Annotated in this window: 46 protein-coding genes (2 of these 46 running past the window's edge); 18 read left to right on the top strand and 28 right to left on the bottom strand. The window is 63.9% G+C overall.

The genetic code is table 11. The features are described 5' to 3' along the window. Positions 1–111 carry the 3' portion of a hypothetical protein gene (locus LMTR21_RS37755; RefSeq protein WP_065750859.1) on the top strand. Its footprint begins 159 nt before the window's first position, so the window shows 111 of its 270 coding nt (coding positions 160–270); the start codon falls outside the window, past its left edge; it ends in the stop codon at positions 109–111. Positions 112–255: 144 nt separating this feature from the next. Here LMTR21_RS37755 and LMTR21_RS37750 read toward each other — a convergent pair whose 3' ends face one another. Next, complete coding sequence (locus tag LMTR21_RS37750) at positions 256–870, bottom strand: hypothetical protein (protein ID WP_246174976.1); 615 nt, start codon at positions 868–870, stop codon at positions 256–258. 27 nt (positions 871–897) lie between these two features. Next, entirely contained in the window at positions 898–1,362 is a 465-nt protein-coding gene (locus LMTR21_RS37745) for an Lrp/AsnC family transcriptional regulator (protein WP_065750858.1), read from the bottom strand. A 160-nt stretch (positions 1,363–1,522) separates the two neighbouring features. Here LMTR21_RS37745 and LMTR21_RS37740 point away from each other — a divergent pair, with 160 nt between their 5' ends. Further along, positions 1,523–2,536 (top strand): 1-aminocyclopropane-1-carboxylate deaminase, encoded by a 1,014-nt coding sequence (locus LMTR21_RS37740; RefSeq protein ID WP_057860379.1) that lies wholly within the window; start codon positions 1,523–1,525, stop codon positions 2,534–2,536. Between the two features lie 3 nt (positions 2,537–2,539). Here the strand turns inward: LMTR21_RS37740 and recQ are convergent, their stop codons facing one another. The 4 genes from recQ to LMTR21_RS37720 form a co-directional block, all read right to left on the bottom strand. Further along, on the bottom strand, positions 2,540–4,396 hold the full coding sequence (recQ, locus tag LMTR21_RS37735; protein ID WP_065750857.1) for a DNA helicase RecQ: 1,857 nt from the start codon (positions 4,394–4,396) through the stop codon (positions 2,540–2,542). Beyond that, positions 4,396–5,769, bottom strand: a complete 1,374-nt coding sequence (locus LMTR21_RS37730) for a vWA domain-containing protein (protein WP_065750856.1) — start codon at positions 5,767–5,769, stop codon at positions 4,396–4,398. Before LMTR21_RS37730 ends, recQ begins: the two co-directional genes overlap by 1 nt. 7 nt (positions 5,770–5,776) lie before the next feature. After that, the gene (locus LMTR21_RS37725; protein WP_065750855.1) at positions 5,777–6,724 is read right to left on the bottom strand and encodes an AAA family ATPase; all 948 of its coding nucleotides are present in this window, start codon (positions 6,722–6,724) and stop codon (positions 5,777–5,779) included. A gap of 109 nt (positions 6,725–6,833) precedes the next feature. Further along, positions 6,834–7,469 carry an HAD-IA family hydrolase gene (locus LMTR21_RS37720; RefSeq protein ID WP_065750854.1) on the bottom strand — a complete coding sequence of 212 codons (636 nt, stop codon included), beginning with the start codon at positions 7,467–7,469 and terminating at the stop codon, positions 6,834–6,836. A gap of 106 nt (positions 7,470–7,575) precedes the next feature. Here LMTR21_RS37720 and LMTR21_RS37715 point away from each other — a divergent pair, with 106 nt between their 5' ends. Continuing rightward, positions 7,576–8,337, top strand: coding sequence for a S1 family peptidase (locus LMTR21_RS37715; protein WP_065750853.1), 762 nt, complete (start codon positions 7,576–7,578; stop codon positions 8,335–8,337). Positions 8,338–8,453: 116 nt separating this feature from the next. On the opposite strand, the gene LMTR21_RS37710 is transcribed toward LMTR21_RS37715, so the two are convergent. The 3 genes from LMTR21_RS37710 to LMTR21_RS37695 form a co-directional block, all read right to left on the bottom strand. Then, a complete protein-coding gene (locus LMTR21_RS37710; RefSeq protein WP_065750852.1) occupies positions 8,454–10,676 on the bottom strand; it encodes an acetate--CoA ligase family protein in 2,223 nt (740 codons plus the stop codon). 157 nt (positions 10,677–10,833) lie between these two features. Further along, on the bottom strand, positions 10,834–11,412 hold the full coding sequence (locus tag LMTR21_RS37705; protein WP_065750886.1) for a class GN sortase: 579 nt from the start codon (positions 11,410–11,412) through the stop codon (positions 10,834–10,836). A 243-nt stretch (positions 11,413–11,655) separates the two neighbouring features. Continuing rightward, positions 11,656–13,869: a marine proteobacterial sortase target protein gene (locus tag LMTR21_RS37695; RefSeq protein ID WP_430642612.1), complete on the bottom strand. Its 2,214-nt coding sequence runs from the start codon at positions 13,867–13,869 to the stop codon at positions 11,656–11,658. 248 nt (positions 13,870–14,117) lie between these two features. On the opposite strand from LMTR21_RS37695, the gene LMTR21_RS37690 reads away from it, so the two are divergent. Further along, positions 14,118–14,882 carry a helix-turn-helix domain-containing protein gene (locus LMTR21_RS37690; protein WP_065750885.1) on the top strand — a complete coding sequence of 255 codons (765 nt, stop codon included), beginning with the start codon at positions 14,118–14,120 and terminating at the stop codon, positions 14,880–14,882. A gap of 126 nt (positions 14,883–15,008) precedes the next feature. On the opposite strand, the gene LMTR21_RS37685 is transcribed toward LMTR21_RS37690, so the two are convergent. The 3 genes from LMTR21_RS37685 to LMTR21_RS37675 form a co-directional block, all read right to left on the bottom strand. Beyond that, positions 15,009–16,553 (bottom strand): acyl-CoA synthetase, encoded by a 1,545-nt coding sequence (locus LMTR21_RS37685; RefSeq protein WP_065750850.1) that lies wholly within the window; start codon positions 16,551–16,553, stop codon positions 15,009–15,011. A 211-nt stretch (positions 16,554–16,764) separates the two neighbouring features. After that, positions 16,765–20,196, bottom strand: a complete 3,432-nt coding sequence (locus tag LMTR21_RS37680; protein ID WP_065750849.1) for an acyl-[ACP]--phospholipid O-acyltransferase — start codon at positions 20,194–20,196, stop codon at positions 16,765–16,767. Between the two features lie 250 nt (positions 20,197–20,446). After that, positions 20,447–20,689, bottom strand: a complete 243-nt coding sequence (locus LMTR21_RS37675; RefSeq protein ID WP_065750848.1) for a hypothetical protein — start codon at positions 20,687–20,689, stop codon at positions 20,447–20,449. A gap of 114 nt (positions 20,690–20,803) precedes the next feature. On the opposite strand from LMTR21_RS37675, the gene LMTR21_RS37670 reads away from it, so the two are divergent. After that, positions 20,804–21,382: a TetR/AcrR family transcriptional regulator gene (locus LMTR21_RS37670; RefSeq protein WP_084030406.1), complete on the top strand. Its 579-nt coding sequence runs from the start codon at positions 20,804–20,806 to the stop codon at positions 21,380–21,382. A gap of 13 nt (positions 21,383–21,395) precedes the next feature. Here the strand turns inward: LMTR21_RS37670 and LMTR21_RS37665 are convergent, their stop codons facing one another. Then, complete coding sequence (locus LMTR21_RS37665) at positions 21,396–22,610, bottom strand: ABC transporter substrate-binding protein (RefSeq protein ID WP_065750847.1); 1,215 nt, start codon at positions 22,608–22,610, stop codon at positions 21,396–21,398. A gap of 211 nt (positions 22,611–22,821) precedes the next feature. On the opposite strand from LMTR21_RS37665, the gene LMTR21_RS37660 reads away from it, so the two are divergent. From LMTR21_RS37660 to LMTR21_RS37630, 7 genes are all read left to right on the top strand, one after another. Further along, positions 22,822–23,976 (top strand): acyl-CoA dehydrogenase family protein, encoded by a 1,155-nt coding sequence (locus tag LMTR21_RS37660; RefSeq protein WP_065750846.1) that lies wholly within the window; start codon positions 22,822–22,824, stop codon positions 23,974–23,976. Between the two features lie 141 nt (positions 23,977–24,117). Then, on the top strand, positions 24,118–25,269 hold the full coding sequence (locus LMTR21_RS37655; RefSeq protein WP_065750845.1) for an acyl-CoA dehydrogenase family protein: 1,152 nt from the start codon (positions 24,118–24,120) through the stop codon (positions 25,267–25,269). A 36-nt stretch (positions 25,270–25,305) separates the two neighbouring features. Next, positions 25,306–25,962: a glutathione S-transferase family protein gene (locus LMTR21_RS37650; RefSeq protein ID WP_065750844.1), complete on the top strand. Its 657-nt coding sequence runs from the start codon at positions 25,306–25,308 to the stop codon at positions 25,960–25,962. Between the two features lie 186 nt (positions 25,963–26,148). After that, positions 26,149–26,943 (top strand): helix-turn-helix domain-containing protein, encoded by a 795-nt coding sequence (locus LMTR21_RS37645; protein ID WP_065750843.1) that lies wholly within the window; start codon positions 26,149–26,151, stop codon positions 26,941–26,943. Between the two features lie 87 nt (positions 26,944–27,030). After that, positions 27,031–27,897: a beta-keto acid cleavage family enzyme gene (locus LMTR21_RS37640; protein ID WP_065750842.1), complete on the top strand. Its 867-nt coding sequence runs from the start codon at positions 27,031–27,033 to the stop codon at positions 27,895–27,897. 98 nt (positions 27,898–27,995) lie between these two features. Then, positions 27,996–29,612: an acyl-CoA carboxylase subunit beta gene (locus LMTR21_RS37635; RefSeq protein ID WP_065750841.1), complete on the top strand. Its 1,617-nt coding sequence runs from the start codon at positions 27,996–27,998 to the stop codon at positions 29,610–29,612. A gap of 11 nt (positions 29,613–29,623) precedes the next feature. Next, positions 29,624–31,585, top strand: a complete 1,962-nt coding sequence (locus LMTR21_RS37630) for an acetyl-CoA carboxylase biotin carboxylase subunit (protein WP_065750840.1) — start codon at positions 29,624–29,626, stop codon at positions 31,583–31,585. A gap of 249 nt (positions 31,586–31,834) precedes the next feature. Here LMTR21_RS37630 and LMTR21_RS37625 read toward each other — a convergent pair whose 3' ends face one another. The 7 genes from LMTR21_RS37625 to LMTR21_RS37595 form a co-directional block, all read right to left on the bottom strand. After that, positions 31,835–32,827, bottom strand: coding sequence for an ABC transporter ATP-binding protein (locus tag LMTR21_RS37625; protein WP_065750839.1), 993 nt, complete (start codon positions 32,825–32,827; stop codon positions 31,835–31,837). Continuing rightward, positions 32,824–33,837 carry an ABC transporter ATP-binding protein gene (locus tag LMTR21_RS37620; protein ID WP_065750838.1) on the bottom strand — a complete coding sequence of 338 codons (1,014 nt, stop codon included), beginning with the start codon at positions 33,835–33,837 and terminating at the stop codon, positions 32,824–32,826. The genes LMTR21_RS37625 and LMTR21_RS37620 overlap by 4 nt, the downstream gene beginning before the upstream one ends. Then, on the bottom strand, positions 33,837–34,745 hold the full coding sequence (locus LMTR21_RS37615; RefSeq protein WP_057839401.1) for an ABC transporter permease: 909 nt from the start codon (positions 34,743–34,745) through the stop codon (positions 33,837–33,839). The genes LMTR21_RS37620 and LMTR21_RS37615 overlap by 1 nt, the downstream gene beginning before the upstream one ends. Further along, on the bottom strand, positions 34,735–35,682 hold the full coding sequence (locus LMTR21_RS37610) for an ABC transporter permease (protein WP_065750837.1): 948 nt from the start codon (positions 35,680–35,682) through the stop codon (positions 34,735–34,737). The genes LMTR21_RS37615 and LMTR21_RS37610 overlap by 11 nt, the downstream gene beginning before the upstream one ends. 43 nt (positions 35,683–35,725) lie before the next feature. After that, a complete protein-coding gene (locus tag LMTR21_RS37605; protein WP_065750883.1) occupies positions 35,726–37,321 on the bottom strand; it encodes an ABC transporter substrate-binding protein in 1,596 nt (531 codons plus the stop codon). A 280-nt stretch (positions 37,322–37,601) separates the two neighbouring features. Then, entirely contained in the window at positions 37,602–39,152 is a 1,551-nt protein-coding gene (locus LMTR21_RS37600) for an AMP-binding protein (protein WP_065750836.1), read from the bottom strand. A gap of 17 nt (positions 39,153–39,169) precedes the next feature. Then, positions 39,170–40,324 (bottom strand): iron-containing alcohol dehydrogenase, encoded by a 1,155-nt coding sequence (locus tag LMTR21_RS37595; RefSeq protein ID WP_065750835.1) that lies wholly within the window; start codon positions 40,322–40,324, stop codon positions 39,170–39,172. A 116-nt stretch (positions 40,325–40,440) separates the two neighbouring features. Between LMTR21_RS37595 and LMTR21_RS37590 the strand changes: the two genes are divergently transcribed. The 4 genes from LMTR21_RS37590 to LMTR21_RS37575 all read left to right on the top strand — a co-directional run bounded on the left by LMTR21_RS37590 (position 40,441) and on the right by LMTR21_RS37575 (position 46,659). Then, a complete protein-coding gene (locus tag LMTR21_RS37590) occupies positions 40,441–40,776 on the top strand; it encodes a hypothetical protein (RefSeq protein ID WP_141688093.1) in 336 nt (111 codons plus the stop codon). A 173-nt stretch (positions 40,777–40,949) separates the two neighbouring features. Then, positions 40,950–42,113: an efflux RND transporter periplasmic adaptor subunit gene (locus LMTR21_RS37585; protein ID WP_065750882.1), complete on the top strand. Its 1,164-nt coding sequence runs from the start codon at positions 40,950–40,952 to the stop codon at positions 42,111–42,113. Then, entirely contained in the window at positions 42,110–45,265 is a 3,156-nt protein-coding gene (locus LMTR21_RS37580; RefSeq protein WP_148636047.1) for an efflux RND transporter permease subunit, read from the top strand. The genes LMTR21_RS37585 and LMTR21_RS37580 overlap by 4 nt, the downstream gene beginning before the upstream one ends. Positions 45,266–45,465: 200 nt before the next feature. Next, positions 45,466–46,659 carry an ABC transporter substrate-binding protein gene (locus LMTR21_RS37575; protein WP_065750832.1) on the top strand — a complete coding sequence of 398 codons (1,194 nt, stop codon included), beginning with the start codon at positions 45,466–45,468 and terminating at the stop codon, positions 46,657–46,659. A 239-nt stretch (positions 46,660–46,898) separates the two neighbouring features. On the opposite strand, the gene LMTR21_RS37570 is transcribed toward LMTR21_RS37575, so the two are convergent. The 3 genes from LMTR21_RS37570 to LMTR21_RS37560 are packed head-to-tail and all read right to left on the bottom strand — an operon-like array spanning position 46,899 to position 51,119. After that, positions 46,899–47,984 carry a lipocalin-like domain-containing protein gene (locus LMTR21_RS37570; protein ID WP_065750831.1) on the bottom strand — a complete coding sequence of 362 codons (1,086 nt, stop codon included), beginning with the start codon at positions 47,982–47,984 and terminating at the stop codon, positions 46,899–46,901. Beyond that, positions 47,974–50,436, bottom strand: a complete 2,463-nt coding sequence (locus LMTR21_RS37565) for an ABC transporter permease (RefSeq protein WP_065750830.1) — start codon at positions 50,434–50,436, stop codon at positions 47,974–47,976. Before LMTR21_RS37565 ends, LMTR21_RS37570 begins: the two co-directional genes overlap by 11 nt. Then, entirely contained in the window at positions 50,433–51,119 is a 687-nt protein-coding gene (locus LMTR21_RS37560; RefSeq protein WP_187399429.1) for an ABC transporter ATP-binding protein, read from the bottom strand. Before LMTR21_RS37560 ends, LMTR21_RS37565 begins: the two co-directional genes overlap by 4 nt. Positions 51,120–51,391: 272 nt before the next feature. Between LMTR21_RS37560 and LMTR21_RS37555 the strand changes: the two genes are divergently transcribed. After that, positions 51,392–52,666, top strand: a complete 1,275-nt coding sequence (locus tag LMTR21_RS37555) for an MFS transporter (RefSeq protein WP_065750829.1) — start codon at positions 51,392–51,394, stop codon at positions 52,664–52,666. A gap of 204 nt (positions 52,667–52,870) precedes the next feature. Here the strand turns inward: LMTR21_RS37555 and LMTR21_RS37550 are convergent, their stop codons facing one another. The 3 genes from LMTR21_RS37550 to LMTR21_RS40475 form a co-directional block, all read right to left on the bottom strand. Continuing rightward, positions 52,871–54,613 (bottom strand): N-acyl-D-amino-acid deacylase family protein, encoded by a 1,743-nt coding sequence (locus LMTR21_RS37550; RefSeq protein ID WP_065750880.1) that lies wholly within the window; start codon positions 54,611–54,613, stop codon positions 52,871–52,873. 97 nt (positions 54,614–54,710) lie between these two features. Then, positions 54,711–55,925, bottom strand: a complete 1,215-nt coding sequence (locus LMTR21_RS37545) for an MFS transporter (RefSeq protein ID WP_065750828.1) — start codon at positions 55,923–55,925, stop codon at positions 54,711–54,713. Positions 55,926–56,337: 412 nt separating this feature from the next. After that, entirely contained in the window at positions 56,338–56,499 is a 162-nt protein-coding gene (locus LMTR21_RS40475; RefSeq protein ID WP_187399435.1) for a hypothetical protein, read from the bottom strand. Positions 56,500–56,661: 162 nt separating this feature from the next. On the opposite strand from LMTR21_RS40475, the gene LMTR21_RS37540 reads away from it, so the two are divergent. Beyond that, positions 56,662–56,904: a hypothetical protein gene (locus tag LMTR21_RS37540; RefSeq protein WP_065750827.1), complete on the top strand. Its 243-nt coding sequence runs from the start codon at positions 56,662–56,664 to the stop codon at positions 56,902–56,904. A 25-nt stretch (positions 56,905–56,929) separates the two neighbouring features. Here LMTR21_RS37540 and LMTR21_RS37535 read toward each other — a convergent pair whose 3' ends face one another. Further along, positions 56,930–57,202, bottom strand: coding sequence for a hypothetical protein (locus LMTR21_RS37535; protein WP_065750826.1), 273 nt, complete (start codon positions 57,200–57,202; stop codon positions 56,930–56,932). Between the two features lie 206 nt (positions 57,203–57,408). Next, positions 57,409–57,671: the final stretch of a DUF6925 family protein gene (locus tag LMTR21_RS37530; RefSeq protein WP_065750825.1), read on the bottom strand. The gene runs 742 nt beyond the window's last position; the window shows 263 of its 1,005 coding nt (coding positions 743–1,005); its start codon lies off the right edge, out of view; the stop codon is at positions 57,409–57,411.

Raw genomic sequence — 57,671 nt, 5'->3', positions numbered from 1 at the left:
ATCAACGTACCCGGCGCCGAGGAAGAAAAGCCGAGATGGGCCGTCGCGTTTGAAATCGCAGCCTCCATCCTGCCGACGAGGAGCGGGCGCGAGCGCGGCGGTTCACGGTAAAGCCCGTGTGAAGGCAATCGTTCGACTTCGACCGATCGCCTGCACCGCTTGAGAGGAATTTCGAACTAGCCTGATGCTGTCTGCGCAGTCGCGAGCCATGCGTGGATCGACGCTGGCCGCCGTCGGTTTACCGCCGGCGGCCTTTCATTTGACGTCGTCGAACGGCGACACCGCGGGGCTGCCGACGCGCATCCGCTTGATGCGGCGTACCGCCATCGGCGCGCCGTCGGATTGATATTGCAGCTCGTACTTCTTGCCGTTCTTGTCGACTGCGGTGCAGGAGATGGAAGAAAGCTCGAGCGTCACGAAGTTGCCGACCTGTTTGCAAAGGCCAGCGGTCGATTCGACTGCCGGCACCGGCAAGCCATCGGCCTTCGGTCTGTCCTTGGATTTCAGCAGCATCCGGTCGATCGGCAGTTCGTACAGATTGGTCTCGGGCCGTCGTCCGTTGTCGCCGGAGAACGTGATGATGTGGCTGTCGTCGTTGGGGTCGTCGAGCGCCACGGTAAAATTCGCCCTGCCTTCCTCGGTCTGGAAGAAGGCTACGGCACGGCAGCCAAAATCGCGGCCCGCGACCTTGAGCGTAGCGCACTTGCCGGACATCATCGCAAAGATGACGGTATCGGGCTGTTGCCGCTGCAGTTCGTCCGAGGCAAGGGCCGGCATCGCAATAAAAATGGTGGCAAGCGCGAAAGCCTGCCGGCAAAGCTTTCTGGTCATGCCCGGTTGATAGAACATGGCGCGCGGTGTGACCAGCATCTCGCCAGTTCCACGACTGGCTTCCCATCAGAAATCGAGCGGTGCGTTGTCGACCACTTCCTTCATGACGAAGAAGGTCCGGGTCTGGCGGACACCCGGCAGCGCGATCAATTGCTCGCCGTGGATGCGGTTGAAATCTTCCATGTCGCCGACGCGGATCTTGAGGAAATAGTCGAAATCGCCGGCCACCAGGTGGCAATCGAGCACGAATTTCAGCTGCGCGATCGCCCGCTCGAAGGCGGCAAAGCTCTCCGGCGTGGAGCGGTCCAGCACGACGCCGACCATAACCAGTGCGCCCTTGCCGACCTTGCGCGGCGCGACCATCGCCCTGACCTGGGGGATATAGCCCTCGTCGAACAGCCGCTGGGTGCGGCGGTGACAGGTGGCGGCGCTGACGCCGGCCATTTCGGCCAGCTCGGCATTGGTCAGCCGGCCGCTATTCTGCAGCAAACGCAGTATCTTAAGGTCGGTGCGGTCCAACCTGCCGGCCATGGAAGAATCTCTCGAAATTATATCAGATAGCGGATGGAGTAGTAATCGGATCGAATATGGGTGCAATCTTCGTGAAGAGCAGGTGTTAATTTAGAGAGCACCTTTCCAGCCCTCAATGCTAGGGGCGTTTCCAGACATCCGATCATCAACGGGGACCACGATGCTGGAGAAATTCGAACGCTATCCGCTCACCTTCGGGCCCACCCATATCGAGAAGCTGGAGCGGCTGTCGCAGCACCTCGGCGGCAAGGTTGAACTCTACGCCAAGCGCGAGGACTGCAATTCCGGCCTTGCCTTCGGCGGCAACAAGCTGCGCAAGCTGGAATACATCATTCCCGATGCGATCGCCTCCAACGCGGACACGCTGGTCTCGATCGGCGGCGTGCAGTCCAACCACACCCGCATGGTCGCTGCCGTTGCGGCCAAGATCGGCATGAAGTGCCGCCTCGTGCAGGAAAGCTGGGTGCCACATGAGGACGCGGTCTATGACCGCGTCGGCAACATCCTGCTCAGCCGCGTCATGGGCGCCGACGTGCGGCTGGTCGACGAAGGCTTTGACATCGGCATTCGCCAGAGCTGGGAAGAGGCGATTGCGGATGTGAAGGCCAAGGGCGGCAAGCCCTATGCGATTCCGGCAGGCGCCTCCGTCCACAAATATGGGGGGCTCGGCTATGTCGGCTTCGCCGAGGAGGTGCGGGCGCAGGAGAAGGAACTCGGCTTCGCCTTCGACTACATCGTGGTCTGCACCGTCACCGGGTCGACCCATGCCGGCATGCTGGTGGGATTTGCCAAGGACGGCCGCGAGCGCAAGGTGATCGGCATCGACGCCTCCTTTACGCCCGCGCAGACCAAGGCCCAGGTGCTCGATATCGCCCGTAACACCGCAAAGCTCGTCGAGCTCGGCCGCGACCTCGTCGAGGACGATGTCGTCCTGATCGAGGATTACGCCTATCCGGCCTATGGCGTTCCTTCGGAAGAGACCAAGGAGGCGATCCGGCTTTGCGCGCGTCTCGAAGGCATGATCACCGATCCCGTCTACGAGGGAAAATCCATGCAGGGCATGATCGATCTCGTGAACAAGGGTTATTTCCCGAAGGGATCGAAGGTGCTCTACGCCCATCTCGGTGGCGCCCCCGCGATCAACGGCTACGCCTACACCTTCCGCAACGGGTGAGGCTCAAGCGTCCGCCGAGCGCACCAGCGCGAGCAATTCGTCGCCGTAATGCTCGAGCTTCTTGTCGCCGATGCCGGGGATATTCCGGAGTTCGTTGAGCGTCATTGGGCGTGCGGCGGCGATGCCGTCGATGGTCGAATCGTGCAGCACGACATAGGCCGGCACGCTTCGCTGGCGTGCGATCTCGGCGCGCCATGCCCGCAACGCAGCCTGCAGGGGAGCATCGGCGGGCTTGGTCTCGGCGCGCGGCGCCAGATCGCCGCGCCTTGATTTGGCGCGGTTGACGCGGATGCGCGTGCCCGGCGCCGCCTCGCGCAGCATGATCTCGGTCTCGCCCTTGAGGACGCCGCGCGCGCTCTCGGTCAGCTTCAGCGCGTTGAACGCCTCGCTGTCGGCGCGCAGATGGCCCATGGCGACCAACTGGCGGATCACGGCGCGCCATTGTTTCTCGTTGAGATCGCGGCCGATGCCGAACACGGACAGCTTGTCGTGGTTGAACTGCGTGACCTTCTCGGTCAGGCGCCCGACCAGCACGTCGATCAGGTGCATGGCGCCGAACCGCTGCCCGGTGCGGTAAGCGCAGGACAACAATTTTTGCGCGGCGACCTTGCCGTCGCGGAGCTGCGGCGGCGACAGGCAGTTGTCGCAATTGCCGCAGTTGCTGCCTGTGACTTCCTCGCCGAAATAACCGAGCAGGCGGCTGCGGCGGCAGCCGGCGGTTTCCGCCAGCGCCACCAGCGCATCGAGCTTGCCGATCGACACGCGCTTGAATGCATCTGATGCGGTGGATTCGTCGATCATGCGGCGCTGCTGCACGATGTCGGAGAGGCCATAGGCCATCCAGGCGCTGGAGTCTTTGCCGTCGCGCCCGGCGCGGCCGGTCTCCTGGTAATAGGCCTCGATGCTCTTCGGCAGATCGAGATGCGCGACAAAGCGCACGTCCGGCTTGTCGATGCCCATGCCGAAGGCGATGGTGGCGACGATGACGACGCCGTCCTCGTTGATGAAGCGGTCCTGGTTGCGGGCACGCACGCCGGCGTCGAGGCCGGCGTGATAGGGCAGGGCCTGGATGCCGGCGCTGCTCAGCGCGTGTGCGGTGTCCTCGACCTTGGCGCGCGACAGGCAGTAGACGATGCCGGCATCGCCGGCATGGCGTTCGCTGATGAAGGCTTTGAGCTGGGCCGGGGCGTTTTGCTTCTCGACGATCTCGTAGCGGATATTCGGGCGATCGAAGCTCGAGATGAAGCTCGGCGCGCCGGCAAGTCCAAGCCGCGTCACGATCTCCTTGCGCGTCATCGCGTCGGCAGTCGCCGTCAGCGCGATGCGCGGCACGTCCGGAAAGCGCTCCGCAATCGCCGACAGGCCGATATACTCGGGGCGGAAATCATGCCCCCATTGCGACACGCAATGTGCCTCGTCGATCGCAAACAGCGCGATGTTGGCTTGTCCGAGCAGGGACAGGCAGCGCGGCGTCAGGAGCCGCTCGGGCGCGACATAGAGCAGGTCGAGGTCGCCCGCCAGCAGCCGCCGCTCGACTTCCGAGGCCTCGTCGAACGACAGCGTCGAGTTCAGCACCGCCGCGTTGACGCCGGCTTCCAGCAGGCCCGCGACCTGGTCGCGCATCAGCGCAATCAGCGGCGACACCACGATGCCGCAGCCCTCGCGCAACAGCGATGGCAGTTGATAGCACAGCGACTTGCCGCCACCGGTCGGCATCAGCACCAGGCAATTGCCGCCACTGGTCACGTGCCGGACGATTTCCTCCTGCGCGCCGCGAAAGGCCGGCAGGCCGAACACGGAGTTCAGCACCGACAGCGCATCGGGGGCATTGTCACGGGGAAGAACTGCCGAAGACGACATTACTGATAGCTCGCCACGATATCCGACACCGCGCGTTCGAGCTGTTTCGCGGTCGCGCATTGGCGGACGACAGTGCAGAAGGTCGAATAGCGCGGCATTTCGGAATCGCCCCAGCCCCAGGCCATGCGGCCCTCCGGGTTGAGCCATACCAGCCGCTTCGAGCGCTCGGCAATTCGACGAAGGATATCGGCACGCGGATCGAGGTTGTTGCTGCGGGCGTCGCCGAGCACGATCACGGTGGTCTGCGGCGTGATCGCGTTCATCCAGCCGTGTTCGAAATCGTCCAGCGAGCTGCCGTAATCGGAGGAACCGAAGCCGACCTTGGACATGATCTCGGCCATCGCCTCTTCCGGCGACTTCGATTCCAGGATGTCGCTGACCTCGATCAGATGGCCCGAAAAGGCGAACGAGCGGACGTCGTCCACGACCTCATGCAGGCTGTGGATCAGGAGCAGGAAGAAATCGGAGACCCGCGCCACCGATCCCGAGACGTCGCACAGCGCAACGATTTTCGGTTTGTCGCGATGCCGCCGTTTCCACGCGGTGAGGAACGGCACGCCGCCCCAGGCGGCGTTGCGGCGGATGGTGCGGCGGACGTCGAGATGGCCACGGCGCTGGCGCTTGCGCGGCTTGGAGTAGCGCTCGCGCAGTCGGCGGGCGATCTGGCGGATCAGATGGCGCATCTGCTCGACCTGCCGCGGCTCGATCCGCGACAGCGGCGCGTTTCGCAGGATTTCGTTGCGCAGGTTTTCCGCTTCCTCGCGCCCGTACAGCATCAGCGCCTGCGAAACCGTATCGCGGACGGTGCCGCGCAGCCCGTCCAGCGCATTGGTCAGCCGTTCCGCCAGTGCGGGATTGGTCGCCGTGAGATTGTCGAGATCGTCGCGCAGCCGCTGGAGGCCCATCTGGTCGAGGATGCGGCCCGAGAAGATGCCGCGCTGGGTGAAGTAGCGGATGTCGGACAGCGAGGCGGCGCTCGCCGCATTGGCGATGGCGGCGGAAATCTGGTTGCGATCCTGCGCCAGCAGCATCTGCGCGAGCTGGCCGAGCCCTTCGGCCTGCTCGCCGCCGCTGGTCTCGCCAGGTGAATCGGATGCCGCGTTGGATCCCTGCGTATCCTGCTCTTCCGTCTTGCCGTCCTCGGGTGGCGTTTCCGGCTCCGGCTGATCGAAGAACAGGTCAAAGCAGTCGCCGAGCGCCTTCTTCTCGTCCTGCGTCTTGGCGAGCGTCAGCAGGAAGGTGTCGCGCAGGATGGTTCGGTCGGTGAAGCCGACCTTGGAGACAGCCCGCATCGCATCGATGCTTTCGGCCGGCGAGAGCCTGACGCCTGCGCCCCGCGCCGCACGAAAGAAGCGATGCAGGTTCTCCCTCATGCGCACCTTACCCGAAGACGCCCTGACGCGAAGCCTTGGCGATGAAGGTGGAGACCTGCGGCATGGTCGCCTCGATATCCGCCTCGTATTTTAGGAGAACGTTGAGCGTATCCTTGACCACCTCATGGCCGAGTTCGGGCGCCTGCAGCAGCACCAGCACGCGCGCCCAGTCGATGGTTTCGCTGACTGACGGCAGCTTCTTGAGGTCCAGCGTGCGGACCTCGTTGATGAAGCCCACCATCTGCCGGCGCAATGTCTGCGAAATCCCGGGCACGCGGCTTTCGACGATCCGCTCTTCCAGCTTTTGCTCGGGGAAGCCGATGTGCAGGTGCAGGCAGCGGCGCTTCAGCGCATCGCCGAGATCGCGTTCGCTGTTCGAGGTCAGGATCACGGTCGGCGGCGACACCGCGACCACGGTTCCGAGTTCCGGAATCGTCACCTGGAAATCGCTGAGGATTTCCAGCAGCAGGGACTCAAACTCCGCGTCCGACTTGTCGATTTCGTCGACCAGCAGTACGCAGCCGGCCGGTTGCTCCAGCGCCTGCAGCAGCGGGCGCGGCTCGACGAATTCCTTGGAGAAGAACACATCGCCGAAATCGTGTAACTGATTGAGCGCCGCTTCCAGCGTCGGCGCGCCGCCGAGCACTTCGCCGAGCTTGTCCTTCAGGATCTGCGTGTACAGAAGCTGTTTTGCGTATTTCCACTCATAGAGCGCCTTGGCTTCGTCCAGCCCCTCGTAGCATTGCAGGCGGATCATCTTCATGCCGCGCCAGGCGGCGATCGCCTTCGCCAGCTCGGTCTTGCCAACGCCGGCGGGGCCTTCGACCAGGATGGGTTTTTCGATCTGCTGCGCCAGATAGACGGCGGTCGCGATCTGGCGGCTCGCAATATAGCCCTGCGCCGCAAGACCGCTTTCCACTGCCTCGATCGAGGCCGAAGGCCTGGTATCAGCCACGGGTTTTCAACTCCGAATTCGATGGATTTCGGAATGTTCTGCCCCTGTTGCGGGCAAAGGACAAGCGCCGTTTGGGCATAACGAGGGCGCAAGTTCCGGTATTTTCCGCCTAACGCAATGGCAGTCCGGTCGCGGCCTCAAGCTCCCCGATCGCCTGCGTGGCATTGACTACCTTGATCGTGGTCATGCCCATCTCGCGCGCGGGCTTCAGGTTGACGCCGAGGTCGTCCAGATAGACGCAGTTCCTGGGATCGACCTGCAGCGTTTCGACCATCATCCGGTAGATGCGCGGGTCGGGCTTGCGGAGACCGATTTTGGCGGATTCGATGACATGGTCGAACAGCGCCATCACTTCGGCGACATAGAGCGTGCGGCCGCTCTTGCTGCCGATGGCGTTGGCCGGAAGGTTGTTGGTGATGCAGCCTGTCTTGAACTTGGCCTTCACGCGCTTGAGCGCCTCGACCATCTCGGGCCGCAGGTCGCCCGACAGCAGCGGCAGCACGTCCTTGCCGCGAACGGCTGCGCCCAGCGCCAGCGATTCCGCTGCGAACAATTCGTCAAAGGCTTCGATGTCGACTTCGGCGCGCTCGAACTTGGCCCAGGCGTTTTCCAGGTGATTGGCGGCGTTGGTGCGCCGGATGATGTCGGCGGGCAGCCCGCGCTCGGTCTCGAACCGCGCAAAGGCCTCGAAGGGCGAGGTGGTCAGCACACCGCCGAAATCCCAGATCACTGCCTCGATCATCATTCCCTGCCTGAAAATATGTTTGCGGAGCGGCTAACACGGAACGCCCTTGAGAACCAGCCCGATCCGGCGCTTGGCGATATGCGCACCAAAGGCTATTGCTGCGGCGATGAAGATCCCGCCTTACACGATCGCCGCCCTCACGCTGCTGCTGTCCGTTCCCGCGCATGCCATCGTCGGCGGCGGTGCGCCGTCGACGGAAGGGGTGGCCCGTTCGGTCGTCACCATCGTCGGCTCGCGCGGCAATTTCTGCACCGGGGCGTTGATTGCGCCAAAGCTGGTGCTGACCGCGGCGCACTGCGTGCCATCAGGCGCGGAATACAAGATCGTCGAATATGGCGCGAACCGGCAGCCATCGCTGCAGGATGTGAAGAGCGTCGCCATTCATCCCGGCTTCAACATGCAGGCGATGTCGGGCCATCGCGCAACGGCGGATGTCGCGTTGCTGCAATTGGCCGTGCCGCCCAAGGGCAAGACGCCCGCCGCGCTCGGATTACCTGATATCCCGATCAATGTCGGCAGCCGTTTCACCATTGCAGGCATTGGCGTGACGGCGCGCGGCGATGGCAAGAGCGGCGGCACCATTCGCGTCGCCGGACTGATTGCAACGGGCAGACCGGGAACGTTGCAGATCAGGCTGGTCGATCCCGCAGGCCAGGGCACGCGCGACGGGCTCGGCGCCTGCACCGGCGATTCCGGTGCGCCTGTTTTCGAGGACAAGCAAACCGGCCCGGTGATCGTCGGCGTGGTCAGTTGGTCAACCGGGCCGAACGGCTCGGCAGGTTGCGGCGGCATGACCGGCGTCACGCCGCTGACGCTGTATCGCGATTGGATATTGCAGACCGCGCAGAAGTGGGGCGCGGGGTTATAGCTTGCGCGATGCCGTAGGGTGGGCAAAGGCGCGTCAGCGCCGTGCCCACCATCTTTCCATGCCGATGGTTTGAATGGTGGGCACGCTGCGCTTTGCCCACCCTACGGCTTTCGCGACTAATGCCCCGCCGCCTTGTTCGCGGCGGCGTTGTTCAGCACGATCAGGCCGTCGACGGCGACGCCGACCTTGCTGTTGATCAGGAACGGATTCACATCGATCGAGGCGATGCGGTTGCCGGCATCCGCCATCAAATTGGAAAGGCCGACCAGCGCCTTGACGGCGGAAGGCTCATGCAGCGCCGGCTTACCGCGATAGCCCTTCATCTTCACGCCGGCCTTGGTCTTGGCGATCAACTGCTTCGCCTCGGCCTCGTCCAGCGGCGCGCCGGCGAGGGCGACGTCCTTCATCAGTTCGATATCGACGCCGCCGGTGCCGAACAGCACCACCGGCCCCATCTCGGCGTCGAGCGAGGCACCGACCACGAGCTCAAGGTCGGCCTTGACCTGTTGGGCGATCAGAATGCCTTCGAGCTTCGGCTTGCTCTTGATCTTCTTCACCCGCGCGGTGATGTCGTTGAACGCCTTTTTCACCTCGGCCGCGCTGTTGAGGTTCAGCACCACGCCGCCGATATCTGATTTGTGCAGGATGTCGGCGCTGACGACCTTTGCGACGACGGGAAAGCCGATCTTCTTGGCAATCTTCACGGCCTCGGTCGCGGTTTGCGCGATCTCTTCTTTCGAGACAGGGATGCCGTAGGCCTTGAGCAGCTTCTTCGAGGCGACCTCGTCCAGCGCCGCCGCGCCGTTGGCGGCCTTCAGCGTCTTCTCCAGCATCGCGCGCGCGGAAGCCTTCGAGCTCGACACGATGTCGGGCACTTCCTTGCGCAGCGACGAATATTCGATCAGCGACTTGATCGCGCCGACCGCACGATCGAGGCCCTGCATGACGGCGATGTTGGGCAGCGACTTGCGCAGGGCCTTGGTAAATTCGGTGAAGCCGATGGACATTGCGCTGATATAGACCACGGGCTTGTTGGCATCGCCCGCCATCTCGTTGACGATGCGCAAATTGCGCTCGCGCAGTTCGTGCGGCGCTTTCGGCAATTCGGCATCGATGATGACGATGTCGGTATCGGGATCGTCGATCATGATCTTGATCGACTTCATGTAGACGGAAGGATCGACGACGGCGGCAAAGCCGGCATCGAGCGGATTGCCGACGATGCTGCCGGGTCCGAGCATCTGCGCCAGTTGGGCCGTCGCATTCGCGCTGAGCGGAGCGAAGTTCATGCCAGCCGAATAGAACGCGTCGATCAGAAGGCCACGCTTGCCGCCGGACAGCGACACGGCCGCGAGACGGTTGCCCTTGGGCGGATCGGCATGGACGAAGCACTCGGTGGTCTCGATCAGTTCGTCCAATCCGCGGACGCGGATCACGCCCTCGCGGGTCGAGATCGCATCAAAGGTTTCGATCGAGCCGGCGAGCGCGCCGGTATGGGCCATCGCGGCGGCGCGACCGCCTTCGGAGGCGCCGAGTTTGAGCGCGATCACGGGCTTGCCAGCGGCGCGGGCGGCCTTGCAGGCCTCGCGGAACACTTTCGTGTTCCGCACGCCTTCGAGGTAGACGACGATGACGCGGATCGACGGATCGGCAGCGAAATAGGCCATCAGGTCCGGTGTTTCGAGGCCGGTCTCGTTGCCTGTCGTGACCATATAGCCGACGCCGACGCCGCGATCTTCCAGCGTCTGGCGGATCGCCATCACGATCGCGCCGGATTGCCCGACGATCGCCACGGGACCGGCTTCCATGGTGACGATGCGGTCGTCGATATTGGTGAACAGCTTTTCGCCCGCGCTCAGATTGCCGAGGCAGTTCGGGCCGGTGACGGCAAGGCCGGTCTCCTGCACGGCCTGCTTCAGTTCAACCGCCAGCCGCTGGCTTTCCTCGTCCTGCAACTCGCTGAAACCCGAGGTGACGATGGTGGCGGAGCGCGCGCCGGCTGCGGCGGCATCGCGGATCACCTGCACGGCAAAACGCGCCGGCACCAGCACCAATACGTGATCGGGCTTTTCGGGGAGGCTGGCGAAATCCTTGTAGCAGGGGACGCCCCAGATCGTTTCGCGCTTGGCGTTGACCGGGAACAGCCCGCCTTCGTATTTGTACTTGATCAGATTGTTCCAGATGCGCTCGGCATAGTTGCCGGGCTTGTCGGTGGCGCCGACCAGCACGATATTGCGCGGGTGCAGCATCGCATGGATGCTCTTGACGATGTCGCTGGCGTCAGGCGAGGGCGACCATTGTTCGGCTTGATGCGATGCGGTGCTTGCCTGAGCGTCCATGGATGTCCCTTATTCTGCTGTTTGGCAGCGGCGATCGACAACGCTCGCTGTGCGTTTTTGATTGCGACCTTTTTATTGAGACTTGGCAGGGGTGGCAACACGCGTTGCGCGCGCAGCGCCATTCGCGCCGCGCACGATATCCCGGCTGGCGGAGAATTCAGTGCGGCTGCAATGCGGACTCAATCATGGTGGCGTGCACAAGATAGCGTTCTGGCCCCGGCGTCAGCGTCTCGAATGGCCAGCAGGTCGACAGCACCAGATGATATCCATCCGCGAGCGGATAGATGCCGGACGCGTCGAAGCGCACGACCGAGGTGGCATCCACTCGGTAGCGGAAGCGCTTGCCGTCGCTTCGCGTCACCTCGATTTCGTCGCCCGTGACAACGTTCTTCAGGAAAGCGAAATGCGTATCGCGATGCGCTGAATAAACGGCGACGCCGCGCTCGCCGGCGTCGGGCGTGCGTTCGACATGGCCGGGACCGAAGGCGAGTGCCTGGCCGCTGCTGCCGGCGAGCACGATGGCGCTGGCATGAAGCCGCTTCACTTCGATGCGCGCGACCGGCCACGAGTCGGCCCATGACCATGGCTTTGTCTCGTGTCCGGTGGCGATGGTTTTGTCGAAGGCGCGTTCCAGCAGCACCTGAGCAACCAGCGCCTTGGCGTGGATGTAGGCGCCCTGACCGAACAGGATCAGGCCGATGATGGCGAGAAGGAGAGGGAGGATAAAGCGGGGCATGGGGAACGTCTCCGTCATTGCGAGCGAAGCGATCTCGCATCGTCATTCCGGGGCGATGCGAAGCATCGAACCCGGAATCTCGAGATTCCCCGGTGCGCAATTGCGCACCTGAGGTCTGGTCCTTCGGACCATCCCGGAATGACAGCAAAAGAAAAAAGGGGGCGCGCGCGGCCTTGGGGGACGGGTGGAGCCGCGCGCGCTCTGGAAAGAGAAGGTAGGGGGGCCTCCTCCTTTCAGCCGACGTCAACACCGTGACATCTGACGTCGATTGAACACCAGCAGGATCAGGCTGAAAGTGAGCAGGATCACACCCGCAATCATCTTCAACTCGGCATCCGTTGCGGTCTTCGGCAGCGTCACCGTGTTGGGCGCCGGGGTGACGACAGGCTGCACCCGCTTCAGCGCCGCAATCTGAACCCTCGCCTCCTCCGTATCGGCACGCCGTTCCACAGGCGTTGCCGGCATGCGCGGGCGTTCGCCGAACACCTTCTCAAAATCCCAACCGGCGGGCAGGTTGATCGGCAGTTCCGAAACCTTGAGCGCCTCGCCTTGCGGACGGCTCGGCGTCTTGTCGACGGCGACCAGGCTGGTCAGCCGCGTGACAAGCTGATGCTCGAGCGCCAGCGCCAGAATGGTCTTGTCGGCATCTTCCGGGCTCGCCTGCCGTGTGGTGCGTGCCACTTCGGCATCCGCAATCTTGCGGCGCGCCCAAAGTTTTGACAGGCCCTTGCCTTCGGCCGCGTTCGCCAGCGGAAGGGTGACGCTCCAGGGACGATCGCCGATGCGGCCCTTGATCTCGACCGAGCCGGCGAGCTTGTCGAGTTTTGCGGCCAGCACCAGTGGCTCGTCGCGGTAGACATCCGGAATTGCAACCGGCGTGATGTCGGCCGTGGCATCGGAGAATTTCGCGGTCAGGTTGGTCACCGCGGGATTCTCCAGCTTGGCAAACAGGCTGCGCATGCGGTCCTCGACCTGCTCGACCGCGCCGATATGGGTGAAGGTGCCGCGGCCGAGTTCGGCGGCGCGCGTCATCAGATAGGTGTTCGGCGCCGAGCCGATGCCCACCATGAAGACACGGGAGCGGCCGCGCAGCGCACTGATGGTTTCGAACAATTGCTGCTCGTTGCCGATGGCGCCGTCGGTGAGGAATACGACCTGACGGACGTAACCGGCGTCGCCGCTGTTGTCCGACAGCGCCGCGCGCATCGCCGGCACCATTTCAGTGCCGCCATTGGCCTGCAGCGCGCCGACGAAGGAAGTGGCCCGCCCGATGTGCTCCCTGTTTGCGGGCACCGCTGACGGGAACAGCATATCCATGGTGTGATCGAAGCGGATCACGTTGAACCGGTCATTCGGCTGCAGGCGGCCGAGCGCATAGATGAGGCTCGCCTCGGCCTGGATGATCGAGACGCCGCCCATCGAGCCGGAATTGTCGATCACGAAGATGACTTCGCGCGGCAGCGGTTTCTGCTGCGCCTGCTCGACGGAAGGCGGCGTGACGAACGCCAGCAGGTAATCGCTGTCGCCGACGTGCTCGCGGAACAGCCCGACCGATGGCGCCTTCTCGGCCGCCGGCTTCCAGCTCAGTTCGAAATCGCGGTCCGCCGGCACCGGACCTTCGGCAAGGCGGATGATGCTCGTGCTGGCGTCGGGTTTCTCGGTCTTGACTGCATGGTGATGGCTCTTGACCTCGCCGAGCGGGAAGCCGGCCTGCAGCCGCACGGTGATGCGGGTCGGATTAACCGGCGCGTTGGTGGCGGGGTCGAGCACTTCGGGCGAGATGCGGTCGCGATCCGGCACGGGATCGGATTTGGCCGAACCCCAGCCGCCGCCATCAGGCTTGAAATCGACGCTCTGCACGACGGGCGCGGGATTGTAGCGCGGGGCAACCACCATCGGCACCCGCAGCGAGAACTCGTCGCCGGATTGCCGTACCGGCTCCTGATACTCGATCTGCACCAGCACGGTTTCGCCGGGGCCGATATTGGCGACGGAGTTGGTGAAGATGTTCGGCCGCTCCTGTTCGGTCAGCGCCGCCTTGTGCCCGCTCTGCTTCGCCTGTTCGTAGATGATCTTTGCCTGCTGCCGCTCCTTGATGTCGCCGACCACGACGCGATCACCGATCACCATCTTCAGCGAATCGACCGCGCCGCCTGCCGGCAACGGATAGACATAGATCGCCTCGACCCAGTCTTTCGAAGGGTTGCGGAAGATTTGTGTGACGCGGGCGCGAACGGTGGGGCCGGATACGGTGAGATCGACGTCGACGCCGAGCCGCGAAGCGTCGGCATAGCCCTCGTCGATCTTGAGCAGCAGCGAGCCGGCGCGCGCGTCGCCGGGCTTGAGGAACGCCGACTGCAGGCGCTCCGCCGACCACACCGGCTGAAAGCTCAAAAATAATGCCGCAAACCCGACCAGGATTACGGCAACGCCATGCATCACGAAGAACAGCACCATCCCGATCAGGCTGGGCTGTTCGCTGCGTTTGTCGGCCTCAATTTCATCGCATGTAGTCATGTCGTGCAACTCCCGAACGGCGATTTCGCTCGTGAGAGGGTGTGGAATTCAGCGATTTGGCGCGAGCGGAATGATCGGCCTTGTTCCGTCGCCGGCCACCGCGCGCCGCCACAGCTGAGACGGATTCGTGCGGGTTTGTGATGGATTGTGCGTCTGGTACAATGGCGGAAGTTGAAGCAGGGATGACGATGCCAGTGCCGGACAAGCAGCTTTCCGCCGAGCAGAGCCGGCAGATTGCCGACACCATTCGCGAAGAGCTCGCCCGCCGCCGCATCTCCCGGCAGTCTCTGGCCGAACTGGCAAAACTCAGCCTTTCCACGCTGGAAAAGGTGCTGGGCGGCCGCCGCCCGTTCACGCTGGCCACCACCGTCCGCCTCGAACAGGCGCTCGGCGTTTCCCTGCGCAAGATGCCGGAGGCGCCTGCGCCTGTCGCTGCCGTCAACGGCGAGGTTGCGCCCGATAGCCTCGGCGCCTATTCGCGCCGCGCGGTGGCGTGGATCGAAGGAACCTATGTCACGGTGCGTCCGTCGTTCGGCGACAAGGACGCAATCTTCGCCTATCGCACCGAGATCACCTGGGATGCCGCGGCGTCATCGCTGGTGTTTCACGAGAGCGAGCGGCAGGACGCAGCGTTCACCCAGTTCGGCGAAGTCGCGGTGCCGAACCAGTCGAGACACATTTATCTCGTCACCAACCGGCATGGCCAGCATCGCCTGATCACGGTGGCGCACCTGGCGATTTCGGGCGAGATGTACGGGATCATCACGACGCTGCTCGCGGGGCGCGGCTCGTTGCTGACGCCGATCGCGGCGCCTATCGCCTATCTGCCGATCAAGATGGTGGCTAACCCGACCTTTGGCAGGATTTCGTCCGACGATCCCAATTTCGCGCTGTACCGCCAGCATTTGCGGCGAACGACGGATGAATCGTTTGCGCTGTTCATGCAGGGATAGTTCTATCTAATCCCCCGCCCGTCATCGTCCGCGAATGCGGACGATCCAGTACGCCGCGGCGGTTCGGTTCAATCACTTCTGCCGGTGGTTACTGGATGCCCCGCCTTCGCGGGGCATGACAAGGCGTTACGACGCCAGCTTGTCCGTCGCCTTTGGCGCGTTGAATTTCTGTCGCAGCGTCGGCTTGTGAATCTTTCCCGTCGCATTGCGCGGCAGCGCGTCGACGAACTCGATCAGCCTTGGGCATTTGAACCGCGCCAGATTTGCCGCGCAATGGGCGTGAATTTCGGCCGGCGTCAGCGTATGGCCGGGCTTCACCGCCACGATCGCCATGCCGACCTCGCCCCACTGCTCGTTGGGCACGCCGATGATGGCAGCCTCGGCAATCGCGGGAAGCTGATGCAGCACGCTCTCGACTTCGGCCGGATAGACGTTCTCGCCGCCGGAAATGTACATGTCCTTCCAGCGGTCCACGATGTAGTAGAAGCCCTCTTCATCGATACGCGTGGCGTCGCCGGTGTGCAGCCAGCCGTCGGTGAAGGATGACTGGTTGGCGTCCGGCCGGTTCCAGTAGCCGGGCGTGACGTTCGGTCCCCTGACCCAGAGTTCGCCGAGCTCGCCGACATCCGCATCTGTTCCGTCGGGGCGCACGATCCGTACTTCCGTATGCAGCACCGGCTTGCCGGATGAACCGGCCTTGCGCGCGGCGTCTTCGCGGTCGAGCGCCAGCACCGCCGGCGACGTTTCGGTCATGCCATATCCCTGCTGGAGAGCGACGCCGCGCTCTTCCCACACTTTCAGGAGCGGTACCGGCATCGGCGCGCCGCCGACGCCGCCGATCACGAGGCGGCTGAAATCGGACGTCGCGAACGACGGATGCTGCGCCATGAACTGGTAGATCGACGGCACGCCGAAGAACTGGGTAATGCCGCGAGCGGGATCGCTGATCAGTTGCAGCGCCACACCGGGATCGAACGCGCGCATGATCAGCACGGTGCCGCCGGCATGCAGCACCGGGTTGGTGTAGCAATTGAGCCCGCCGGTATGAAACAGCGGCAGCACGGTGAGCAGCACCGTCGACGGCGAGACATAGGCGGGCCCGCCGAGATTGACGCAGTTCCAGAACGTCATGCCATGGGTGATGATCGCCCCCTTGGGCAGGCCCGTCGTGCCTGACGTGTACATGATGGTCGAGATATCGTCGTGGGTGACGGGTTCGAATTTGTCGAGTGGTTTCGAGGCGGCGATCGCAGCTTCATAGCTGCCACCTGCGCCCAACAGCAGTGTCGACGACACCTCGCAGAGCTTGGCGACCGTCAGCGCAATTTCGGCAAGATCAGTGTCGTGGATCATCACGCTCGGCGAGGCGTCGCCAACGATGAACTGCAGTTCGGGTACCGTAAGCCGTGTGTTCAAGGGCAGGAACACCGCGCCGAGGCGGCCGCAGGCGAACTGCACCTCTAAGGTATCGGTGGTGTTCAGTGCCAGAACGGCAACGCGATCGCCGCGCTTGACGCCGAGCATGTCGCGCAGATGGGTAGCAAGACGCGAGATACGCGCGTTGAACTGGCCATAGGAAAGGCGGCGGTCGCTCGCGAGGTCGACGGCCGCAATCTTGTCCGGCGTGCGGCGGCCGAAATGCGCGATCCAGTCGTAATGGCGTACGGACACATCTCCCTCCACATCCAGCGGTCTAGCGCCGCCTGTTGTGCTTGACGGCATTCCATTCAGCAGATGAGCAGTCAGCAGGGATGCTGTCTTGCGTGGAGTGGCTGGGGCGGACTGTTCGGGCATTTCCACGCGGCGCCGCGACGACCTTGGCTAACCAGCCTTGGCAGACACGCCGCAGGATCGTCACTGATCCCGCGGCGACGCGATAATTTTATGCGACTTCCTCTTCAGCAACCTCCTGTTGCCGCACCGGCTCGGCTGGCGTCGCAAGCTCCTTGGCGAGGTTGGTCGCGCCGACATAGTCGGTCTTGCCGGAGCCCAGCAGTGGCACGTTGCCGACCACGCGGATATCCGCCGGCACTGCCAGTTCGGACGCGCCGACGGTCTTGGCCTGGCGCTGCATAGCCGAGCGCTCGGCATCCTTCTGCGTGGTCAGGAGCACGATCCGCTCGCCCTTGCGTGCATCGGGAATAGACACCGCAACCGACATCGCCTGTGGCCACAGCGCTGCGGCCATGGCTTCGACCGCCGACAGCGAGACCATCTCGCCGGCAATCTTGGCGAAGCGTTTGGCGCGGCCCTTGATGGCGATGAAGCCGGCCGCATCGATGGCGACGATGTCGCCGGTGTCGTGCCAGCCGCCGGCGAGCGGCTCCAGCACGCCGGGGTTTTCCGCACGCAGATATCCGAGCATCACGTTGGGCCCGCGCACCGACAGACGCCCGCCTTCCTCGATTCCGGGAACGGGATCGAGGCGGGCTTCCATCAGCGGCGACAGCCGGCCGACGGTGCCCGGCCGATTCGCCATCGGCGTGTTCATCGCGAGCACGGGCGCGGTCTCGGTGACGCCGTAACCCTCGAGGATGCGGATGCCGTAGCGCTCCATATAGACTTGCCGTGTGCGGTCCTTCACCGCTTCCGCGCCGGCGATCACGAGACGCAAGGTGCGGAAGTCGTAGGCATGGGCCGAGCGCGCATAGCCGGAGAGGAAGGTATCGGTGCCGAACAGGATGGTGGCGCCGGTCTGGTAGATCAGTTCCGGTACGATCCGGTAATGCAGCGGCGACGGGTACATGAAGATTGGAATGCCGGCCAGCATCGGCATCATCATTCCCCCCGTCAGGCCAAAGGAGTGGAACACGGGAAGCACGTTGAATACCTTGTCATGGGCATTGGCATCGACCCGCGCCAGCGCCTGGGCCGCATTGGCCAGGATGTTGCGATGGGAGAGCACGACACCCTTGGGCGTGCCTTCCGAGCCCGATGTGAACAGGACCACCGCCGGATCGTCCGCCTTGCGCGCCACCCGCGGCGCGGTACCGGCGAGCAGTCCGCGGACCTTGTCGAGCGAACCGATGCCGGCCCGCACGTCCTCCAGGTACACGACCCTGGCCTGTCCGGCGATGGCAGCGATCAGCTTGTCGAGCTTGCCCTTCTCGATAAACGCCTTCGAGGTCAGCACGGTCTTCACTTGCGCGGCCTGCATCGCCGCCAGCACGTTGACCGGGCCGGCGGAGAAATTGAGCATCGCCGGCACGCGGCCGATGGTCTGAAGCGCCATGAACACGACGGCGACGCCGGCCGAATTCGGCAGCAGCACGCCGACATTTTCGCCGGCTCTGGTGCCCTGCTCGAGCTTGCGGCTCAACACCTGGGCGCCGAGGATCATTTTGCCATAGGTTAGTTTGGTGCCGAGCGCGTCCTCGATGATCGGCTTGCCGGTATCGCGATCGCGGTGGGCATGCGCCAGCGCTTCGAACAGGGTGTGGTCGAGCATCGCGTTCCTGACCACGGCGTCGATCATGACGTCCTGCAGCGCGGCGCCTGCCGCGTTGCGGCGGATCTTGCCCTTCAACGATGGGTCGATCGACAATTTCACCTGCGGCAGGATCGTGATCGTCACCTTGGGGAACCACGAGCGCTTGATCTCGCCATTCTTGAGGTAGCTCAGACGCGAACGCTGCGCGCCTTCGATGCGGACGGGCACAACGACCGCATCGGCCTTGTCGGCGATCATCGCAGTGCCGTCGTAAACCTTCATCAGCGAACCCGAGACGGTGATGCGCCCCTCCGGGAAAATCACCACCGGCTCGCCCGATGCCACCAGCTTGATCAGGTCGCGCGCCGCCAGCGGCTTGGTCGGATCCATGGTGTAGTGCTTGATCAGCTTCAGGAACGGCTTCGCCCACCACGCCTTGGAGATCCCGGTGTCGACGGCAAAGCTGGCGTCGATCGGCAGCGTTGCATGCAACAGCGGGCCATCGATCAGGCTGACATGGTTCGGCGCGATCAGCATGCGGGTGCCGGCCGGCGGCAGATTCTCCATGCCGCGGACCTCGACGCGGAACAGCGCACGAAACAGCAGCGCGCCGAAGTCGCGCACGCCTTCGCGGCCCCATTTGCCGAGCACGAACCAGACCGAGCCAAAGCTTGCGATCGCAAGGCCGAAGAAGATCCAGGCGACCGGAAGGCCAACCGCCTGCAAGCCCGCGACGAGCAATGAGCCGACCACCATGAAGGCAGCCTGCAGCACGTTGCCGGCCGCGATCACGCGGGCCCGCTCCGACGGCGCAGACCATGCCTGGACCGCAGCGAAGGACGGTACCACGAACAAGCCGCCGCCAAACGCGAACAGGAAGAAGTCGACCAGCATCCGGACACCGGCAAAAGAGGTGATGAATGCAGCGGCTGTTACGTCTACACCGCGCACCGTGCTTCCGATGGCCCATGCCAGATCGAGGCCGACGATACCCATCACGATCGCGCCGATCGGCACCAGCGCGAGATTCGGGCGGTCGTGGCTGAGCTGCGCGGCAAACAGCGAGCCCGCAGCAATGCCGATCGCGAACACGGCGAGGCAGATCGTCACGACGCCTTCGGTGCCGCCGACGCCGCCTTTGACCAGCGCGGGCAGCAGCGACAGCACAATCGCGCCGACCATCCAGAACCAGGACACGATGATCATGCCGTCCCACAGGCGCGGTTCGGCGTAGAGCGTCTTCAAAAGACGAACCGTGGAGGTCCAAGGATTGGCTGTGATCAAGAGATCAGGCGCGGACGGCTGGGTCACGGGGATACGGGCCGCGAACGCCCAGGACAGGATCGACAGCCCGACCACGGCCAGGCAAATCCACGCCATATGCGAGGCGCCTGCAACGAACACACCGCCGGCGATCGTGCCGATCAAGATCGCCATGAAGGTCGCGCCCTCGACGAGGGCGTTGCCGCTTGCGAGTTCCGAAACCGATAGCTGGTCGGGAAGGATCGCGTATTTCACCGGGCCGAACAGCGCGGCTATCACGCCGAACAGCGCCAGCGCCACGAACAGCAGTGGGATCGAATGCATGTAGAAGCCGGCGGCCGCAAAGCAGGCGGCAAATATTTCGGCGAACTTCAGGCGTCGCGCGACGTTCATTTTGACGAATTTGTCGGCCAGTTCGCCGCCGAGCGCTGACAGCACGAAAAAGGGAAAGATGAAGGCCGCACCGGCCAACGTCACCAGTGGAGCGCCCTCCTCAGTGGCCACGCCATAGAGCAGCATGATGACGAGTGCATTCTTCAGCACATTGTCGTTCAATGCCGAGCAGAATTGCGACCAGAACAGCGGGGCGAAGCGGCGAGAGGACAGCAATTCCCTGATCATGACTATTTCCTGTTACTTCGGCCGGGCAATCCCGGATGTGGTCTGCAAATCGTGAGCTGCTAACGTGAGCGTCGTCGGTCGCGTGAAAGGTGTGGCGAATGCGCGAAGTGGTCGCCGGGCACGCTTGCATTGAAAGGTTGTACGGAAAGTTATCCGGACATTGGTGCGCGGGACGTGGTGGAGGCTTTGCTGCGGCATAGTGACCCCTTTCTTACGAACGGAGACACATTTGAAGCAAAATGGCCGCGCCTCAGGTCAAATGGTGGAGCGAAGCGAACGGCGAGAGCTTCCGCAGGCCGCGAGCACGATAGGGCGTCGCGCGCTGGCGACGCGCCGATTGCCGGCGGGTCAGAACCCCGCCGACGTCGCAGGCATTGGCAATGCGCTCGATCGGCGCGGTGGCGATGTGGACGATAACCTTGCCAAATCCCTTCACGAGTTCGATGGCATCGTCGACGAAAGTGGTGGTCAGCTGAGAAACGAGGGTTTGCATTTGGGTATCCTCCGGGGTTGAAAATGAACATTGTTCAAAATGTATAGGCCAAACGTGAGCAATGCTCAAGAAGAATCTTTGCGGGACCGCAAAAAAACTTTGCGGCGCCATCTCATGATCGAGACCGCACGGGGCATAATTGCCGCTAATGGATTGAGATCATTGAAGGTTCGGGATGTCGCCGAGGCCGCCGATTGCTCGATCGGGAGCGTCTATAACGAGTTTGGAGACTTCGACGGCCTGATCCTGACCGTTAATCGCGAGACGGTTCAGGCTCTGACCGCCCGCCTGGTCGCGGTCCCTGCCGAAGACCCGGTCCGCCAACTCCACGGATTGGCCGAGGCCTACCTGACATTCGCGGCCGATCACGCCAATCTTCTGCGCGCGCTGTTCGAGCATCGGATGGAAGACGACCGGCCTTTCCCCGAAGACATCCTGAAGATGGTGATGCAGGCGTTTGCTCTGATGCATGAGCCGATGGTCCGGCTCTTGCCCGACCGAAATCCGGAAGAGGTGGCGTTGCTGGCGCGGATGATGTTCTCCGCCGTGCACGGCATCATTTCGCTCGGCCTGGAAGAGCGAATGGTCGCGGTGCCGCCGGAAAAGCTGCGCCAACAGTTGGCGCAATTCGTGGATACACACCTGGCGGGGCTGGGCATCTCTCTTGATAAGACGCGAGACGGCAAGGTCTGACCCTGCCGCCAGTTCAGGAGCCGCGAAGCAATTCGCTGATCACGGTGAACTGGTTGTCGCGAAACTCGACCATATAGCCATCCTTGATTGGACGGTAGTCGTTTGGCGAGGTGTTGAGCTTGACGCCGGGCATCAGCATCGGCAGCGATACGTCCTTGAGGTTGGCCGCCTGCGCCATGATGTTTTCGCGACTGAGGTTGTTCTTGCACTGAGTCAGCACCACGACCAATGCCTGCGCCACCATGTAACCATAGCCGGCCGCCAGATTGGCCGGATCGATATTGGGCAGCCTTGCCTTCATGAATTCCCGGTAGGCGACCAGGTCGGAATCGGTGGAGTCACTCGAATAGGGTTTGAGCGCTCCGACCGACATGATGCCGGTTGCCGCTTCAAGCCCCGCCGGCACCATCACCAATTCCTTGTTGGCGCAGCCTGAGGAGATGAAGCGCATCGGCCGCCAGCCGGTCTCGTGCGCCTTTCGGATCGCCTGCGCGCACGCCCGCGGCGTCACGCTGTAGATCAGGAACACGTCGGCCTTGGTGTTGGCGAGCGTGAGGATCTGCGAATCCACCGTGGGATCCGCTACCTCGAAACTCGCAGCCATGGCGATCACCTTGTCGGCGTCCGCACCGAGCGCCTGCCTGACGCCGCGCAGATAATCCTTTCCGGCGTCGTCGTTCTGATAAAGGATCGCAAAGCGCGCATTGGGATTCTTGGCGCGAGCGAAGCGCACCTCGATGCCGGCTTCCTCGACATAATTCGGCGCCCAGGGCAGCGCCATCAGCCAGGGCTGGTTGACCGGGTCGTTCCATTTCGAAGCGGAGCTGATCAGGAACAGATGCGGCACCTTGGCGCCGTTGAGATATTTCGCGGTCGCCGAACTCGGCGCGGTGCCCATGGTGCCGAACATGAAGGCGACGCCGTCACTCTCGACCAGCCGGCGCGTTGCCTCCACCGTCTTCGGCGGCGAGAAGCCGTCGTCGAGCGAGATCATGTTAAGCTTGCGCCCGTTGACGCCGCCTTTCTCGTTGATCAGGTCGAAATAGGCTGTAAACGCCTTGCCGGTGACGCTGAGTGCCGATGCCGGGCCGCTATACGGCATGATGTTGCCGAACTTGATCTCGGTATCCGTGATGCCGGGGTGTTGGGCGAAGGCCGTCGTCGCGGCCGTGACGGCGAGGAATGGCGAAAAGAAGAATGCCAGGGCGAATTTGCTCGATCGGATCATGCTTCATCCTCCCCGGCGAATGGCCGATGATGTTATTGGTTTTGAGCCAAGGCTAGGGCATGCTCGGGAAATCGGTCTTGTGTTCAGTTGCTGGACGCGGCATGCGCCGGAAAGCGACCGGCAACAGAGCCGGCCTGCAAGATAATGCCAGCCGCTCAACGCAAGTTTGTGCCGGCCAAATCGCGGCATCGTAATCCCTCGGGAGGAGAACATGCTGGAGCGCACAAAAGTGCAAAGCCCGTTCTATACGGCGGACCATGAAGCGTTCCGCGATGTGATGCGTCGCTTCGTGTCGCGCGAGATCGAACCCTATGCCCATGAATGGGACGAGGCCGGCGAATTTCCGCGCGAGCTTTATCGGAAAGCATCCGAGATCGGGTTACTAGGCTTGGGCTTTCCCGAAGAATTTGGCGGTGTGCCTGCCGACCAGTTCATGAAAATCGTGGCATCGCAGGAACTGGCGCGCGCCGGCGCCGGCGGGGTCAGCTCCAGCCTGATGAGCCACACCATCGGCTCGCCGCCGATCGCCCGCGCTGCGCGGCCGGAGGTCAAGGCGCGCGTGCTGCCGCAGGTACTGGCGGGCGAGAAGATTTCCGCCCTTGCGATCACCGAGCCGAGCGGCGGCTCCGACGTCGCCAACCTCCGCACCAAGGCGCGGCGGGATGGCGACCATTATGTCGTCAGTGGCGAGAAAACGTTCATCACGTCGGGCATGCGGGCCGACTATCTGACCGTCGCAGTGCGCACCGGTGGTGAGGGGCCGGGCGGCGTCAGCCTGCTGCTGATCGAAGGCGATACGCCGGGCCTGTCGCGAACGAAGCTGAAGAAGATGGGGTGGTGGGCGTCGGATACCGCAACGCTGCATTTCGACGAATGCCGCGTAAGGTGCGAAAACCTGATCGGCGAGGAAGGTCAGGGCTTCAAGATCATCATGCACAATTTCAACAGCGAGCGCATGGGCATGGCCGCGAGCTGCACGGCCTATGCCCGCGTCTGCGTCGAGGAGGCGATTGCCTACGCCAAGGAGCGCAAGACCTTCGGCAAGCCGATCGCACAGCACCAGGTGATCCGCCACAAGCTGGTCGACATGGCGCAGAAGGTTGCGGCCTCGCAGGCGATGCTGGAAATGCTGGCGTGGCGGCTCGGACAGGGCGAAAGCCCGGTTGCCGAAATCTGCATGATGAAGAACCAGGCCACCCAGACCATGGCGTTCTGCGCGTCCGAGGCGGTGCAGATTTTCGGCGGCGCCGGCTTCATGCGCGGCGTCAAGGTCGAACGCATCTACCGCGAGGTAAAGGTTAATGCCATCGGCGGCGGCACCGAGGAGATCATGAAGGATCTCGCCTCAAGGCAGATGGGGTTGTGATGCGCCGTCATTCCGGGGCGCGCGAGAGCGCGAACTACGATGTGCAATTGCACATCGGAGAATCCGGAGATGAGTCAGACAATGTCGAGATTCCGGGTTCAGCCCTTTGGGCTGCCCCGGAATGACGGAGAAAAACGAACGATGCTCTTCACCGCCGACCACGACGAACCCCGCCGTATCCTGCAAAAATTCATCGCCGCGGAGATCAACCCCTTCGTCGACGAATGGGAGAAGAACGACATCTTCCCGGCGCATGAGCTGTTCAAGAAGCTCGGCGATCTCGGCTTTCTCGGCCTGAACAAGCCGGTCGAGTTCGGCGGCCAGGGGCTCGATTACTCCTATGCGCTGATGATGGCGGAAGAGCTCGGCGCCATTACGTGTGGCGGCGTGCCGATGGCGATCGGGGTGCAGACCGATATGGCGACCCCCGCGCTGGCGCGGTTCGGTTCCGACGACGTGCGCCGCGAGTTCCTGGCGCCTGCGATCGCGGGCGATGCGGTCGCCTGCGTCGGCGTTTCCGAGCCGGGCGCCGGCTCCGACGTCGCCTCGATCAAGACGCAGGCGCGCTCCGACGGCGACGACTACGTCATCAATGGCGGCAAGATGTGGATCACCAACGGCGTGCAGGCCGACTGGATCTGCCTGCTCGCCAATACCAGCGACGGCCAGGTTCATCGCAACAAGTCGCTGATCTGCGTACCGATGAAAACCAGGGGCGTGCAGGTCGCGCGCAAGCTCGACAAGATGGGCATGCGCTCGTCCGACACCGCGCAGATCTTCTTCGACAATGTCCGCGTGCCCAAGCGCAACCGGATCGGCGAGGAGGGCAAGGGTTTTACCTACCAGATGGTGCAGTTCCAGGAGGAGCGGCTGTGGGGCGCAGCCGCCTGCCTCAAGGCGCATGAGTTCATCATCTCAGAGACGATCGAATACACCCGCAACCGCAAGGCGTTCGGAAAGTCGATCCTCGATAACCAGACGGTTCATTTCAAGCTCGCAGAGATGCAGACCGAAGTCGAGCTGCTGCGCGCGCTGGTCTATCGTGCCGCCGAAGCGCTGATCGCGGGCGAAGACGTGACGCGGCTTGCGACCATGGCCAAGCTCAAGGCGGGCCGGTTGGGTCGCGAACTCACCGACGCCTGCCTGCAATTCTGGGGCGGCATGGGTTTCATGAACGAGACGCCGGTCAGCCGCGCCTATCGCGACAGCCGACTGACCTCGATCGGCGGCGGTGCCGACGAGGTGATGCTGACGGTGCTGAGCAAGATGATGGGCACGCTGCCGAAAAGCTAATAATAAACGGTCGAAAGTAACGATGAGGAATGCCTGATGATCACGCTCTATCACTGCGACGGCGCGCGCTCGTTCCGTCCGCTCTGGATGCTGGAAGAGATGGGGCTGCCCTACGAGTTGAAGATGCTGCCATTCCCGCCGCGAGTGCTGGCCAAGGAATATCTCGCGATCAATCCGCTCGGCACGATTCCGTTCATGATCGACGGCGAGACCAGGATGACGGAGTCATCCGGCATCTGTTACTACCTCGGCACCAAATACGGCCCGACGCCGCTGGTGGTCGGGCAGGACGATCCGGCCTATGGCGCCTTCCTGAACTGGATGTATTTCAGCGACGCCACGCTGACCTTTCCGCAAACGCTGGTGCTGAGATACAGCCAGCTCGAGCCGGAAGAGCGGCGGAACCCGCAAGTGGCCGGCGACTACGCCAAATGGTTCCTCGGCCGGCTGCGCGCGGTTGAGGCAGCGACCGCCAATGGCGAAAATCTGTGCGCCGGCCGCTTCACCGCCGCCGACATCGTCAATGGTTATGCGCTGCGGCTCGCCGGCAATATCGGGCTCGCCAAGGATTTTGGGCCCAATGTCGCGGCGTATTGGGCCCGGTTGCGGGAACGCGAGGGCTACCAGCGCGCGGTTGCGGCCGAGCGCAAGGCGGGTGTCGAGCAAAACGTCGCGCCGCGCATACGAGCGTGATGGCTGTGTCATTCCGGGGCGCGAAGCGAACTATGGGGCGCCCTTGCGCCCCTGAGAATCTCGAGATTCCGGGTTCGATGCTTCGCATCGCCCCGGAATGACGGAATCCGCCGTAGTCAGTCCCCAATTTTCCGCTATGGTTGACCCCATCGCAGCGGCCAAAGAGCCGCGCGAGGAGGACGAGCCATGGACGATACCGGCCACAAATCCGGCCATCTGATGCTGATTACCCCGGAGCGCGTGTTCTATGCCGGCCTGCTCGGTCGGCCCCGGCAACGCTGTTCGGGCGGGTTCAACATCTATGTCGCGATCGAAGGCGGTCTCTGGCTCACCACCGCTGACGGCCAGGAAAGCCACGGCGATATGGTCGCGCTGTTGCCGAACATCAGGCACACCATCGCCAGCGATCATCGCTCGGTGCTCAGCGTCGTGATCGAGCCGGAGAGCGTTCGCCCAGGTGCGCTTGAAGAACTGGCGCAGCGTCTCGCGGGGCCGGAGGGCACAATATTTGCCAGCCGCATCCGCGCGGCCTATCGCGAACTGCGCGAGCATCACGCAGGCAATGACTTTTCCAGCGCCGAATTCGACGCCCTATGTCTTGGCGAAGTCTTGCCACAGCGCAAACTCGATGCCCGCGTGGCGCGCGCGATTCTGCAGATCGGAAAATTCTCCGGCGAGCCTGTGACGGCGGCCAGCTGCGCTGCGGAAGCGGGGCTATCGCCGTCGCGATTCCTGCATCTGTTCAAGGAAGAGACCGGCATTTCGTTCCGCTCGTTCCGTGCCTGGAAACGGGCGCGGCACCTGCTGCACTTCGCCAACCAGGACATCAACCTTGCGCATCTGGCGCAGGATATCGGCTATCCCGACTCCACGCATTTCAGTCATTCGATCCGCCGCTTCTATGGCCTGAAGCCGCGCGCGATCTTTTCCGGCTCGCGCGATCTGGCGATCTATAGCCACCGCCATGCGAGCGCCGGATAGCGGGTGGACGCAAGAAGCCGGCTGATGCGGAACGCATGATCGCGCTGAATTTTTTCGCGATCCCGTCTTGCATTCGAAGGCTGATCCATGGGCGACAAGGCTGTCATTACCTGCGCGCTGAACGGCGTGCTGACCGATCCGAAGCAGCATAACGTTCCGGTTACGCCGGAACAGATGGCGCGCGAGGCCAAGGCGGCTTTCGACGCCGGCGCCAGCATCATGCACGTTCATCTGCGCCAGCAGGAGCCGAACAAGGGGCATCTGCCGTCCTGGGACGTCAGTGTCAGCAAGGAAATCCAGCAGGCCATTCGCGAGGCCTGTCCGGGCGTCATCATCAACCACACCACGGGCACCTCAGGCCCGAAATATCAGGGCGCGCTCGATTGCGTGCGCGAGACCAGGCCCGAGATCGCAGCCTGCAACGCCGGCTCGCTGAACTATCTCAAGGTGAAGGCCGACAACACCTGGGCCTGGCCGCCGATGATGTTCGATAACGCGGTCGAGAAGGTGCAGGACTATCTCGACGTCATGAAGGAAGCCGGCACGATTCCCGAATTCGAATGTTTCGATGTCGGCATCGTCCGTTGCGTCGGCATGTACCGGCAGACCGGCATGTATTCCGGTCCGCTCGAATATAACTTCGTCATGGGCGTCGCCTCGGGCATGCCCGCCGATCCGGAATTGCTGCCGATCCTGCTGAAGCTGAAATTGCCGGAAGCGCATTGGCAGGTCACCGCGATCGGCCGCGCCGAAATCTGGCCGCTGCACCAGCGCTGCGCCGATCTCGGCGGGCATCTGCGCACCGGGCTGGAAGATACTTTTTATCTCGCCGACGGCACCAAGGTGACCTCGAACGGGCAACTCGTCGAAGCCATCGCCGCCTGCGCCCGGCGCGCCGGCCGCGAGATCGCGAGCCCGGCGGAGGCGCGGGCGATTTTCGGGACACGGCATTGAGGTCGTCATTCCGGGGCACGCGAAGCGTGAACCCGGAATCTCGAGATTCCGGGTTCGACACTTCGTGTCGCCCCGGAATGACGGAGCAAACTTAATCTATGGCAACGATTGAAAGTACTATAGTTCCTTCCAGCGCCGCATTCAAAGCCAACCGCGACGGCATGCTGGCGCTGATCACCCGCATGCGCGCTCTCGAAGATCGCACGCGGGCGGCGTCCGCTGCGGCGAAGGAGCGCTTCCACAAGCGCGGGCAATTGTTGCCGCGCGAGCGCGTGGCGCTGGTGCTCGATCCCGGCTCGCCCTTCATCGAATTGTCGACGCTCGCCGGATACATGTTCGACGTTCCGGATGCGGAGAAGAGCGTGCCCGGCGGGGGCGTGATCGCGGGCATTGGCTTCGTCTCCGGCATCCGCTGCATGGTCAGCGCCAATGATTCCGGCATCGACGCCGGCGCGCTGCAGCCATTCGGTCTCGACAAGACCTTGCGGGTGCAGGAACTGGCGCTGGAAAACAAGCTGCCTTACGTGCAACTGGTCGAAAGCGCCGGCGCCAACCTGCTGCGCTACCGTGTCGAGGACTTTATCCGCGGCGGCAACATTTTTCGCAATCTGGCACGGCTGTCGGCGGCCGGCTTGCCCGTCGTCACCGTGACGCATGGATCGTCAACGGCTGGCGGCGCGTATCAGACGGGATTGTCCGACTACATCGTGATGGTCCGCGGCCGCACCCGCGCGTTCCTCGCCGGGCCGCCGCTCCTGAAGGCGGCAACGGGAGAAATCGCGACCGAAGAGGAACTCGGCGGCGCCGAGATGCACACCTCCATATCCGGCCTCGGCGACTATCTGGCCGAAGACGATCGCGACGCACTGCGCATCGCGCGCGACATCATGGCCAATCTGGAGTGGGATCGACCGAGACCGGCAGAAGCTTCCTTCAAGCCGCCGCGCTATGATGCGGAGGAACTGCTCGGTATCATGCCGATGGACCACAAGCGTCCTGTCGACATGCGTCAGGCTATCGCACGGTTCGTCGACGATTCGGATTTCACCGAGTTCGGCGCGAACTACGGCCCCGCGACCGTGTGCGGCCACGCCCGGATCGAAGGGCAGGCTATCGGCATCATCACCAATAACGGTCCGCTCGACGTGCCCGGCGCCAACAAGGCGACGCATTTCATCCAGGCCTGCTGCCAGTCGCGCACGCCAATTCTCTATATGAACAACACCACCGGCTACATGGTCGGCAAGGCTTACGAGGAAGCCGGCATGATCAAGCACGGCTCCAAGATGATCCAGGCGGTGACGTCGGCGACGGTGCCGCAGATCACGATCTATTGCGGGGCGTCGTTCGGCGCCGGCAATTACGGCATGTGCGGGCGCGGCTTCCATCCGCGCTTCTGCTTCTCCTGGCCCAATGCCAAGACCGCCGTGATGGGCGGCGAACAGGCGGCCGAAACGATGGCGATCGTGACCGAGGCTGCCGCCGCGCGGCGCGGCAAGCCGATCGAGAAGGAAAAGCTGGAGGCGATGAAGGCGCAGATCACCGGCGTGTTCGATGGCCAGATGGACGTGTTCTCGACCAGCGCCCGCGTGCTCGACGACGGCGTGATCGATCCCCGCGATACCCGCAGCGTGCTGGCCGAGGTGCTGGCGATCTGCCGTGAGGCCGAGGCCCGCACGCCGCAGCGCATGCAATTTTCGGTCGCGCGGCCGTGAGCGGGATGCAAATGAAGCGGACGCCGTTCTTCAAGGTCCTCGTCGCCAACCGCGGCGAGATTGCGCTGCGGGTCATGCGCACCGCGCGCCGGCTCGGCTATGGCGTGGTCGCGGTCTATTCCGATGCCGACCGCGACGCGCTGCATGTGCGCGAGGCCGATTCGGCGGTGCGGATCGGCGAGGCATTGCCGGCGCAGTCTTACTTGCGCATCGATGCGATCATCGCCGCCGCCAGGGCCAGTGGCGCGACTGCGGTGCATCCGGGCTACGGCTTCCTCGCCGAGAACGAGGATTTTGCCCAGGCCTGTCGCGATGCCGGGCTGGTATTCATCGGCCCGTCGCCCGAGGCGATCCGGGCGATGGGCCACAAGGCCGGCGCCAAGGACATCATGCGCGAGGCGGGCGTACCTGTCGTATCAGGCTATCAGGGCGCGGACCAGGGCGACGCCGTGATGCTGGCGGAGGCCAAAAAGATCGGTTTCCCCGTCATGATCAAGGCGGTCGCCGGCGGCGGCGGGCGCGGCATGCGGCTGGTCGCGGATGCCGCCGCCTTTCCGGATGCGCTGCGCAGCGCGCGGTCGGAGGCGCAGGGCGCATTCGGCGATCCCGCCGTCATCCTGGAGCGCGCCATCGTCGATCCTCGCCACATCGAGATCCAGGTGTTCGGCGACCGCTACGGCAACGCCATCCATCTCGGCGAGCGTGATTGCTCGGTGCAGCGGCGGCATCAGAAGCTGATCGAGGAGGCGCCTTCGCCGAAGGTGACGGGCGAATTGCGGGCGCGGATGGGCGCGGTCGCGGTTAATGCGGTCAAGTCGATCGGCTATGAGGGCGCGGGCACGCTGGAATTCCTGCTCGATCCGTCCGGCGAGTTCTATTTCATGGAAATGAACACACGGCTGCAGGTCGAGCATCCCGTCACCGAAGCGATCACCGGGCTCGATCTGGTCGAACTGCAGTTGCGCATCGCCGCAGGCGAGCCGCTCGGGCTGAGGCAGGAGGACGTGAAGTTCTCCGGCCATGCCATCGAGGTGCGGCTGTGCTCGGAGGACGCCGGCCATGACTTCATGCCACAGTCCGGCGCCATGGCGCTGTGGCAGATGCCTGAGGGCATCCGCGCCGAGCACGCGCTGCAATCCGGCTCCGAAATCCCGCCGTTCTACGATTCGATGATCGCCAAGATCATCAGCCATGGCACGGACCGCAACGAGGCGCGGGGCCGCTTGATCTGCGCCCTGGAGCAGATCGCCGCGTTCGGCGTGACCACCAATCAGGGATTTCTGATCTCCTGCCTCCGCCATGCCGCCTTCGCCAAGGGCGAGGCGACCACGGCCTTCATCGGCAATCATCGCGACGAACTGCTGGCGCCGCGCGCAAATGACAAGGCGGAAGCCGCATTGGCGGCGCTGTTGCTCTACGTCACCAATCCGCATGCGCCGCCGTGGCGAAGCGGGCGGTCGCTGGCGGCGACATTTCCGCTGACGATGCGGATCGATCCCGGTCGTGGGGTGCTTGAAGTCGACATCGTACGTGAGCGCGATGGCGGCTACACCGCCATCCTCGACGGCAGCGAACATCGTTTCGAGATCGACGAACTCGGCTCAGACGCGATCCGCTTCCGTACCGACGGCGTGATGGAATCCGCAAGATTTTTGCGCGATGGCGACCGGCTCTACGTTCTGCATCGCGGCGTCACAACTGAGGTCCGCGACCTGACTCTCGCGGCACCCGTGTCGGCTACCGCGGCTGGCGGCGACGGCAAGGTGCGCGCGGCGATGAACGGCCGCGTGGTGGCGGTGCTGGTCCAGCCGGGCGATCAGGTCGCCGCCGGCCAGCCGGTGATGACGCTGGAAGCGATGAAGATGGAGCACGTGCACACGGCAGGCGTCGCGGGCACGGTGTCGGCGATCGATGTGGCCGAAGGCGAGCAGGTGACGACGGGAAGGATCGTCGTGGAGATTGCGGCGGCGTAGCTGCCTCCGCCGTCATTGCCAGGAGCGCAGCGACGAAGCAATCCATCTATCCCCGCGTTGAGGTATGGATTGCTTCGCTTCGCTCGCAATGACGGTGAGTATGGCGCAGCTGCGTAGGGTGGGCAAAGGAGCGCAAGCGACGTGCCCACCATTCTTGCCGTGCGTGAAATGGTGGGCACGCGGAGCCTGTCATCGGGCGCGCATTCGCGCGACCCGGTGGCTTTGCCCACCCTACGAAACGACGGAAACCTACTCCGGCCGCCCCGTCCCATCATTCAGCCAGCACGCCACCTCGTGTCGCCCGCCGGCCTCCACCAGCGCCGGCCGCTCCACCTTGCAGCGGTCCATCGCGTAACGGCAGCGGGTGTGGAAGGCGCAGCCGGAGGGCGGGTTGATCGGGCTCGGGACGTCGCCGTCGATCATCGGCGCCAGTTTCTTCGCCTTGGGATCAGCGACCGGGACCGACGCCAGCAGGGCCTGCGTATAGGGATGGCGCGGGTTGGCGAACAGCTCGGACTTGTCGGCGATCTCGACGATGCGCCCGAGATACATCACGGCGACGCGGTGGCTGATATGGGCGACGACGGCGAGATCGTGGGCGATGAACAGATAGGAAAAATCGTTCTTGCGCTGCAGGTCGATCAACAGATTGATCACCTGCGCCTGGATCGAGACGTCGAGCGCCGAGACCGGCTCGTCGCACACGATCAGGCTCGGCCCCAGCGCGAGCGCGCGTGCGATGCAAATGCGCTGACGTTGCCCGCCGGAAAACTGGTGCGGATAGTTCTTCATCTGGTCGGAACGCAATCCGACCTGCGCGAACAATTCGGCGACGCGTTCCTGCTGCGCGCGGCCGGTGGCCAGACCGTGCACGCCGAGCGGCTCGCCGACAATGTCGCCCGCGGTCATGCGCGGGTTGAGCGAAGCGAACGGGTCCTGGAACACGATCTGCATCGAGCGGCGATGCGGCCGCATCTCGGCCTTGCTGAGGCCGGTGATGTCGGTGCCGTTGAGCTTGATGGCGCCGCTCGATGGCTCCACCAGCCGCAGCACGCTGCGCGCGACCGTCGATTTGCCACAGCCGGATTCGCCGACGAGGCCGAGCGTCTCGCCCTTGCCGACGGAAAAACTGACGCCGTCTACCGCATGCACGGTGCCGACGCGCCGGCGCAGGACGCCACCGCGCACCGCGTAATGCTTGACGAGGTCGGTGACCTCGAGAAGGGGGCGTTGGTCGGTCATGGTGCACCCACCAATTCGGCCGCGCGCCAGCATGCCGCGAAATGATCGCCGTCGATTTCCTGCAACGGCGGATATTCGGCGCGGCAGCGGTCCACCGCGAGGCTGCAGCGCGGGGCAAAGGCGCAGCCCGGCGGCAGGTTGGTCAGCGACGGCACCATGCCGGGAATCTCGTTCAACCGCGCGTCGGTCTTGGCGCCGAAGGAAATCACCGCCGGCATCGAGGCCATCAGTCCGCGCGTATACGGATGCCTGGGATTTTCGAACAGGTCCTCGACCGCCGCTTCCTCGACCTTCTTGCCGGCATACATCACGATGACGCGCTGGGCGGTCTGCGCCACCACGCCGAGGTCGTGCGTGATCAGGATCAGGCCGGTGCCGAGCGTCTTCTGCAGGTCGACAATCAGCGCCAGGATCTGCGCCTGGATGGTCACGTCGAGCGCGGTGGTCGGCTCGTCCGCGATCAGCAGTGCCGGCCGGCATGCCAGCGCCATCGCGATCATCGCGCGCTGTCGCATGCCGCCGGACAATTGATGCGGATATTCCTGCGCGCGTCGGTCCGGCTCGGGAATGCGGACCAGGCGCAGCATCTCGACCGCCCTGGCCCAGGCCTCCTTCGACGTCATCTCCTGGTGCAGGCGCAGCACCTCGGTGATCTGGTCGCCGATCCGCATCACCGGATTGAGCGAGGTCATCGGCTCCTGAAAGATCATCGAGATCCGGTTGCCGCGGATCTTGCGCATCTCGGCTTCGTCAAGACTGAGCAGATCGGTGCCTTCCAGCGTCACGGTACCGCCGACCACGCGGCCCGGCGGATCCGGTACCAGCCGCATCACCGAGAGCGCGGTCACGCTCTTGCCGCAGCCGGATTCGCCGACGATCGCCAGCGTCTCGCCGCGGCGGACGTTGAACGAGACGTCGTCGACCGCCCGGAACAGGCCGGAATTGGTGAAGAACACCGTCTGCAGGTTCTTCACGTCGAGAATGGTGTCGTCCTTACGCGCCTCGCTCATCAGCCGCGTTGCCTCGGGTCGAGGATGTCGCGCAGCGCATCGCCGAACAGATTGGTGCCGAACACGGCGAGCGAGATGGCGACCCCCGGAAAGATCACGAGCCACGGCGCGGTGCGGACATATTCCGCCGCCGATTCCGACAGCATGCGCCCCCACGACGGATAGGGCTCGGGAATGCCGAGGCCGAGGAATGACAGCGATGCCTCGGTGAGAATGGTGGAGCCGAGCTGTGCGGTCGCCAGCACGATCAGGGGCGCCAGCGTGTTTGGCAGCACATGACGCAGCGCGATGCGCGTCTCGCTCATGCCGATCGACTTGGCGGCCTCGACGAACGGCAGTTCGCGCAGCGCCAGCGTATTGGCGCGGATCACGCGGGCAACGGTCGGGATCAGCGGGATCGCGATGGCGATAATCACGTTCGGCAGCGACGGCCCGAGCGCCGCCGTCATCACCAGTGCCAGCACCAGCAAGGGCAGGGCCTGCAAAATGTCGGTGACGCGCTGGAATAAGAGGTCGACCCAGCCCGACAGATAACCCGATGCGAGGCCGACGATGACGCCGAGCGTCGATCCCAGCGCGGTGGCGCCGATGCCGACGGCAAGCGAAATGCGCGCGCCGTGAACGATCCGGCTCCAGACGTCGCGGCCGAATGAATCGGTGCCCATCCAGTGCACCGCGTCGGGCGGCGCCAGCCGGTGCGCGGAATCGACGCTCAGCGGGCTGAAGCGGCAAATCAGGTCGGCCGATATCGCCATCCAGACGAACAGCACCATGATGATGAGGCCGAACGTACCGAGCATATAGCGCTGCGCCAGGAACAGCAGCCGGCGCCAGCCATGCGTCGAATGCGCGCCGGCCCGCCTCAGTTCATTGTCGAAGTTGATCGTGGTCACGCGGCTAGTCCCCATACCGGATGCGCGGGTCGATCGCGGCGTAAAGCATGTCGACGGTGAAGTTTGCGACCACCACGACCACGGCGATCAGCATCACGAGGTTCTGTACGATCGGGTAATCGCGCCAGCGCAGCGCCTCGACCAGGAAGCGGGCGACGCCGGGAATATTGAACACGGTTTCGGTGACGATCAGCCCGCCGATCAGGAACGCCGCCTCGATGCCGATCACGGTGATGACGGGCAGAATGGCGTTCTTGAGCGCGTGGCGATAATTGACCGATGTCTCGGAGGCCCCCTTGGCGCGCGCGGTGCGGATGTAATCCTGCCGCAGGATTTCCAGCATCGAGGAGCGCGTGATGCGCATGGTCAGTGCGGCGCTGCGAAAGCCGACCGCCATGGCTGGGACGGCATAGATCGCGAGCGCCTCGGTCCAGGTTTTTGGATTCGGATTGTAGATCGGCATGGTGCCGAACAGCGAAACCGACGCCATCAGGATCAGCAGGCCGAGCCAGAACGAGGGCAGCGACAGGCCGCTGAGGCTGACGACGCGGAGCGTATAGTCAAGCTTCGAGCCCTGATGCACCGCGCTCAGCACGCCCAGGGGGATGCCGATCGAGGCCGAGAACAACAGCGCCAGCGCCGCCAGCCGGGCGGTGATCGGAATGCGCGGCAGGATTTCCTGCAGCGCCGGCTTTTCCGAGACGTAGGAATAGCCGAGATCGCCGTGCAGCAGCCCGTCGATCCAGTTCAGATATTGCTGGTAGATCGGCAGGTTGAGGCCAAGCTCCTTTTCCAGGTTGGCCTTGTCGGTGGGATCGACGAAGCCGGCGGCGTCGAACAGGATGTCGACGATATTGCCGGGAACGACGCGCAGCAGGACGAAGATGATGATCGAGATCCCGACCAGGGTCACGAGCATCAAGGCGAGGCGTCGCACGATGTAAGCAAACACCCGGCTACTCTCCCTGAATCATCGGCTTTTTCAGGCTGGACGTTTACTTGTCCATCCAGACGTCTTCGTAACGATAGCCGTTATAGGAGCTGTTCACCATCACGGTGATGCCCTTGACGTAGGGGTTCCAGCACGTCCCGGTGCGGCCGTGGAAGATGATCGGGCGCGCCACGTCCTCCTGCAGCTTCTTGTCGATCTCCCAGACCAGCTTCTTGCGTTTCTCCTTGTCGGTCTCGGCGGATTGCTGATCGAACAGTTTTTCGATCTCCTTGTTGCAGTAATTCGTGTAGTTGCGCTCCGAGCCGCAGGAATAATTCTCGTAGAACGACTGGTCGGGATCGTCGACCGCATTGCCGGTGAGGTTGAGACCGAGCGTGTAATCCTTGCGCGCGACCTTCGGGAACCACTGCGCAGTGTCGACGACGTCAAGCTCGCCGTCGATATAGATGTTCTTCATCTGGTCGATCAGGATGACGGCGGGATCGCGGTAGATCGGAATGTTGCGGGTAGCAACCTTGACGGCGAGGCGCTTGTCCGGGCCGTAGCCGGCCTTCTGCATCAGCTTGCGCGCCTGTTCGCGGTTGGCGTTGATGTCGGGGCCGTAGCCGGGAATCGATTCCAGCATTTCCTTCGGCATCGCCCACAGGCCGCCCGGCGCCGGCAACATGGTGCCGCCGATGTCGGCCTGTCCCTCGAACATGATCTGGATGAACGCCTTGCGATCCAGCGCCAGCGCCAGCGCGCGCCTGATATCGAGGTTGTCGAACGGCGGGGAGGAGGAGTTGACGATGATGTTGGTCGAGACGTTGATCGGCTCGACGACGCAGACCGCGTTGGGGGCCTGCGCCTTGACCTCCTTGAGCAGCGGGATCGACACTTCGGTCGGGAAGGTCATGTCGAATTTGCCGGAAACAAATCCGAGGATCGCCGTCGAGCGGTTCGGAATGATGGTGAATTCGATGCCGTCGAGGTGCGGAAGGCCCTTCTTGAAGTAATCGGGATTCTTGGTGAGCTTGATCGACTCGTTGGCCTTGAACTCGACGAACTTGAACGGCCCGGTGCCGACCGGCTTCGTCCGCATCTCGGCCGGCGAGACGTGGCATGGATAGACCGGCGTGTAGCCGGACGCGAGTAACGACAGCAGCGCCGGCTGCGCCCGCTTCAACTCAAACGACGCCTCGAAATCACCGTTGACGGTGACTTCGTTGACCTGATCGTACCAGGACTTTCGCGGATTCTGGCGGAATTTCTGCTGCGACTTGCCCATCAGCATGTCGAAGGTGCATTTGACGTCGGCCGACGTGAACGGCTTGCCGTCGTGCCATTTGACGCCCTGTTTCAGCTTGAAGGTCAGCTTCTTGTTGTCGCTGCTCCAGGCCCAGCTCTCGGCGAGGTCGGGCACGATCGAATCGACGCTGTTCTGCGCCACGTCCTGCTTGAACATGACGAGATTGTTGAAGACCGGCATGAAGGGAACGTTGATCGAATAGGTCGCGCCTTCATGGATCGAGGCGCTGCCCGGGCTGTCGCGGTGATACATTCTGAGAATGCCGCCCTGTTTCGGCTCGCCGGCAGAAGCAAGGTCGTAAGCCGGCAGCAACAACAACGCTGCAGCGGCAAGCGCATGAACGCTCCGCATGGTCTCCTCCACTTTTATTCGGTCTCAACGGGGCCGATTGCATGGGACGATAGCATGACGATCCGTCCGGGCAACCGGGCAAGCCCGTGCTGACATCGGCAATTCGACGTAATCGAAATCCGTGTGGCGGAACGCGTGCGCCGTGGCCCGCCTTCTGCGAAACCGGCAGGTTCGTTGCAGTGCAGCCGCTCGCGGCTCGCGCCAAAGTGCCTCACCCGATGATGCACCGCACCACCTGATATCGCGACGTTAGCGTTCGGTATCTCACATCGTCGCATCCTCAGACGATCCGCGACGTCTTGTTGCCCCAATAGCGGTCGCGCAACAGCCGCTTGTAGAGCTTGCCGGTCGGAAGCCGCGGCAATTCCGCCTCGAAGTCGATCGAACGCGGCACTTTCTGGCGCGACAGCGACTGGCTGCAGAAGGCGATCAGCTCGTCCGCCAGTTCCTGCCCCGGCGAAACGCCCGGCATCGGCTGCACCACGGCCTTCACCTCCTCGCCGAGATCCGGATTGGGCACGCCGAACACCGCGGCATCGGCGATCTTGGGATGGGTGATCAGCAGGTTCTCGCATTCCTGCGGATAGATATTCACGCCGCCGGAGATGATCATGAAGGTCGCGCGGTCGGTCAAATAGAGATAGCCGTCATCGTCGACATAGCCGACGTCGCCGACCGTGCTCATGGTGCCATCGGCCGAACGGGCCTCCTGGGTCTTGACCGGATCGTTGAAATATTCGAACGGCGTGGCGGTCTTGAACCAAACCGTGCCCGATGTGCCGACCGGGCACGGTTGCATGTTCTCGTCGAGGATATGCAGGTCGCCGAGCAGCACTCGGCCTACGGTACCGCGATGGGCAAGCCATTGCTCGCTGTCGCAGGAGGTGAAGCCGAGCCCTTCGGTGGCGCCGTAATATTCATGAATGATCGGCCCCCACCATTTGATGATGTCGTCCTTTACGGCGGCAGGGCAGGGCGCCGCGGCGTGGATCGCAATCTCGAGGGAAGAGAGGTCGTAGCGTTTGCGCACCTCCTCCGGCAGTTTCAGCATGCGCGAGAACATCGTCGGCACGAGCTGGGTATGCGTGACGCCCCATTTGGGAACCAGTTCGAGATAATGTTCGGGATCGAACCGTTCCATGATGATGGCGGTGCCGCCCATCTTGATCGTGAGGTTGACCGCGGCCTGCGGCGCCGAGTGGTAGAGCGGTGCGGGCGACAAATAGATCATGCCCTCGCGGTACTGCCAGATCTTCACCAGGAAATCGAACAGCGGCAGTTGCTGATCGGCCGGCAGTTCCGGCAGCGGACGCAGAATTCCCTTTGGGCGGCCGGTGGTGCCGGAGGAATAAAGCATCGCGGTGCCAACACACTCGTCGGCGATTGGTGTGTGCGGCAAGCCGGCCGTTGCCGCTTGCAGGCCGACGATGCGATCGCTTTCACCTTCGCCATCGGCAACGATGCAGAGTTCGACCTTGGGGCATTCCTTCAACGCTTCGCGCGCCACATCGAGTTTTTCCTTCGAGGTGATGAGGATGCGCGATTCGCTGTTGGTCAGGATGTAGGCGAGCTCGCTCGCTGTCAGATAGGAGTTCACGCAGGTGTAATAGAGGCCCGAGCGTTCGCCGGCGCCGCAGGCTTCGAAGTAGCGGCTGTTGTTCTCCATGAAGATCGAATAGTGGTCGAGCCGCTTGAGGCCGCGGCTGCGAAACAGATGCGCCAGCCGGTTGCTGCGGGCGTCCAGCTCGCGATAGGTGACGGTTTCGCCCGTGCTCGCCATGATGAACGCGGGCTGCAGCGGGCGAAGATGAACGTGCTTGCCGGTGTACATCTCGAGTTCGGTCCCCCTTACGCGGCCATATCCAGAATTTCGCGCACCTGCGCCGGTCCCTCGATCTTGCGCGGATTGCGCGGCACCCAGGGCGTTGCCATCGCGGCCTCCGCAATGCGGTCGAAATGCTCGGAGCCGACCTTGACCTCGCGCAGGCTGCGCGGCATGCCGAGGCTGCGAATGAAGCGGTCGAGCACGCCGCCCGCGTCCTCGTTCGGGTGGCCCATGGCGGCCGCCACCAGCGCCTGACGTTCGGCATTCACCGTCTTGTTCCAGCGCATCACCGAGGGCAGCATCACGCAGGAGGTGTAGCCGTGCGGCACGCCGAACTCGGCGCCGAGCACGTAACCGATGCCGTGGCTGGCGCCCATCGGGACGCCTGAAGCCAATGGTCCGGTCGAAAGCCAGGTCCCGATCTGGCAATCCATTCGCGCGTCGAGGTCCTTGGCGTTGGCTTTCACCCGCGGCAGCGCCTGCGCCAGCATCGACAGGCCCTTCAGCGCCTGCGCGTCGCCATAAGGGTGCGCCTCGCGCGAGCAGATGCCCTCGACGCAATGGTCGACGGCGCGGATCCCGGTCGAGAGCCACAGCCATTCCGGCGTGTGCAGGCCGAGCCAGGGATCGAGGATCACCACGCGCGGCATGATCAGCGGATGGCGCAGCCCTTCCTTGACCCTGGTCTTCTCGTTGGTGACGCCGGCGGTGGCGGAGAATTCCCCGCCGGCAATCGTCGTCGGTACGCTGATCTGGCGCACGGTCGGCGCTGCCAGCTGCGGCGAGCCGCCGCGACCGGCCTTGATCCGGTCGATGTCATCAGGCTTGCGGATGTCGTTGGCAAGGCAAAGCTGCACCGCTTTTGCGCCGTCGGTGATGGAGCCGCCGCCGATGGTGACGATGAGGTCGGCGCCGGCGGCGCGGGCCTGTTCGCTGGCGGCGATGACGGCCGAGCGCGGTGTATGTGGCGGCATCGCGTCGAAGGTGCCGGCGCAGCGCGGTCCCAGCGCGCGGCGGATGTTCTCGATCACGTCGGTTTGGCGGTTGAGGGTACCGCTGACCATCAGAAAGGCGCGTGTAGCGCCGACCCGATTCAACTGCTCGACGAGCGCCTCGGACGCCGGCCGCCCGAACACGACCTCGTCCATGGCGCCGAACACGACACGCCCTCTGTGCACCCTTGTCCTCCCCGGACATTTTCTGGCCCTTGTCGCGGGCCTTGGCTAGCAAGGTTAGCGGAGGAAATCAGGCACGTCATGCCCGAAGATGATGCGGGGGGCGATTCGTGGGATGGGTGGAGCGCAGCGATATCCATCCTACGATTGGCCGCCACCGTCATTGCGAGCGAAGCGAAGTAATCCATCGCTCCGCTTGCGCTTGCGGCGAGATGGATTGCTTCGTCGCTGCGCTCCTCGCAATGACGGTGGGGCGCAATTTTGCGATTTTGCTTGTCATTCTGGGCTCGCGCCCAGAGGGCGCGAGCCGGAATGGCGGACAGCCGCACATCATGTCACGTTTTCGTCATCAGGCCGCGATTAGCTGGGTCTTCGTCGCGACGGATCCCGCCTTCATCGCAGTGCGGAAAGCGCGAAATCCTGTGGCGCAGGGCGTTGGCTATGCGGATGCTTAACGATTGTGCTTGATCCCGCCGGGTTCTTGACGAGACTGGGAACCGATCACATCTGTGGCCTCCGCCTTCAAGGTTCCACGGCAGCCGCTTCCATCGATCAGGATGTAGTGAGTGCAGGAGAGATGGGATTGAGCACGACTGAGCAATTGGAAAGTCCGGCCGCACCGGCAAACATCGGCGTTCACACACTGCGCCATCTCAAATGGTTAGCCCCGCTGTTCGCGCTGACCCTGTCCGCTTGCGACAACACGCCGGCGCAACAGGCAGCTCCCCCGGCGCCGTCCGTCACGGTGGCACAGCCGGTGAAACGCACGGTTACGGATTGGGATGAATTCACCGGCCGGTTCGAGGCGGTGCAGGAAGTCCAGGTCCGCGCCCGGGTCGGCGGCTTCGTGACATCAGTCGAATTCCGCGACGGCGCCATCGTGCGCGCTGGCGATCTGCTTTACGTGATCGACGCCCGTCCGTTCGAGGCGGTCGCCGAGCAGGCCGACGGGCAGTTGTCGGACGCGCGCGCAAAGGGAGAACTCGCCAGGCGCGAACTCGACCGCGCGCTGACCTTGAACCAGACGCAAGCCGTATCGGACTCCATCGTGGATCAACGCCGCCAGACCCTGCAGGCGGCGCGGGCGGCGGAGATGCAGGCCGAGGGCGCGCTCAAGGCCGCCAAGCTCAATATCGAATTCACCCACGTAATGGCGCCGATCACCGGCCGCGTCAGCCGGCATCTCGTCACGCCGGGCAATCTCGTGCAGGGCTCCGAGGGCGGCGCCACGCTGCTGACCTCGATCGTCTCGCTCGATCCGATCTACATCTATTTTGACGTCGATGAGGCGACCTACCAGCGCAACAGCAAGCTCTGGTTCGAAGGCAAGCGGCCGAGTTCGCGCGATACGCCAAATCCGGTGCAGGTGACGCTGACGGGCGAGACCAAGCCCTCGCATGACGGCAAGATGGATTTCCTCGACAATCGCCTCGACGCCTCGACCGGCACGCTGCGCAGCCGCGCAGTCATTCCGAACAAGGATCTTTCGATTCTGCCGGGACAGTTCGGCCGCGTCCGGATCATCGGCAGTTCGCCTTACGAGGCCTTGCTGCTGCCGGATACGGCCATTGCGACCGACCAGTCGCGCAAGATCGTCTTCGTCGTCAAGGACGACAACACGGTCGAGGAGCGGCAGGTCGTGCTTGGGCCGCTCGATGAGGGGCTGCGCGTGATCCGCGAGGGCCTGAAGGCCGAAGATCGCATCATCATCGACGGTCTGCAGCGGGCGCGGGTGGGGGCGAAAGTCAACCCACATACGGCCGAGATCAAACCGGCCGGTGGCAAGACATGAATCTCGGCCGTCTCTCCATCAACCAGCCCATCCTGGCGATGGTGCTGTCGATCGTGCTGCTGATCGTCGGCGCGATCGCCTACACCACGCTGCCGGTCTCGGAATATCCCCAAGTGGTGCCGCCGACGGTCACGGTCACCACGCAATATCCGGGCGCGTCGGCGCAGACCGTGTCCGACACCGTCGCAGCGCCGATCGAGCAGGAAATCAACGGCGTCGAGGACATGCTGTATCTCTACAGCCAGGCCACCTCGAACGGGCAGTTGACGATTACCGTCACCTTCAAGCTCGGCACCGATCTCGACAAGGCCCAGGTGCTGGTCCAGAACCGCGTCGCCATCGCGCAGCCGCGGCTGCCGGAGGAGGTGCAGCGCAACGGCGTCGTCACCCGCAAGAACAGCCCTGACATCCTGATGGTCGTATTCATGCTGTCGCCGGACGACACGTTCGACCAACTCTACATCTCCAACTATGCGCTGCTGCAGGTCCGCGACCAGTTGCTCCGGCTCGACGGCGTCGGCGACATCCAGATCTTCGGCGCGCGCGACTATTCGATGCGGCTGTGGCTCGACCCCGACAAGATCGCCACGCTGGGATTGACCGCGGCCGAGGTGGTGGCGGCGATCCGCTCGCAAAACGTGCAGATCGCGGGCGGCCAGATCGCGGAGCCGCCGATCGCCGACCGCGCCTTCTCGCCGAATCTCACCTTCACCGGCCGTCTCAAAGACCCGAAACAGTTCGAGGAGATCGTGGTCAAGGCCGGCGCCGACGGACGCACGGTCAAACTGCGCGACGTCGCGCGGATCGAGCTTGGCGCGCTGGCCTATTCGACCAACAGTTTTCTGCTGCGCAAATCCGCCGTCGCCATGCTGGTGACGCAGCGGCCGGGCTCCAATGCGCTGGCGACCGCGAAGAATATTTCCAACACCATGGAGCGGCTGAAGACGAGCTTCCCGAAGGGGCTTGACTACAATATCGGCTACAACCCGACCGAATTCATCGCGCAATCCGTCAGCGAGCTGATCAAGACGATCTACGAGGCGATGGCGCTGGTCGTGATCGTGGTGCTGGTGTTCTTGCAGGGATGGCGCCCGGCGATCATCCCGATCATTGCCATCCCCGTCTCGCTGGTTGGCACCTTTGCGGTGATGGCGGCACTCGGATTTTCGATCAACAATCTCACGCTGTTCGGCCTCGTGCTGGCGGTCGGCATCGTGGTCGACGACGCCATCGTGGTGGTCGAGAATGTCGAGCGCCATCTCGAGCACGGCATGAGCCGGCGCGATGCCGCGCTTCGCACCATGGACGAGGTCGGCAGTGCGCTGGTGTCGATTGCGCTGGTGCTGTGCGCGGTGTTCGTGCCGACGGCATTCCTCGGCGGCATCTCCGGGCAGTTCTTCCAGCAGTTTGCGGTGACGATCGCGGTCGCGACCGCGATCTCCTGTTTCTGCTCGCTGACGCTGTCGCCGGCGCTGGCCTCGTTGATCCTGCAGCCGCATGAGGACAAGAGGCCGCCGGCGCGCTGGAACTTCATCGCCCGCGGCTGGGACGCCTTTACCGGTGTGTTCAACCGCGGCTTCGACCGACTGGCACACGGCTACGCCCGCGCCGCCGATTTCGTGATCCACCATTCGGTGGTCATGCTGGTGCTCTATGCGGCGCTGATCGGCAGCGCCGGATGGCTGCTGATGACCACGCCGCAAGGATTCATCCCGGCGCAGGATCGCGGCTACGTCATCGTCTCCGTGCAATTGCCGGGCGCGGCCTCGCTGGCGCGCACCACCGAGGTGGTCCGCGAGATCGAGCGGATCGCGCTGGATACGCCCGGCATCGTCCGCGTCGCGGCGTTTGCCGGTTTCTCGGGCGCGACCCGCACGCAGGCGAGCAATGCCGCCGCGCTATTCCCGGTGTTCGAGGACCCGGAAGAGCGTCACAAGAAGGGGCTGTCCTCGACGGCGATTGCCGGCGAGTTGCGCAAGCGGCTGGCCAGCATCCAGGGCGCCTTCATCATCGTCATCCCGCCGCCCGCGGTGCCCGGCATCGGCACCGGCGGCGGCTTCACCATGCGGATCCAGGACCGCCAGGGCCGCGGCTCCGAGATGCTGGCGGCGGCGACCGACGAACTGGTCGGCGCGGCGCGCAAGGCGCCGGGGCTGACGCAGGTGTTCTCGCCGTTTGCCGCCAACACGCCGCAACTGTTCGTCGATATCGATCGCGTCAAGGCGCAGAAGCTCGGCGTTCCCATCGCCAACATCACCGACACGATCCAGACCTATTTCGGCTCGTCCTATGTCAACGACTTCAACTTGTTCGGCCGCACCTATCACGTCACCGCACAGGCCGATCTGCCGTTCCGCAAGGAGACGTCCGATCTCGCGCGGCTGCGCACCCGCAATGCCGCCGGCGACATGGTGATGCTCGGCAGCGTCGTCAGCTTCCGCGACATTTCGGGTCCCGACCGCGTCGCGCGCTACAATCTCTATCCCGCGTCCGAGCTGCAGGGCGACACCCTGCCGGGCACCAGTTCGACAACCGCGATCAACACCATGAAGAGGGTGGCGGACGAGACGCTGCCGAGCGGCTTCGCGTTCGAATGGACCGATCTCTCCTATCAGCAGGTCACCGGCGGCAATACCGGTCTCCTCGTCTTCCCGATCTGCGTGCTGTTCGTGTATCTGGTGCTGGCGGCGCAATATGGCTCGTGGAGCCTGCCGTTCGCCGTCATCCTGATCGTGCCGATGTGTCTGCTCGCCGCGACCGTCGGCGTGCGGATCATGGGGCAGGACGTCAACATCCTCACGCAAATCGGTTTCGTGGTGCTGGTGGGGCTCGCGGCCAAGAACGCCATTCTGATCGTCGAGTTCGCCCGCGATATCGAGCTGGAAGGAAAGGCGCGTCTGGACGCCGTGATCGAAGCCTGCCGGCTACGCTTGCGGCCGATCCTGATGACGTCGTTTGCCTTCATCCTCGGCGTGCTGCCGCTGGTGATCTCATCGGGCTCCGGCTCCGAGATGCGTCAGGCAGTGGGCGTCGCCGTGTTCTTCGGCATGCTCGGCGTGACGCTGTTCGGACTGGTGTTCACACCGATCTTCTACGTCATCGTGCGCAATCTCGCGGACGGCAGGAAGGACAAGAAGCCGGCTGCGGCTTAGGTGCGGATTTTTTCAGCACTGTCATTCCGGGGCGCGACGAAGTCGCGAACCCGGAATCCATCGGGCCGCATGATTCACCGCGACATGCGCCCAACTCCGAGTTCCCCAATACTTTTGGCCTATCCGAAATGGATGGGCACTTGCGGGGTTATTGAATAATGTCGCCCCGTTCCTCTGACAAAAAATTCCGGGAGAAAAAAATGAAGTCGGGATTGTTGGCCGCCGTTGCGGTGGGTGGGCTCTTGCTCGCCGCGCCTGCATCGGCGCAGGGCGTCAAGATCGGTATTCTCAATGACCAATCCGGCGTCTACGCCGATTATGGCGGCAAGTGGTCGTTCGAGGCCGCCAAGATGGCGATCGAGGATTTCGGCGGCGAGGTGCTCGGGCACAAGATCGAAATCGTCTCCGCCGACCATCAGAACAAGGCGGATCTCGCCACCGCGATTGCGCGGCGCTGGTATGAGGTCGAAGGCGTCGACATGATCACGGAGCTGACGACTTCCTCGGTCGCGCTCGCCATCCACGATCTTTCCAAGCAGATGAAGAAGATCGACATCGTCGTGGGGGCCGCGACCTCGCGTCTCACCGGCGATGCCTGCCAGCCCTACGGCTTTCACTGGGCCTACGACACCCACGCGCTCGCCTACGGCACCGGCGGCGCGCTGGTGGAATCCGGCGGCGACAGCTGGTTCTTCATGACCGCCGACTACGCCTTCGGCCATGCGCTGGAAAAAGACACGGGCGATTTCGTCAAGGCCAAGGGCGGCAAGGTGCTCGGCGCGGTCCGCATCCCCCTCAACACCGCGGACTTTTCGTCATTCCTGCTGCAGGCGCAGAGCTCGAAGGCGAAGATCATCGGACTTGCCAATGCCGGCCTCGACACGACAAATTCGATCAAGCAGGCGGCCGAATTCGGCATCGTCAAGAGCGGCCAGAAGCTCGCGGGTCTGTTGCTGACGCTGGCCGAAGTGCACGGCCTCGGGCTCGACGCCGCGCAGGGCCTGGTGTTGACGGAAGGCTATTACTGGGACCGTGACCCCAAGAGCCGCAACCTCGCCGAACGCTTCTTCAAGCGCACCGGCCGGATGCCGAACATGATCCAGGCCGGCACCTATTCGGCGACGCTGCAGTATCTGAAGGCGGTGAAGGCCGCCGGCACCAAGGACACCGAGGCAGTCGCGAAGAAGCTGAAGGAGCTGCCCGTCGACGATGACTTCGCGCAAGGCGGCAAGGTGCTGGAGAACGGCCGCATGGTGCACGATCTCTACCTGTTCGAGGTCAAGAAGCCGTCTGAATCGAAGAAGCCGTGGGACTACTACAAGCAACTCGCCGTCGTTCCCGGCGACAGGGCGTTTCCGGCGGCAAAAGATTCCGGCTGCCCGCTGGTGAAGTAGGAATCGCTGTCGTCCCTGCGAAAGCAGGGGACGACCGGCTAGATGTCGTAGGGTGGGCAAAGCGAAGCGTGCCCACCATATCGCAGTTGGTTCGCTGATGGATGGTGGGCACGTCGCTTCGCTCCTCTGCCCACCCTACGAGTCCTGCCGTCCCTGCTTTCGCAATGCGTCGCGGGGACGACGACTCGGGCCCCACCCTACTTTGCATGGGGTTGTTTTCGATATTTTGTGTCGTGGGCTCAATAGCCCGTCATTTCCAGATAGCCCACCCCGCTGTGGCTGCCCTCAAAGCGGATCGGGCCCTCCCAATAGGGAAAGCTCGTGCCCATCCAGCTCTTCGGGTTGAGCGGCCTGCATTCGATCGCCAGCGCCATTTTTGCGACCGCAATGCGCCAGGAGGTCGGGATCTTTCGTCCCGCGATCTGCGTGACGATGAGCGGCGTCATGACGATGTCGTCGGAGCCGAGCATCTCGGCGGTGCCGTCAGGTGAGATCCACTTGCCGGAGCCGTAATGCTGGCCGTCGTTCTGGCGCATCCGGTACAGCATCAGCTTGTGGCCCGAATTGAAATGCAGCGAGAGCCAGTCCCATCCACTCTGGTCCGCGGCCAGCGGCTGACTGCTCCATTCGCGATCGAGCCAGGCCATGCCGGTGACGTCGATGGGCTTGTCGTCAATGGTGAGGACGCCCGCCGCCGTATAGTGCGGCTGGCTGTAATAATAGGACGCCTGTTCGCGCAGCGATTTGCGGCTGTAGCCGCCGTCGCCCTGCAGCGTCAGCGGCCGCTCCGCATCGAGGCGCAGCGCGTAGCTGAAGTCGGCGCCCGCTGCTTTCAGCGCACAGGGAGCGATATTGTCATCGTTCATGGAATCGAGGGCGCGCATCTCCCAGGCGTCGATCCAGGCGTGAAACGGCGCCGCCTCGACGCCGGCCTGGCCGACGCCGCCGCGCGCAAACGTCTGGCTGAAGCGATGGGTATCGTCGCGCGTGACGGCGGCGTGGCCCATCCAGACCTGCTGGTTGGCCCAGCCTTCCTGCGCTCCGCCAGCTGCGATCGCCTGGCGAAACAGCGTCCATTGCGCGCCGTAGGCGGTTCCGCGCGCATCGGTGAGATTGGCCGTCACATACCACCACTCGATCCGGAATTGCGGATGCGGTCCGTGATCCCCAGGAAATGCGAATGCCCTGCCGGGGACAACGGCTGCAAATCCATCCGCGCTTTCGCTCAACCCCGCAAAACCCTGCGCGAACGCGCTGCCGCCCAGCCCGGCAAGGAGCGCGCTGCCGACGAAGCCGCGGCGGGTGATGGGGCCGCTACCGTTCATTGGCAAAGATCCTGATCAGGCTGGCCGGCTGCATGCGCGCCAGCCTGATGACGGGGAGCGCGGAAGCCGCGAACGCCGCCGCCATCGCGACGCCGGTGAGCCACAATAGTTGCAGCGGAAACACATGAAACGGCAATCGCCAGCCGAACGCCTTGACGTTGACGATCGCGAGCAGGCACCACGCGACCAGCAACCCCAGCGGCAGTGCGAAGATCGTGGTGATCAGCGCCACCGACATCGTCTTCAACAACTCGATCGCCGCGAGCCGCCGCCGCGTGACGCCGATCGCCCATAGCGGCGCCAGTTGCGGCAGGCGGGAATTGGCCAGCGTCAGCAGGCTCGTCAGCAGCGCGACACCGGCCACGCCGAGCGTGAAGGCGTTCAGTGCCGCCGTCACCGCAAAGGTGCGGTTGAAGATCCGGGTCGATTCCGCCTTCATCGTCGCCTGATCGGCAATGTTGCGGTCGCCGAGCGCGAATTTTTCCTGCAGCGCCGAGATCAGCGTCGGGATTTTTTCCGGCGTAACCCGCAATCCCATCCGCGTCAGCGGGATCTCCGGAAAGCGCCGCGTCAGCGCGGCGAAGTTTACCGCGATCTGGCTCTTGGGATTGCCGTAATCGGCATAGATGCCGACCACGTCGAGCGTCCAGTTGCCGCCCGATGCGGATACCTCGATGCGGTCGCCGACGGAAAGGTGCAGCCGCCGCGCCAGTTGTTCGCTGACAAGCGCGGCGTCGCCGGGACGAAGCTTGGTCCACGGGTTGTCGGCCGATTGCAGCAGCGGCCAGTTGTCGCGATAGGTGGCGTGATCGGGCAGGCCCAGCACTTCGAGCGGCGCGCCGGCCAATTGCGTATCGGCGCGGCCGCCGGGCAGCACCGCCTCGACCTCGGGCCGCTCGCGCAGCCACGCCTTGATCTCGTGCGCCTGTTCGTCATTGGCGGCATTGACATAGACATCCGCCGCCAGCCGCCCATCGAGCCAGACCAGGAACGTGCGGGAAAAACTCTCGACCATGGTGGAGACGCCGACATTCACTGCCAAAGCGAGCAACAGCGCCATCAATGCGAGCGACAGGCCGGACAGTTGTTGGCGGCTATCGGCCCAGAACCAGATGCCGAGCGGCGCGCGCGCGTAGCGCTGGCCAAGCGACAGCACGATCTCCAGCAGCATCGGCAGGATCAGCGCGGCGCCGAGCATCAGTGCGGCAAGCACGGCAAAGCCCGTAATCAGGGAATCGCCGAACCACAGGAAGCCGCCAGCCGCTGCAAACGCCGCGAGCGCCAGCGCGCTCTGATAGCTCAGCCAGCGCCGCTGCGCCTGTTGCCAGGCGAAAGGCTGGGCGGTGGCGAGCAGCGGCAGCCGCAGCGCCTTGGTCAGGCTGGCCGCAGCCGCCGCCAGCGCGCCAAGAATGCTGATGGCGATCCCTGCGAACCACCATTGCGGCTTCAGCGTCAGTTGTCCTGGAATCTGTGCGCCGTAGAGCCCGCGCAGCGATGCGGCGACGTCGGGCAGCAGCGCGCCTGCGATGAAGTAGCCGCACACGAGGCCGATCAGCCCCGCGGCCAGCGCCAGCGACACCAGTTCGATCACCAGCACGACGTTCAACATCCGTGCCGAGACGCCGCAGGCGCGCAGGGTGCGCAAGGTCGGCAGGCGTTGCTCGAAGGCGAGCCCGATCGCGGAATTGACGATGAACAGGCCGACAAAGAACGACAGCAGCCCGAATGCGGTCAGGTTCAGGTGGAAACTGTCGGTAAGGCGTTCGAGGTCGGTCTCGGCATCAGGCTCGATCAGGCGGAGCTTGTCGCCGGCAACGCTTTCGAGCGGCGCGTGCCTGCCCGCCGTCTTGCCGATCAGGAGGCGCGAGAGCTGGTCCGGCATTTTCAGGATGCTCTGCGCGATGCCGATGTCGACGACGAGCACGCCGGGCACGAGGTTCGGCTGCACGCGAAGCGGCGGCAGCGATGCGCCGCCGTTGGCTTGTGGGCGCGTGCTCTCGGCCAGCTTGAGATCGGAAAGCGTTTCTGGTGCCACCAGCATCGTACCCGGCGGCGTCATGAAGGCTTGCAGATCGGCCTTGCCGACCGCAGGCGCGTCGCCGACTTCGGCGGGCAGCGTTACCGGCTCGATGCCGAGCAGGCGGAACGACCGTCCCTCGATCTGGATGCGGCCTTCCAGCACCGGCGAGACCGGCCAGCCGGCGCGGCGCAGATCGACGAAGAGTTGTTGCGGAAAGGCTGCGCCGCTGCGGGCGACCAGCATGGCGGTGCGGGTGCCACCGAACGTCGCGGCGGCGCGATCATAGGAGGTGCGCGCCTGCTGGTTGAGCGCCTGCACGCCGCTCCAGAGCGCGGTCGCCGAGATCAATCCGATCAGCAGGGTCGCGAGTTGCATCGGGTGCCGCCGCCAATGGCTCAGCAGCACGGCCAGCGCCCACAGCGCGCGTTTCACGCGATCACCCCGGCATGAAGGTTGACCTGCCGGTCGAGCGTTGCGGCGAGCCGCGCGCTGTGCGTCACCATCAGAAACCCGCAGCCGCTGCGCGTCACCAGATCGCGTGCCAGCGCCAGCACCTCGTCCGCGGTGTCCTCGTCGAGATTGCCGGTCGGCTCGTCCGCGAGCAGCAGCAGCGGTTTTGTCGCCAGCGCGCGGCCGATCGCGACACGCTGCTGCTGGCCGCCGGACAATTGTTCGGGATAGCGTTTCAGAAAACGACCGAGCCCGAGCCGCTCCACCAGTTCGTGGTGCCAGGCCGCATCATGACGGCCGGCGATGCGCGACTGGAAAACGAGATTGTCTTCCACCGTGAGACTCGGAATCAGGTTGAATTGCTGAAACACGAGGCCGAGCCGGTCACGGCGCAATTCCGCCCGGCCGGCATCGCTGAGCTCGGAGACGGACGCGTCGGCCAGCCTGATCTCGCCGCCATCGGCGGCATCGAGGCCCGCGATCAAATGCAGGAGCGTGCTTTTGCCGCTGCCGGATTCTCCGGTCAGCGCCACGCTCTCGCCGGCCGCGACTATAAGATTCACTCCGCGCAGCACCGCGATCTCTTCGCCGGCCGCGCGGTAGCTCTTGGTCAGGCCGGTCACGTGAAGCACGGGACCGGGCACACTGGGATTGCCGTTGGTCATGCGCGACGATGGACCGAATTGACCATGAAAATCCCCTGACGTGATGGCATGCAACATATCAGGGCGCGCGTCCCGGATCACGGCCTCAATTGTGGGGCGACGTGATCGTGATCCGGTTGGTGGCGTCCGCCTGTCGCGACAGTCGGCAGTTGCGTTGCAGGGGTCCCGTGGAAATCCCGGTTGCCTTGGCCGCAAGTCGCCTTGTACCATTGGAACCGGCCGATCTTTAAGAGCCAGTAATAAGAGCCAGCAAAGAGGATGAGGAAATCAGCATGACCGTGCAGCCGACACCCAAGGGCGCCTGGACAATCACCTTCCTGCTGTTTCTGTTCATGCTGGTGAACTTCGCCGACAAGATCGTGGTTGGTCTCGCCGGCGCGCCGATCATGGACGAGCTGAAACTGTCGCCGGAGCAGTTCGGTTTCCTCGGCTCCTCGTTCTTCTTCCTGTTTTCGATCTCGGCCATCGTCGTCGGCTTCATCGTCAACCGCGTCGACACCCGCTGGGTGCTGCTCGTGATGGCCATCATCTGGTCGATATCGCAATTTCCCATGGTCGGCACTGTCAGCTTCACGACGCTCGTCATCTGCCGCATCATCCTCGGCGCCGGCGAGGGGCCGGCATTCGCCGTGGCGGCGCATGCGATCTACAAATGGTTTCCCGACGAGAAGCGGACGCTGCCGACCGCCATCCTCTCGCAGGGCTCGGCGTTCGGCGTGATCCTCGCGGTGCCCGCGCTGAACTGGATCATCGTCAATCATAGCTGGCACTACGCGTTCGGCGCGCTCGGCGTGGTCGGCCTGATGTGGGTGGCGGCGTGGCTGGTGCTGGGCAAGGAAGGCCCGCTGGTGCAGACGGTCCAGACGGCCACGACGGATCCGCGCGTTGCCTATTTCCAGCTCCTGACCTCACGAACCTTCATCGGCTGCTGCGCCGCGACCTTCGGCGCCTATTGGGCGCTGTCGCTCGGCCTGACCTGGTTCACGCCGTTCATCGTCAAGGGGCTGGGCTTCTCGCAGAAGGATGCGGGCTGGATTTCAGTTTTGCCCTGGGTATTCGGCGCGACCATCGTGCTGCTGACAGGCTGGATCTCGCAGGTGATGCTGGCGCGCGGCTTCACGACGCGCGTCTCCCGCGGCGTGCTCGGCTCGGTGCCGCTGATCGTCGGTGGCCTGATCCTTGCCGTGCTGCCGCTGATCAACGGCGCGGGGTTGCAGATCGCGCTGCTCGTGATCGGCTCCGGGCTGTGCGGATCGATCTATGTGGTTTGCCCGCCGATGCTCGGCGAATTCACGCCGGTGCAGCAGCGCGGCGCCGTGCTCGCGATCTACGGCGCAATCTACACGCTGGCGGGAATGATCGCGCCGTTCGTGATGGGCGCCGTGATCCAGAATGCGGCGGTGCCGCTCGACGGTTACATGGCCGGCTTCACCATCAACGCCGTGATCATGGCGGCTTCAGGCCTGCTTGGGCTGCTGCTGCTCTGGCCGAACACGGAACGCGCAAGGCTGATGGCGCAGGCCGCCGCACAGCCGAAGTTTGCGTGAGGGATGCGGCACTTCACCCGCCCCTTGAGGGGGCGGGTCGTCTTGCTTTCGCGAAGCGAATGCAAGACGAGGTGGGGCGACAGTCTATCCACCCGGGCGCTGTTGGACGTGGAGAGACCGTCACCCCACCTCGGTTCGCATTTCATGAGAACCGATCCACGAGCGAGCTTCGCTCGTCTCGGACCCCTCCAGGGGAAGATGAAGCTAACTCGCCGCCGCATCCATCTGCGGCTTTGAACCTTGCGCGCCGCGCACCAGTTTGCCCGGACGGGTGCCGGTGGCCTTGCCGCCGCGCTGCGTCACCACGCCGGAGACAATGGTGGCATCATAGCCATCCACTTGCTGCATCAGGCGGCGGCCGCCGACGGGGAGGTCGTAATGCACCTTCGGCGGATGCAGATGCAGGCGGTCATAGTCGATCACGTTGACGTCGGCCTTGAAGCCGGGCGCGATCACGCCGCGGTCGTAGAGGCCGACCGAGAGCGCGGTCTTGCGTGACTGCGCGGCGACCACGAACGGGATCGAGAGTTTTTCGCCGCGGCTGCGGTCGCGCGTCCAGTGCGTCAAAAGGTAGGTCGGGAAGCTGGCGTCGCAGATGATGCCGCAATGCGCGCCGCCGTCGGAAAGGCCCGGCACGGCGCTGGGCTCGCGCAGCATCTCATGCACGGCATCGAGATTGCCGTCGGCATAATTGAGGAACGGCACATAGAGCATGCCGCGGCCGTCGTCCGTCAGCATCGCCTCATAGGCAAGTTCTTCCGGCTGTCGGCCCTGCCGGCGGGCTTGCGGGCCGAGCGCATTTTCCGGCGGCTGCTCGTAATCAGGGGGATTACCCAGTAGATACATCTTGTCGTAGTTCGGGCGGAAGAACAGCGGATCGTCGGTTGCCGTCGCCGTCTCGCTCAGGATGGCGGCGCGTACTTCCGCCCGGCGCAAATGCGTGAGCCGCTCCGCCAGCGGCAGGTTGGCGATCGCGCGGTAGCTCGGATGGGTCTGGAACGGGTTGCGTGACAATTCCAGCCCAAGCAGCAACCCCACGGGCCGCGCGGCGATCTGGGTGGTGATCGAGAGGCCGCGAGCGGCGGCTTCATTGATGGTGTCCATCGTCTGCCGCCAGCGCCGCGGCGCCTTGTCCGCCTGGGCGACGGAAAACGAGATCGGACATCTGGTATTTTCGGCGACCCGCAGCATCATCGGCAGGTCTTCGTGCACGGTGCTCTGGTCGAGCACGAACTGAAGCACGCTGCGGCCGACGCCATGCATCGCGGCGGCGATCGCAGTCAATTCATCTTCGCCCGCCTTCAGCGTCGGCGTGTAGTCGCCGGTCGAGGTGCGGTGGTTGAGGGTGCGCGAGGTCGAGAATCCCAATGCGCCTGATCGCACGGCGTCCCCGGCGAGCGCCGCCATCGCCTTATTGTCCTCGGGCGTTGCGGGATCGCGCCGTGCGCCGCGCTCACCCATTACATAAACGCGTAGCGCCGCGTGCGGCAGTTGCGCGCCGATATCCATGTCGAAACTTCGTTTGGACAGCCAGTCCATGTAATCCGGAAAGCTTTCCCACGCCCAGGGAATGCCGGCGCTCAGTACCGGCTCGGGGATGTCCTCGACGCCTTCCATCAATTGAATCAGCCTGACGTGATCGGCCGGACGGCACGGCGCAAAGCCGACGCCGCAATTGCCCATGATCGCGGTCGTCACGCCGTTCTGCGACGAGGGCGTGATGTCCTGGCTCCAGGTGACCTGCCCGTCATAATGGGTGTGGATGTCGACGAAGCCGGGCGCGACCAGTTTGCCTTTGGCGTCGATCTCTTCCTTGCCCTTGGCGGCGACTTTGCCGACTTCGGTGATGCGGCCACCCGAGATGGCAACATCCGCTTCGAACAAATCGCCACCCTTGCCATCGGCAATGGTGCCGCCGCGGATCACGAGGTCGGGGGTCGAGGTCATGGCTTCCATCCCGTATTTGTTTTGTTGCCGCATCATCCGACGCCGCCAGATGCTGTCAACCGCCGGGGATGAGGCTCAGGAATGCATCGGCAGGTAGTTATGCCTTGGCGGGTTCCGCGGGCTTGCGGTCCGTCACCAGCGCCAGCAGGACGGTCAGCACCATGAAGGCGACGGACGCGCCGAACACCCAATGCGGCAGGTGCTGGTCCATGATCCAGCCGAACAGCAGCGGGGAGAGGATGCCGCTGAAATTGAAGCCGGTGGAGACGATGCCGAAGGCGCGGCCGGCAGCGCCTGCCGGTGCGGCATTGCGGACCAGCATGTCGCGCGAGGGTGCGATGACGCCGCCGAGGAATCCGGCCAGCCCCATCGCGGCGGTCAGCACGACCGGTGGCAGGTTGGTCACCGCAATAATCGTGATGATGACGGCGTTGATCGCAAAGCAGGCGGCAGCGACATTGCCGTGACGCTTGGTGCGGTCGGCGAGATAGCCGCCGGCCAGCACGCCGGCCGCGCTGGCGCCGAGAAACGCGGTCAGCGCGATGTTGGCGGCCGAGAACGTCACGCCATAGCCGCTCATCAGCGCGACCACGCCGAAATTGCTGATGGCGGCATTGGACAGACCAAGCAGCATGAAGAAGATCGTCAGCACGATCAGGGTCGGCGTCACGATGCTCTGCTGCGTCGCCGGTGCGCCATCGGCCTTGCGATCGGCCGAACTCGCATCGGGAATCTTCACGGCGATCAATAGCAGCGCCACCGCCGGGCCGACCGCGCCGGCGACGATCAGCGCGCCAAGGCCGCCGAAGGCTGCCACCAGCGCGGCCACGATTGCGGGAGCCACCGCGCCGCCAAGGAAACCCGCAAAGGTGTGGATCGAGAAGGCGCGGCCCATCCGCCGTGTATCCATATGTGTCGACAGGATCGCGTAGTCGCAGGGGTGATAGACGCTGTTGGCGAGGCCGAGCAGGGCGGCGCAGACGATCAGCGAGGCGTAGCTCAGGTGCAGGCCGAGCATGATCAGCGCCAGGCCACCGACGGTGAGGCCGATCAGCAAAACCTTTCGCGCGCCGATATGGTCGGCGAGATAGCCGATCGGGGCCTGCGTCAGGCCGGAGACGACGCCGAACACGGTCAGTGCGAAACCGAGCTCGATATAGCCGACGCCGAGCTGCGCTTTGAGGAACGGAAACAGCATCGGCAGCACGAACAGATGAAAATGGCTGACCCAATGGGCGACCGAAATCGCTGCGAGCGTGCGCAGCGAACTATCCGCCTTGGCCCGTTGCGGTGCGGCCAGAATATCGACCATGTCAGCTCAAGATCCCGTGTGACTGCGACCCGGTGGGGCGGGCTGAAAATATAGGCAGGCCGTTATTTGTCCATGAATGCCGCTGCATGGCTGCCCCTGCGGAGGGCAGGGCGCGCGAACGGTGTCATGAAATGGGAAGACAAAGGCCGCTTGGCGCGGCAATGATCGGATGTGCCTGATCCCGCAAGGCCGCTCCGGAAGTTCGTCTCGGAAGGTTCCAGCATCTCGGCTCGTGCAGCGAAGTAAGCGCTGGAATCGTCGGGTGGCGAAGGCGTGACGCGCCGTATCTATCCGCGAACGTAATCCTGAATTATCGGCACGCTTCCGCCTTCGCTCGCTGAGCTACGGCGGACGAGCCGCCCCACCCTACGGTCTTACCTGTTGATCACGAGCGCCGTGGAGTACGCCGCGCTCACAACGGCTCATCATCATTATCCGAGCGATCATGCTTCGGCGTCGCGATGTCGCCGTCCTCGTAATCCTCATCCTCGGCCGGAATGCGCTCCGGCTTCTTCGGCTTGTCGTCCGCTTTTTTCGGAGGTTCGTTCTTCCTGCCCGTTCCGCCCATGTCCATGTGATGCCTCTTGCCGGATCAATCGACGTTTGCGCTGCGTGCCGACTCAGGGTAACGGCATGACCTCAATCTGCCGCCTTTGGCCGGCATCCTAACGCCAGTCAGACGATTCTTCTCGCCCTTTTTGCGGCTGCAGCCCGAAGGGCCTTACATGGAGCCAGTATGAAGAAGCCCCGCATTGCGCTGGATGAACCGCAGCCGCGCAAGACCATCCGTGCCGACAAGGCGCCAACCACCGGTTACTCACTGGTGGTCGATGGTCACTTCAAGTCGCATCATGATACGGTCGAGTCGGCGGAGGAAGCGGGCATGGCATTGAAGAACCGCTTCCAGATGCTGCAGGTGCAGGTCTACGACGCCGAGAACAAGACGCGATCGCTGATCGATTGGCCGGGGCCGGCGTAACGCACCGGACTTCTGAGCGGCTCGCTCAGATTCGCCGTCCGCCGCTTTGCTGGTTCGCCAGCCAGTCGGAAAGGGCCGGGGTCTTCTCCGCCGGCTTCCGTGCCTTGGCAGCGCGCGCCTTCTTTGTCGCAGGCGCACGCGGCGGCTCGGCTGCTTCGCGCGCCAGCCGCAATGCCCTCAACCTCGCCATGTTATCGAGCGTGGCTTTCGTGGCGGCTTCCCGCTCGGCCATGGCGGACCTGGCTTCCTCGGCCGCTCTTGCGGCCCGGTCGGAGCGATCTTGATCGTCGTTCGTCATTTCAAGTCAGTCTCAATCTACTGTGTTGTTTTTGACCGCTAGCCCAACCGAATCAGTTTGGATAGGCGGCAGCTTCGACATTCGCTCCTGTCACGTCTTTCGAGTTACGACAGAAATCGTCGAGCGATTTTGCGGCTTCATTTATCACGGGATCTGATCACAGAAAGCGTTATTTTTGGTCGAAAAGATGTCGCTTTCTTTCCAAATCAATCATGCCTGTGCAGTTCCGCTGCATCATCCTGTTCGTCCGGGCTGCCTAGGTCGAAGCTGGCAAGCCAGGCGTCCAGCGCCGTTGATGCATATCCTTGCGATTTCATCTGCCGCAAGGCGATGCGGATGCTGGTTCGGCCGTGACGACCAGAGGCGATCGCCGAAGGCGGCTCGCCGGTAAGCACTGCATCGATCACACGCTGTTTGACCGCCAATGTTTCGGGATCGCCGCACACAGCCAGCATCGCCTGAAACGCGC

The sequence above is a fragment of the Bradyrhizobium paxllaeri genome (genome assembly GCF_001693515.2).
GTDB classification, from domain to species: Bacteria; Pseudomonadota; Alphaproteobacteria; order Rhizobiales; family Xanthobacteraceae; genus Bradyrhizobium; species Bradyrhizobium paxllaeri.
Note: the sequence above shows the minus strand (reverse complement) of the source record. Positions and strands in the feature narration are given on the sequence as shown.

What these genes read in the sequence shown, in the direction of transcription:
- LMTR21_RS37750 (WP_246174976.1), bottom strand. Translation starts at nt 870, where the DNA reads ATGCTGGTCACACCGCGCGCCATGTTCTATCAACCGGGCATGACCAGA.
- LMTR21_RS37745 (WP_065750858.1), bottom strand. Translation starts at nt 1,362, where the DNA reads ATGGCCGGCAGGTTGGACCGCACCGACCTTAAGATACTGCGTTTGCTG.
- LMTR21_RS37740 (WP_057860379.1), top strand. Translation starts at nt 1,523, where the DNA reads ATGCTGGAGAAATTCGAACGCTATCCGCTCACCTTCGGGCCCACCCAT.
- recQ (WP_065750857.1), bottom strand. Translation starts at nt 4,396, where the DNA reads ATGTCGTCTTCGGCAGTTCTTCCCCGTGACAATGCCCCCGATGCGCTG.
- LMTR21_RS37730 (WP_065750856.1), bottom strand. Translation starts at nt 5,769, where the DNA reads ATGAGGGAGAACCTGCATCGCTTCTTTCGTGCGGCGCGGGGCGCAGGC.
- LMTR21_RS37720 (WP_065750854.1), bottom strand. Translation starts at nt 7,469, where the DNA reads ATGATGATCGAGGCAGTGATCTGGGATTTCGGCGGTGTGCTGACCACC.
- LMTR21_RS37715 (WP_065750853.1), top strand. Translation starts at nt 7,576, where the DNA reads ATGAAGATCCCGCCTTACACGATCGCCGCCCTCACGCTGCTGCTGTCC.
- LMTR21_RS37710 (WP_065750852.1), bottom strand. Translation starts at nt 10,676, where the DNA reads ATGGACGCTCAGGCAAGCACCGCATCGCATCAAGCCGAACAATGGTCG.
- LMTR21_RS37705 (WP_065750886.1), bottom strand. Translation starts at nt 11,412, where the DNA reads ATGCCCCGCTTTATCCTCCCTCTCCTTCTCGCCATCATCGGCCTGATC.
- LMTR21_RS37695 (WP_430642612.1), bottom strand. Translation starts at nt 13,869, where the DNA reads ATGGTGCTGTTCTTCGTGATGCATGGCGTTGCCGTAATCCTGGTCGGG.
- LMTR21_RS37690 (WP_065750885.1), top strand. Translation starts at nt 14,118, where the DNA reads ATGCCAGTGCCGGACAAGCAGCTTTCCGCCGAGCAGAGCCGGCAGATT.
- LMTR21_RS37680 (WP_065750849.1), bottom strand. Translation starts at nt 20,196, where the DNA reads ATGATCAGGGAATTGCTGTCCTCTCGCCGCTTCGCCCCGCTGTTCTGG.
- LMTR21_RS37675 (WP_065750848.1), bottom strand. Translation starts at nt 20,689, where the DNA reads ATGCAAACCCTCGTTTCTCAGCTGACCACCACTTTCGTCGACGATGCC.
- LMTR21_RS37670 (WP_084030406.1), top strand. Translation starts at nt 20,804, where the DNA reads ATGATCGAGACCGCACGGGGCATAATTGCCGCTAATGGATTGAGATCA.
- LMTR21_RS37665 (WP_065750847.1), bottom strand. Translation starts at nt 22,610, where the DNA reads ATGATCCGATCGAGCAAATTCGCCCTGGCATTCTTCTTTTCGCCATTC.
- LMTR21_RS37660 (WP_065750846.1), top strand. Translation starts at nt 22,822, where the DNA reads ATGCTGGAGCGCACAAAAGTGCAAAGCCCGTTCTATACGGCGGACCAT.
- LMTR21_RS37655 (WP_065750845.1), top strand. Translation starts at nt 24,118, where the DNA reads ATGCTCTTCACCGCCGACCACGACGAACCCCGCCGTATCCTGCAAAAA.
- LMTR21_RS37650 (WP_065750844.1), top strand. Translation starts at nt 25,306, where the DNA reads ATGATCACGCTCTATCACTGCGACGGCGCGCGCTCGTTCCGTCCGCTC.
- LMTR21_RS37645 (WP_065750843.1), top strand. Translation starts at nt 26,149, where the DNA reads ATGGACGATACCGGCCACAAATCCGGCCATCTGATGCTGATTACCCCG.
- LMTR21_RS37640 (WP_065750842.1), top strand. Translation starts at nt 27,031, where the DNA reads ATGGGCGACAAGGCTGTCATTACCTGCGCGCTGAACGGCGTGCTGACC.
- LMTR21_RS37635 (WP_065750841.1), top strand. Translation starts at nt 27,996, where the DNA reads ATGGCAACGATTGAAAGTACTATAGTTCCTTCCAGCGCCGCATTCAAA.
- LMTR21_RS37630 (WP_065750840.1), top strand. Translation starts at nt 29,624, where the DNA reads ATGAAGCGGACGCCGTTCTTCAAGGTCCTCGTCGCCAACCGCGGCGAG.
- LMTR21_RS37625 (WP_065750839.1), bottom strand. Translation starts at nt 32,827, where the DNA reads ATGACCGACCAACGCCCCCTTCTCGAGGTCACCGACCTCGTCAAGCAT.
- LMTR21_RS37620 (WP_065750838.1), bottom strand. Translation starts at nt 33,837, where the DNA reads ATGAGCGAGGCGCGTAAGGACGACACCATTCTCGACGTGAAGAACCTG.
- LMTR21_RS37615 (WP_057839401.1), bottom strand. Translation starts at nt 34,745, where the DNA reads ATGGGGACTAGCCGCGTGACCACGATCAACTTCGACAATGAACTGAGG.
- LMTR21_RS37605 (WP_065750883.1), bottom strand. Translation starts at nt 37,321, where the DNA reads ATGCGGAGCGTTCATGCGCTTGCCGCTGCAGCGTTGTTGTTGCTGCCG.
- LMTR21_RS37600 (WP_065750836.1), bottom strand. Translation starts at nt 39,152, where the DNA reads ATGTACACCGGCAAGCACGTTCATCTTCGCCCGCTGCAGCCCGCGTTC.
- LMTR21_RS37580 (WP_148636047.1), top strand. Translation starts at nt 42,110, where the DNA reads ATGAATCTCGGCCGTCTCTCCATCAACCAGCCCATCCTGGCGATGGTG.
- LMTR21_RS37575 (WP_065750832.1), top strand. Translation starts at nt 45,466, where the DNA reads ATGAAGTCGGGATTGTTGGCCGCCGTTGCGGTGGGTGGGCTCTTGCTC.
- LMTR21_RS37570 (WP_065750831.1), bottom strand. Translation starts at nt 47,984, where the DNA reads ATGAACGGTAGCGGCCCCATCACCCGCCGCGGCTTCGTCGGCAGCGCG.
- LMTR21_RS37560 (WP_187399429.1), bottom strand. Translation starts at nt 51,119, where the DNA reads ATGACCAACGGCAATCCCAGTGTGCCCGGTCCCGTGCTTCACGTGACC.
- LMTR21_RS37555 (WP_065750829.1), top strand. Translation starts at nt 51,392, where the DNA reads ATGACCGTGCAGCCGACACCCAAGGGCGCCTGGACAATCACCTTCCTG.
- LMTR21_RS37550 (WP_065750880.1), bottom strand. Translation starts at nt 54,613, where the DNA reads ATGACCTCGACCCCCGACCTCGTGATCCGCGGCGGCACCATTGCCGAT.
- LMTR21_RS37545 (WP_065750828.1), bottom strand. Translation starts at nt 55,925, where the DNA reads ATGGTCGATATTCTGGCCGCACCGCAACGGGCCAAGGCGGATAGTTCG.
- LMTR21_RS40475 (WP_187399435.1), bottom strand. Translation starts at nt 56,499, where the DNA reads ATGGACATGGGCGGAACGGGCAGGAAGAACGAACCTCCGAAAAAAGCG.
- LMTR21_RS37540 (WP_065750827.1), top strand. Translation starts at nt 56,662, where the DNA reads ATGAAGAAGCCCCGCATTGCGCTGGATGAACCGCAGCCGCGCAAGACC.
- LMTR21_RS37535 (WP_065750826.1), bottom strand. Translation starts at nt 57,202, where the DNA reads ATGACGAACGACGATCAAGATCGCTCCGACCGGGCCGCAAGAGCGGCC.